General features: G+C 71.2%; 42 protein-coding genes and 1 riboswitch (1 of these 43 running past the window's edge). Of the genes, 16 read left to right on the top strand and 26 right to left on the bottom strand.

Annotated elements, in window-relative coordinates:
* Nucleotides 1-107 precede the first annotated feature (107 nt).
* The 3 genes from ABT063_RS37025 to ABT063_RS37015 all read right to left on the bottom strand — a co-directional run bounded on the left by ABT063_RS37025 (nucleotide 108) and on the right by ABT063_RS37015 (nucleotide 2280).
* Nucleotides 108-503: an SCO2097 family morphological protein gene (locus ABT063_RS37025; RefSeq protein ID WP_095756175.1), complete on the bottom strand. Its 396-nt coding sequence runs from the start codon at nucleotides 501-503 to the stop codon at nucleotides 108-110.
* 277 nt (nucleotides 504-780) lie between these two features.
* The gene (locus ABT063_RS37020) at nucleotides 781-1551 is read right to left on the bottom strand and encodes a methyltransferase (protein WP_351064706.1); all 771 of its coding nucleotides are present in this window, start codon (nucleotides 1549-1551) and stop codon (nucleotides 781-783) included.
* Nucleotides 1552-1713: 162 nt separating this feature from the next.
* Nucleotides 1714-2280, bottom strand: coding sequence for an SAV_6107 family HEPN domain-containing protein (locus tag ABT063_RS37015; RefSeq protein ID WP_351064704.1), 567 nt, complete (start codon nucleotides 2278-2280; stop codon nucleotides 1714-1716).
* Nucleotides 2281-2471: 191 nt separating this feature from the next.
* Here ABT063_RS37015 and ABT063_RS37010 point away from each other — a divergent pair, with 191 nt between their 5' ends.
* From ABT063_RS37010 to ABT063_RS36995, 4 genes are all read left to right on the top strand, one after another.
* On the top strand, nucleotides 2472-3212 hold the full coding sequence (locus tag ABT063_RS37010) for an ATP-binding cassette domain-containing protein (RefSeq protein ID WP_351064703.1): 741 nt from the start codon (nucleotides 2472-2474) through the stop codon (nucleotides 3210-3212).
* The gene (locus ABT063_RS37005) at nucleotides 3184-5268 is read left to right on the top strand and encodes a YhgE/Pip family protein (protein ID WP_351064702.1); all 2085 of its coding nucleotides are present in this window, start codon (nucleotides 3184-3186) and stop codon (nucleotides 5266-5268) included. Before ABT063_RS37010 ends, ABT063_RS37005 begins: the two co-directional genes overlap by 29 nt.
* A gap of 44 nt (nucleotides 5269-5312) precedes the next feature.
* Nucleotides 5313-5942: a TetR/AcrR family transcriptional regulator gene (locus ABT063_RS37000; protein ID WP_351064700.1), complete on the top strand. Its 630-nt coding sequence runs from the start codon at nucleotides 5313-5315 to the stop codon at nucleotides 5940-5942.
* 487 nt (nucleotides 5943-6429) lie between these two features.
* The gene (locus tag ABT063_RS36995; protein WP_351064699.1) at nucleotides 6430-7941 is read left to right on the top strand and encodes a phytoene desaturase family protein; all 1512 of its coding nucleotides are present in this window, start codon (nucleotides 6430-6432) and stop codon (nucleotides 7939-7941) included.
* A 24-nt stretch (nucleotides 7942-7965) separates the two neighbouring features.
* Here the strand turns inward: ABT063_RS36995 and ABT063_RS36990 are convergent, their stop codons facing one another.
* From ABT063_RS36990 to ABT063_RS36965, 6 genes are all read right to left on the bottom strand, one after another.
* Nucleotides 7966-8928, bottom strand: coding sequence for an SCO2102 family sporulation regulator (locus tag ABT063_RS36990; RefSeq protein ID WP_351064697.1), 963 nt, complete (start codon nucleotides 8926-8928; stop codon nucleotides 7966-7968).
* Between the two features lie 56 nt (nucleotides 8929-8984).
* The gene (metF, locus tag ABT063_RS36985; RefSeq protein ID WP_351064696.1) at nucleotides 8985-9908 is read right to left on the bottom strand and encodes a methylenetetrahydrofolate reductase [NAD(P)H]; all 924 of its coding nucleotides are present in this window, start codon (nucleotides 9906-9908) and stop codon (nucleotides 8985-8987) included.
* 110 nt (nucleotides 9909-10018) lie between these two features.
* Nucleotides 10019-10672 carry a thiamine phosphate synthase gene (gene thiE, locus ABT063_RS36980; protein WP_351064694.1) on the bottom strand — a complete coding sequence of 218 codons (654 nt, stop codon included), beginning with the start codon at nucleotides 10670-10672 and terminating at the stop codon, nucleotides 10019-10021.
* Between the two features lie 232 nt (nucleotides 10673-10904).
* A complete protein-coding gene (locus tag ABT063_RS36975; protein WP_124442957.1) occupies nucleotides 10905-11270 on the bottom strand; it encodes an Rv2175c family DNA-binding protein in 366 nt (121 codons plus the stop codon).
* 86 nt (nucleotides 11271-11356) lie between these two features.
* The gene (locus tag ABT063_RS36970; protein ID WP_351064692.1) at nucleotides 11357-12598 is read right to left on the bottom strand and encodes an NAD(P)/FAD-dependent oxidoreductase; all 1242 of its coding nucleotides are present in this window, start codon (nucleotides 12596-12598) and stop codon (nucleotides 11357-11359) included.
* Nucleotides 12599-12630: 32 nt separating this feature from the next.
* Nucleotides 12631-12981: an avidin-fold protein gene (locus ABT063_RS36965; RefSeq protein ID WP_351064690.1), complete on the bottom strand. Its 351-nt coding sequence runs from the start codon at nucleotides 12979-12981 to the stop codon at nucleotides 12631-12633.
* 51 nt (nucleotides 12982-13032) lie between these two features.
* A riboswitch (TPP riboswitch) is annotated at nucleotides 13033-13144 on the top strand.
* Here ABT063_RS36965 and thiO point away from each other — a divergent pair.
* The 5 genes from thiO to ABT063_RS36940 all read left to right on the top strand — a co-directional run bounded on the left by thiO (nucleotide 13142) and on the right by ABT063_RS36940 (nucleotide 18343).
* Nucleotides 13142-14305: a glycine oxidase ThiO gene (gene thiO, locus ABT063_RS36960; protein ID WP_351064689.1), complete on the top strand. Its 1164-nt coding sequence runs from the start codon at nucleotides 13142-13144 to the stop codon at nucleotides 14303-14305. Its footprint overlaps the riboswitch before it by 3 nt.
* A complete protein-coding gene (gene thiS, locus ABT063_RS36955) occupies nucleotides 14302-14502 on the top strand; it encodes a sulfur carrier protein ThiS (protein WP_351064687.1) in 201 nt (66 codons plus the stop codon). The genes thiO and thiS overlap by 4 nt, the downstream gene beginning before the upstream one ends.
* Before the next feature lie 3 nt (nucleotides 14503-14505).
* On the top strand, nucleotides 14506-15300 hold the full coding sequence (locus tag ABT063_RS36950) for a thiazole synthase (RefSeq protein WP_351064686.1): 795 nt from the start codon (nucleotides 14506-14508) through the stop codon (nucleotides 15298-15300).
* Nucleotides 15301-15435: 135 nt separating this feature from the next.
* Nucleotides 15436-17409, top strand: coding sequence for a Stk1 family PASTA domain-containing Ser/Thr kinase (pknB, locus tag ABT063_RS36945; RefSeq protein WP_351064685.1), 1974 nt, complete (start codon nucleotides 15436-15438; stop codon nucleotides 17407-17409).
* 34 nt (nucleotides 17410-17443) lie between these two features.
* Entirely contained in the window at nucleotides 17444-18343 is a 900-nt protein-coding gene (locus ABT063_RS36940) for a deoxyribonuclease IV (RefSeq protein WP_351064683.1), read from the top strand.
* A gap of 6 nt (nucleotides 18344-18349) precedes the next feature.
* Here ABT063_RS36940 and ABT063_RS36935 read toward each other — a convergent pair whose 3' ends face one another.
* The gene (locus ABT063_RS36935) at nucleotides 18350-18982 is read right to left on the bottom strand and encodes a sulfite oxidase-like oxidoreductase (protein ID WP_351064681.1); all 633 of its coding nucleotides are present in this window, start codon (nucleotides 18980-18982) and stop codon (nucleotides 18350-18352) included.
* A gap of 175 nt (nucleotides 18983-19157) precedes the next feature.
* Between ABT063_RS36935 and bfr the strand changes: the two genes are divergently transcribed.
* The gene (bfr, locus tag ABT063_RS36930) at nucleotides 19158-19637 is read left to right on the top strand and encodes a bacterioferritin (RefSeq protein WP_351064680.1); all 480 of its coding nucleotides are present in this window, start codon (nucleotides 19158-19160) and stop codon (nucleotides 19635-19637) included.
* On the opposite strand, the gene ABT063_RS36925 is transcribed toward bfr, so the two are convergent.
* Both ABT063_RS36925 and ABT063_RS36920 read right to left on the bottom strand, forming a co-directional pair.
* Nucleotides 19634-19885 carry a (2Fe-2S)-binding protein gene (locus ABT063_RS36925; protein ID WP_351064678.1) on the bottom strand — a complete coding sequence of 84 codons (252 nt, stop codon included), beginning with the start codon at nucleotides 19883-19885 and terminating at the stop codon, nucleotides 19634-19636. The two genes, bfr and ABT063_RS36925, sit on opposite strands and share 4 nt — an antisense overlap.
* Before the next feature lie 149 nt (nucleotides 19886-20034).
* A complete protein-coding gene (locus ABT063_RS36920) occupies nucleotides 20035-21387 on the bottom strand; it encodes a class II 3-deoxy-7-phosphoheptulonate synthase (protein ID WP_351064676.1) in 1353 nt (450 codons plus the stop codon).
* Nucleotides 21388-21482: 95 nt separating this feature from the next.
* On the opposite strand from ABT063_RS36920, the gene ABT063_RS36915 reads away from it, so the two are divergent.
* Both ABT063_RS36915 and ABT063_RS36910 read left to right on the top strand, forming a co-directional pair.
* Nucleotides 21483-21539, top strand: coding sequence for a trp operon leader peptide (locus ABT063_RS36915; RefSeq protein WP_143659305.1), 57 nt, complete (start codon nucleotides 21483-21485; stop codon nucleotides 21537-21539).
* Nucleotides 21540-21642: 103 nt separating this feature from the next.
* On the top strand, nucleotides 21643-23541 hold the full coding sequence (locus tag ABT063_RS36910) for an anthranilate synthase family protein (protein WP_351064674.1): 1899 nt from the start codon (nucleotides 21643-21645) through the stop codon (nucleotides 23539-23541).
* Here the strand turns inward: ABT063_RS36910 and ABT063_RS36905 are convergent.
* The 5 genes from ABT063_RS36905 to ABT063_RS36885 form a co-directional block, all read right to left on the bottom strand.
* Nucleotides 23493-24488 (bottom strand): 2-hydroxyacid dehydrogenase, encoded by a 996-nt coding sequence (locus tag ABT063_RS36905; RefSeq protein ID WP_351064673.1) that lies wholly within the window; start codon nucleotides 24486-24488, stop codon nucleotides 23493-23495. The two genes, ABT063_RS36910 and ABT063_RS36905, sit on opposite strands and share 49 nt — an antisense overlap.
* 62 nt (nucleotides 24489-24550) lie before the next feature.
* Nucleotides 24551-25579: a 6-phosphofructokinase gene (locus ABT063_RS36900; protein ID WP_351064671.1), complete on the bottom strand. Its 1029-nt coding sequence runs from the start codon at nucleotides 25577-25579 to the stop codon at nucleotides 24551-24553.
* Nucleotides 25580-25729: 150 nt separating this feature from the next.
* On the bottom strand, nucleotides 25730-26407 hold the full coding sequence (locus ABT063_RS36895; protein WP_351064669.1) for a response regulator: 678 nt from the start codon (nucleotides 26405-26407) through the stop codon (nucleotides 25730-25732).
* Complete coding sequence (macS, locus tag ABT063_RS36890) at nucleotides 26404-27627, bottom strand: MacS family sensor histidine kinase (RefSeq protein WP_351064668.1); 1224 nt, start codon at nucleotides 27625-27627, stop codon at nucleotides 26404-26406. Before macS ends, ABT063_RS36895 begins: the two co-directional genes overlap by 4 nt.
* 43 nt (nucleotides 27628-27670) lie before the next feature.
* Complete coding sequence (locus tag ABT063_RS36885; RefSeq protein WP_351064716.1) at nucleotides 27671-28432, bottom strand: lysophospholipid acyltransferase family protein; 762 nt, start codon at nucleotides 28430-28432, stop codon at nucleotides 27671-27673.
* Between the two features lie 195 nt (nucleotides 28433-28627).
* On the opposite strand from ABT063_RS36885, the gene ABT063_RS36880 reads away from it, so the two are divergent.
* Together ABT063_RS36880 and ABT063_RS36875 are read left to right on the top strand one after the other, a co-directional pair.
* A complete protein-coding gene (locus ABT063_RS36880; RefSeq protein WP_351064714.1) occupies nucleotides 28628-29407 on the top strand; it encodes an alpha/beta hydrolase in 780 nt (259 codons plus the stop codon).
* Nucleotides 29400-30098, top strand: a complete 699-nt coding sequence (locus tag ABT063_RS36875; RefSeq protein ID WP_351064667.1) for a hypothetical protein — start codon at nucleotides 29400-29402, stop codon at nucleotides 30096-30098. The genes ABT063_RS36880 and ABT063_RS36875 overlap by 8 nt, the downstream gene beginning before the upstream one ends.
* Nucleotides 30099-30290: 192 nt before the next feature.
* Here the strand turns inward: ABT063_RS36875 and ABT063_RS36870 are convergent, their stop codons facing one another.
* From ABT063_RS36870 to ABT063_RS36845, 6 genes are all read right to left on the bottom strand, one after another.
* Entirely contained in the window at nucleotides 30291-31043 is a 753-nt protein-coding gene (locus tag ABT063_RS36870; RefSeq protein ID WP_351064666.1) for an endonuclease/exonuclease/phosphatase family protein, read from the bottom strand.
* A gap of 165 nt (nucleotides 31044-31208) precedes the next feature.
* Entirely contained in the window at nucleotides 31209-32162 is a 954-nt protein-coding gene (locus ABT063_RS36865) for an ROK family glucokinase (RefSeq protein WP_351064664.1), read from the bottom strand.
* Nucleotides 32163-32301: 139 nt separating this feature from the next.
* Nucleotides 32302-32835 (bottom strand): DUF5304 domain-containing protein, encoded by a 534-nt coding sequence (locus tag ABT063_RS36860; protein ID WP_351064662.1) that lies wholly within the window; start codon nucleotides 32833-32835, stop codon nucleotides 32302-32304.
* Nucleotides 32836-32892: 57 nt separating this feature from the next.
* Complete coding sequence (locus ABT063_RS36855) at nucleotides 32893-34068, bottom strand: ArsA family ATPase (protein WP_351064660.1); 1176 nt, start codon at nucleotides 34066-34068, stop codon at nucleotides 32893-32895.
* Nucleotides 34069-34126: 58 nt separating this feature from the next.
* Complete coding sequence (locus ABT063_RS36850; protein ID WP_351064658.1) at nucleotides 34127-34570, bottom strand: SRPBCC family protein; 444 nt, start codon at nucleotides 34568-34570, stop codon at nucleotides 34127-34129.
* A 189-nt stretch (nucleotides 34571-34759) separates the two neighbouring features.
* Complete coding sequence (locus ABT063_RS36845) at nucleotides 34760-35557, bottom strand: metallophosphoesterase family protein (RefSeq protein WP_351064657.1); 798 nt, start codon at nucleotides 35555-35557, stop codon at nucleotides 34760-34762.
* Between the two features lie 315 nt (nucleotides 35558-35872).
* On the opposite strand from ABT063_RS36845, the gene ABT063_RS36840 reads away from it, so the two are divergent.
* Nucleotides 35873-37669, top strand: coding sequence for an AMP-dependent synthetase/ligase (locus tag ABT063_RS36840; RefSeq protein ID WP_351064656.1), 1797 nt, complete (start codon nucleotides 35873-35875; stop codon nucleotides 37667-37669).
* A 12-nt stretch (nucleotides 37670-37681) separates the two neighbouring features.
* Here the strand turns inward: ABT063_RS36840 and ABT063_RS36835 are convergent, their stop codons facing one another.
* Both ABT063_RS36835 and ABT063_RS36830 read right to left on the bottom strand, forming a co-directional pair.
* Nucleotides 37682-39319, bottom strand: coding sequence for a GMC oxidoreductase (locus ABT063_RS36835; protein ID WP_502990956.1), 1638 nt, complete (start codon nucleotides 39317-39319; stop codon nucleotides 37682-37684).
* Nucleotides 39320-39374: 55 nt separating this feature from the next.
* Nucleotides 39375-40517: a glycosyltransferase family 4 protein gene (locus tag ABT063_RS36830; protein ID WP_351064654.1), complete on the bottom strand. Its 1143-nt coding sequence runs from the start codon at nucleotides 40515-40517 to the stop codon at nucleotides 39375-39377.
* A gap of 121 nt (nucleotides 40518-40638) precedes the next feature.
* On the opposite strand from ABT063_RS36830, the gene ABT063_RS36825 reads away from it, so the two are divergent.
* The gene (locus tag ABT063_RS36825; protein WP_351064652.1) at nucleotides 40639-41874 is read left to right on the top strand and encodes a glycosyltransferase 87 family protein; all 1236 of its coding nucleotides are present in this window, start codon (nucleotides 40639-40641) and stop codon (nucleotides 41872-41874) included.
* Here the strand turns inward: ABT063_RS36825 and ABT063_RS36820 are convergent.
* Nucleotides 41835-42324, bottom strand: partial view of an MATE family efflux transporter gene (locus ABT063_RS36820; protein WP_351064650.1) — the final stretch only. The gene runs 836 nt beyond the window's last position; only the last 490 of its 1326 coding nucleotides appear in the window; its start codon lies beyond the right edge, outside the window; it ends in the stop codon at nucleotides 41835-41837. The two genes, ABT063_RS36825 and ABT063_RS36820, sit on opposite strands and share 40 nt — an antisense overlap.

Here is a 42324-nt window from a genome sequence, read left to right as displayed (position 1 = left end):
GTCGCCCTGGATCACACGCTCGTGGAGCATCGGCACGGCCGCGTCGGTGGCGAGGACGGCGGCCGGGTGGTCACCCCCTCACGCTGATGCGAGAGCTGTTGGTCGAGCTAATGGCCCTGTTGTTCGTCGCGCCGACGCTGCCAGCGCTGCTCGATCCGGTCCATCATGGAGCGCCGCTGCCGTCCCTGGCCGCGAGCTGCCTGCGGACCACCGGAGGGTTGTTCGCCGGGCTTGGGGGCCTTGCGCCAACCCGTTACGGCGAGTACCGCACAGCCGAGCATGACCAGGAAGCCGACCACGCTGAGCCACACCTGCTTGGCGACCATACCGGCCATGAGGAGCGCGATACCCACGAGGAAGCCCGCGACCGCCTGGTAGACCCGTCGCCGGGTATACGTGCGCAGCCCGCTTCCCTCAAGCGCTGTCGCGAACTTGGGATCTTCGGCGTACAGCGCTCGCTCCATCTGCTCGAGCATTCGCTGCTCGTGCTCCGAGAGCGGCACGGAGTCCTCCTCATCGTGCAGTCGCCGGGGCGACTCGGGGGGTCCCTTAAGGATAGGCAGGGAATCGCCCCCGTGAAACCCGCCCCTCTACGCCAATTGGCCAACCGGATTCCGCCATGGACGTTCCGGCCCACTGAAGCTTCCATTCCCCAGGAGCCGACCCGTCATGCCGGGCGGTCTCCCTCGATCATACGGCGCGGAGCGCTCGATCGGGGGGCCTGTGGCGTACTCCATGTGCACCCCAGTCCCTGATCAGCGACGCAGGAGGAGAGGCCGCTCAGCCCTCGGCGGCCCCCCGGGTCTCGCCGAGCACATGAAGCTGTGTGGCCACGGAATGGAAGGCGGGGAGCTCGGCCGCCGCCTCCTCCAGCTTCAGCAGCGCTTCCAGGGCTCCGGGCTCGGTGTCCACGAGCACACCGGGGACGAGGTCGGCGAAGACCCGCACGCCGTGCACGGCGCCGACCTCGAGGCCCGCTCCCTCGACCAGCTCGGTGAGCTGCTGGGCGGTGAAGCGGTGCGGCACGGGGTCGCCGGTGCCCCAGCGGCCGTTCGGATCGTCGAGGGCCTGCTTGGCCTCCTTGAAGTGGCCCGCGAGGGCCCGCGCGAGCACGGCACCGCCCAGGCCGGCGGCGAGCAGGCTGAGCACGCCCTCGGGGCGCAGGGCGGCGACCACGTTGCGCACGCCCTCGGCGGGGTCGTCCACGTACTCCAGGACGCCGTGGCACAGCACCACGTCGTAGCCGCCGCGCTCGACCACGTCGAAGAGTCCGTGGGCGTCGCCCTGGACGCCCTGCACCCGGTCGGCGACGTCGGCCTCGGCGGCGCGGCGCTCCAGCGCGAACAGCGCGTTCGGGCTCGGGTCGACGACGGTGACGCGGTGGCCGAGGCGGGCGACGGGCACCGCGAAGTTGCCGCTGCCGCCCCCGGTGTCGAGGACGTCCAGCGCCTGACGCCCCGTGGCCTTCACCCGGCGGTCGAGGGCGTCCTGGAGGACCTCCCAGACCACGGCGGTACGGAGAGAGGCGCGGGGGCGCATCGGGTCCGACACGGTTGTTGACTCCTCGGCACGGCACCGCCTGCTGCGCGGCGGAGCGAACGGGGTGCCTCCCCGTCCCGGGTACGGGAAGGGAAGGCTTCAGGCGCCTTCCACCCTATGGCCTCCGGTGCCGCACCTGGTCACCGCGGTGTCGTGCCCCGGGCACAGGGCCCGTCATCCCGCGTCCGGGAAGTCGCGGTCGGTGCTGTCGCGGTCCTCCGGCCTGTCGGCGTCCTGGCGTGGTTGCGGCAGGACGGGCTGGAGCACCAGCATGCGCTCGACGAGGCGCAGGAACATCGCCACGTCGCGTATCAGATCGTCGGCGTCCCGGCGGCTGGCCGCGCCCTGGATGCCCGCCTCGGCCCGGGCACGGCGCCGGGCTCCGGCGGCGAACAGCGCGCTCCACTCGGCGAGTTCGGGCGCGATTTCGGGGAGCACTTCCCAGGCGCTCCGGATGCGGGCACGGCGTCGGGGGCTGGTCTCCGGACGCCCTCGCGCGGCGAGTACGGCGGCGGCGGTGCGCAGGGCGGCGAGGTGGGCCGTCGCATAGCGCTCGTTCGGCGTCTCCAGGGTCGCGGCCTCGTCCAGTCCGGCGCGGGCCTGGGCGAGCAGGTCGAGGGCTGCGGGCGGCGCCGTGGCCCGGCGCAGCACGGGGTGCACATCGCTCGCCGGGCCGTTCAGTGAGGGGGCAGGGCCGGTGGCGCGGCGCCGGCGGGCGGCGGCTGCGTGGTAGCTGGCCATGACGAACCTCCTGTCGTCTGTGTGACGGCACTGTGGCCGTATGTGTCCATCGTGAGGTATGGCACTGACAATCCGCTCTGACCTGGGCTTTTGCTTCGATCGCCCGTTCGGGATAGTTTTTGCACTGACCAGTCAGTTCAAAAAGTTCGACTCTCAAGGAGTCGAAGGAGTCGAGAGATTCAGGGGGAGCTGTGGCCGGAGTCGGCATCACCGCCGAGGGCTTCGGGCTCGAGGGGCCGCGTGGCTGGGCGTTCCGCGGGATCGACCTCGATGCGGAACCCGGTTCAGTGATCGCGGTCGAGGGGCCGTCCGGGTCCGGCCGTACGTGCCTGCTGCTCGCGCTCACCGGGCGGATGAAGGCCACCGAGGGGACGGCGACCGTGGGCGGGGCGCGGCTGCCGAAGCAACTGGCGGCGGTGCGGCGCGTCAGCGCCCTGGCCAATGTCGCCGGGGTCACCGATCTCGACCCGGCACTGACCGTCGGGGAGCACCTGTGGGAACGGGCGCTGCTCCAGCGGCGGTTCGGCGACTCCGTGCGCGGGCTGCTGCGGCCGCGGGCCGAGCGTCTCACCGAGGCGAGGCTGCGGATCGGCACCGCGCCGGCCGCCGCCGGTCTCGACCGGGAGGCCCTGCCCAAGGGTTCGCGGACCGCCGTACGCGACCTGGAACGGCCGGAGGCGCTGCGGCTGTCGATCGCCCTGGCGCTGATCGGACGCCCTCGTCTGCTCGGAGTCGACGACACCGACCTGAAGCTGTCCGACGGCGAACGCGCCGAAGTCTGGGCGCTGCTCAGGTCGCTCGCCCAGGCCGGGACGACGGTCCTGGCGGTGTGCAGCGAGGCACCCGAGGACACCGTAAGGGTCTGCACGCAGCGGCCCCGTGAGAGCCAGGAGGAGAAGGCCGATGCGCTCGCCGAAACTGGCCGCGCTTGAGTTGCGCCGCTTCGGCAGGGGGAAGCTGCCGCGCGCCGCCCTGGTCGCGCTGCTGGTGCTGCCGCTGCTGTACGGCGCCCTGTACCTGTGGTCGTTCTGGGATCCGTACGGGCGCCTCGACCGCATCCCCGTGGCCCTGGTGAACGACGACAAGGGCGCGACCGCCGACGGGAAGAGGATCACGGCGGGCGACGACATCACGGACGGGCTGCGCGACAGCAGGACGTTCGACTGGCACGAGGTGAGCGCCGACGAGGCACGCGCGGGCGTGGAGGACGGCACGTACTACCTGTCGCTGACCATGCCCGCGGACCTCAGCCGGCGGATCGCCTCCAGCTCGGGCGACTCACCGGAGACGGGTGCGCTCCAGGTGCGTACGAACGACGCGAACAACTACATCGTCGGACAGATCTCGCGGACGGTCTTCAGCGAGGTGCGGACGGCCGCTTCCACGAAGGCGTCACGGTCCTTCCTGGACCGGATCTTCATCTCGTTCTCCGACATCCACAGCGAGACGGTCAAGGCGGCGAAGGGGGCCGACGACCTCGAAGGAGGCATCGGGAAGGCGGAGAAGGGATCGAAGGACCTCGCAGACGGCCTGAAAGACGCCAAGAAGGGCAGCGGCAAGCTCTCCAAGGGCCTGACGAACCTCGACAAGGGCGCGGGCGACCTGGCGGACGGCTCGCAGCGGGTCGCGGAGGGCACCCAGACCCTCGCCGACAAGATCAACGGGATCGCGGACGGGGTGGGCCCCTTCCTGAAGGACAACGAGAAGGCCATCGGTGACACCGCCCGGCTCGTCGCCGACTCAGCCGGTGCGATCCGCCACAACCTCGACACCCTGGTGAAGACGGCCCCGACCGCCGCCAAGGAGGCCCACACGGCCTCCGACACGCTGGACGGGGTCTACAAGGCGCGCTGCGAGGATCCCGTCCTGCCGGACGCCGCCTGTGGCGACCTGAAGAAGGCCGGGCAGGCAGCCGCAGACGTGGCGAAGGTCGCCGACGACGTCAACATCCTTGTCGCCGACCAGGACGGCGACCTGGAGAAGCTCGACGGCCACCTCGGCACCCTCCAGGAGCAGGCCCAGGCGCTCGCCGACCGGGCGCCGCACCTCTCCGAGGACCTCGACGAGGCCGTATCGAAGATCAACAAGCTGAACGAGGGCGCCGGGAAGGTCGCCGCGGGCGCGAAGCAGCTGCACACGGGGCTCGGTACGGCCGAGACCGGCGCGAGCGACCTGGACGAGGGCGTCGGCGCGCTCAAGACGGGCGCCGAGGACCTGAACGGCGGCATGTACAAGCTCGTGGACGGCTCCGGGAAGCTCTCCGACGGGCTGCACGACGGTGCCGAGCAGATCCCCGACTACGACAAGAAGGACCGCGACCGGCGCACCGACGTCATGGCGGATCCCGTTCAGCTCGCCTCGAAGGACCTGCACAAGGCGCCCAACTACGGCACCGGTTTCGCCCCGTACTTCATCCCGCTGTCCCTGTGGGTGGGCGCGATGGTGGCGTACATGCTGATCGCGCCGATGAACCGGCGTGCCCTCGCCGCGGGTGCCTCGGCGTGGCGGATCGCGCTGGCGGGCTGGCTGCCGGTGGTGGCGATCGGCGTACTGCAAACCGTCGCCCTGATGGCGGTGCTGCACTGGGCGGTCGGCCTGGAGATGGCCCGGGCGGCCGGAACGGTGGGCTTCCTGTTCCTGGTGACCGCGTGTTTCGCGGCGATCGTGCAGTGGCTGAACGCGCGCTTCGGAGCGGCGGGCCGGATTCTCGTACTCGCCCTGCTGATGCTGCAGTTGACGTCCGCGGGCGGCACCTACCCCGTGCAGACCAGCCCGGGCTTCTTCAACGCGATCCACCCCTTCCTGCCCATGAGTTACGTCGTCGAGGCCCTGAGGAGGCTCATCACCGGCGGCGGCCTCGGACCGGTGTGGCAGGCGTGCGTGGTGCTGACGATGTTCACCGCGGGCGCCCTCGCGCTGACCGCCGTGTCGGCCCGCCGCCGTCAGCTGTGGACGCTCGAACGGCTGCACCCGGAGCTGACCCTGTGAGTGCGGTGACTTCTGGTGGGACCATTCCTGTGACAATCAGGACCATGGAAAGCAGCAGCACCACGCCGGCTGTCAGCACGCGCCGCGAGGCAACCCGGCAGAAGCTCTACGAGGCGGCCGTCACGCTCATCGCCGAGCAGGGCTTCTCGGCCACCACTGTGGACGAGATCGCCGAGCGGGCCGGAGTCGCGAAGGGCACGGTCTACTACAACTTCGCGAGCAAGTCCGTCCTCTTCGAGGAGCTGCTGCGGCACGGAGTGGGACTCCTCACCGCCTCCCTGCGGGAGGCGGCCGACCGCACCGCCCGGGGCGGCGGCAGCAAGGTGGACGCCCTGGACGCGATGATCCGCGCGGGGCTGGTCTTCATAGAGCGCTATCCGGCCTTCACCCAGCTGTACGTGGCCGAGCTGTGGCGCACCAACCGGGCCTGGCAGTCCACGCTGATGGTGGTCCGGCAGGAGGCGGTCGCGGTCGTCGAGGGTGTGTTGCGCGAGGGCGTGGAGAACGGCGAGTTCAGCGAGGAGATCGACATCCCGCTGACCGCGGCCGCGCTGGTCGGCATGGTCCTGGTGGCCGCCCTGGACTGGCAGGCCTTCCAGCCGGAGCGTTCCCTGGACGACGTGCACGCGGCGCTGTCCCGGCTGCTTCAGGGGCGGGTGAGCGGGAGGGGCTGAGCAAGGCCGCTTCACGGGCTGCTGAGCCGACCGCACGCGAAAGCGCCGGTCCGGTGTGGCCGCGTCCCCCGCGGGCCACCTCGAACCGGCGCTTCCCTTGCTCCCCCGTTTCCCCCGTTCCCCCGTTTCCCCCGTTGGGCCCCGTTCGGTCATCTCCGGGTTCCCCCGTGCCTCGCTCCCGCCGACATCGGCCGGCGGAAGGAGCGGAGCCGGGGGCCGCTCCGTTCCGGCGCCCCGTGTCGCCGGTGCCGGAGCCGCGCCCCTTTTCCGTGTCTCCACTCTCTCGTTGACGCAGGTCGGCCCCCATCCGCGCGCGTACTCAACTCAGCGACTAGGTACGGATACTCAGCCGTATGCACTCAGCCCCAGGACGGTGTGCCACCGACTGGTGACGATCGCGTCCGTGTCGGTACTCCCCCGGCCGAGGGCCGGGCGTCCGCACGACCGCCCGGCCGGATTGTCGGTGGCGGCCGATAAAGTCGCAGGCATGGCACGGATTGCGGTGATCGGCGCCGGGATGGGCGCGATGGCGGCCGCTGCCCGGCTGGCCGTCGCGGGCCACCGGGTGGCGGTGTACGAGCGCACGGAGACGTACGGCGGTGCGGTGCGCCGATTCGAGCGCGACGGGTTCCGTTTCGACACCGGCCCCGGGCTCCTCCCCCTCCCCGCGGTCTACCGCGACCTGTTCCTCAAGACCGGCAAGGAGCCGCTGGAGGACTGCGTCGAGCTGGTCCAGGTCGACCCGTCGTCGCGGCACGTCTTCGCGGACGGCACCGAGGCGTCGCTGCCGAATGCCTCGCGTGCGGGCGTCGTCGCGGCCCTGGACGAGGCGCTCGGGTCGGGTGCCGGGCAGCGCTGGGGCGACTTCCTGGTCCGGGCCCGCGAGGCCTGGGACCGGACGCGCCGACCGCTCCTGGAGGAGCCCCTGTGGCCGAACTGGTCGGTGCTGGCCGAGCGCGAGCCCTATCCGGCGGTCCCCCACAAGCGGCTGCTGCGCACCCGCCGGGCCGGCACACTCGCCGAGGTCGGCGCCTGGGAGCTGCGCGACCCCCGGCTCACCGCGCTCCTGGAGAGCCACGCGCTCGCATACGGCCTGAACCCGAGCGTCGCCCCGGCGAGCGCCGCCGTGCTGCCGTATCTGGAGCACGCCTTCGGCACCTGGTATGTCCGCGGCGGGATGCGGGAGTTGGCGCGCGCGGTGTACGAGCGGTGCGTGGCCCGGAAGGTCGAGTTCCACTTCGGCGCCGAGGTCACCGGGATCCTGGAGAAGGACGGCCGGGCGGCGGGGCTGGAGTTCGCGGACAGGAGGGTGGCGGAGGCGGACACGGTCGTCGGCACCGGGCCCTGGCGGCTGAGTGATCTGCCGCGGGGCGGTGAGCTGTACGACGCGGGCGCCGTCGAACCGCATCCCGAGGGCACGGCGACCGGCCGGGTCGTGGTCTGCCTGGCGCTGCGCGGCCCACGAGCGGCGGACGCGACACACCGCACGGTGGTGCACAGCGCTGACCCGCAGGCCGAGCCGGACCTCTTCGCGCGCGGCGTGCCGCCCGAGCACCCGACCGTCCGGATCGACCGGCCGGACGACCCGGCGCTGCGCCCTGACGACGCCCACGAGTCCGTGGTGCTCACGGCGACGGTGCCGTCGCAGACGCACTACGACTGGACCGCGGCCGGAGCCGCCGAGGCGTTCGCGGACCGCATGGTGGCCGCCGCCGAGCGCGCGATACCGGGGCTGCGCGAGCGGACGCTGTGGCGCGAGGTGCGTACGCCTGTGCACACGCGGGAGGAGACCGGAGCCGAGGGCGGCGGTGTGCCCGCGCCCGCACTGGCCTCGGCCGAAGGGACCCTGCTGCACCCGTCCAACAGCACGGCGATACCAGGCCTGTTCACCGTCGGCGGCTGGTCGCATCCCGGCGGCGGGCTCCCGCACGCCGGCATGTCGGGCGCGCTGGTGGCCGGACTGATCCTGGAGGGGCCGGAGTTCAGAGGCTCTCAGTAGGAGCCCTGGATCCAGCGGCGGCGCTCAGAAACGGTACTGCTCGTCGAACCCGTTGCCCTGGGTCTGGTCGTAGCCCTGCTGACCGTACTGCTGCTGTTCCGGCGGGAGTTCGCCGCCGTAGGGGTCGTCGGTGCTGCGCTGCTGCGGTACCCACACCCCGCCGGGCGGGGTCTCGCCCCCATACGTCCCGGCGGCGTACTGGTCCTGGCCGTAGCCCTGCTGGCCGTACTGCTGCTGGCCGCCGTAGGAGGTGTCGTACGAGGCACCGCCGTAGGCCTGGGTGCCGATGTAGGGGTCGGAGTAGGCGGCGTACTGCTGCTGTCCGGCCGGGTCGTAGCCATACTGCTGCTGGTCGTAGCCGGAGTAGCCGTCGTAGGCGTACGACTGGTCGGCGGCGGCCGTCGCGTACTGGTCCTGGGTCTGGCCCGGGGCCGGGTAGGAGGAGTCGGTGGCGTACCCCGAGTCGCCGTATATGCCGTACGAGCCGGTGTCATCGGGCATGGGCTGCGGCTCGTACACGGAGGAGCTCTCGGCGGCCGTGGGCGGCTCTACGGGGCGCGCGGGCGTGAACACGTCGTCGCGGTCGTAGTCGTCCTGGCCGTAGGCGCCGGTGTCCTGGCCGTACTTGGGGTCAGCGCCGAAGCCGACCGCGGTCGCTTCGAGGTCGGTGACCTCCAGGGTCGGATCCTGCCGGTCCGCCTTGCCACGGCGCCGCTTGGAGCCGTCGGCGCCCGGGCGGCTGACCGCCCAGCCGGCCGCGAAGCCGCGACGGAAGGAGAGCGTGACGTAGGTCTGGCCGACCGCGAAGGCGGCGGCGCCCAGTCCGATGACGATCACGGAGGGGATGAGCACGCCGAGCACGACACCGAGGAAGCCGACGAAGGCGAGCAGGCGCCAGCGCAGGCGCGCCTTGTACTGCAGCAACACCTCACCGAGCAGCCACAGCGCGACGACGCCGAACGCGATGTAGAGGACCGTCCAGCCCATGTACGCCCCTCTCCCAGTGGCCGTTACGCAGTGTGTCGTATACCGGTGCGGCCGGTCTAGGCCTGCGGTCGGTGGTGCAGGCCCAGGTTTTCGTAGATTTCCAGCGTCGCCGTGGAGTTGTTGAGCGTGATGAAGTGCAGTCCGGGCACTCCCTCGGCCAGCAGCCGCGCGCAGAACTCGGTGGCGAATTCGATGCCAATGGAGCGTACAGCCGCCGGATCGTCTTTGGCTGTGAGGATCCGCTCTTTCAGAGCGGGCGGGAAGGCGGCGTTGGTGAGCGACGGGACCCGGGCCAGTGTCTTCACGCTGGCGATGGGCATGACCTCGGGGATGATCGGCGTCTCGCAGCCGGCCGCCGCGACCCGGTCGCGCAGCCGCAGGTAGTCCTCCGGCTGGAAGAACATCTGCGTGATCGCGTAGTCCGCGCCCGCACGGCACTTGTCGACGAAGTGCCGGACGTCGGTGTCCCAGTCGTCCGAGCGCGGGTGCATCGCGGGGAAGGCCGCTACGCCCACGCAGAAGTCGCCTGAGTTCTTGATGAGTTCGACGAGTTCGGCGGCGTAGGTGAGGCCCCGGGGATGCGGTACCCAGTCGCCCATCGGGTCGCCGGGCGGGTCGCCGCGCAGCGCGAGCATGTTGCGGATCCCGGCGTCGGCGTACTGACCGATGATGTTGCGCAGGTCGGCCACGGAATGGTCGACCGCCGTGAGGTGGGCGATGGGGGTGAGCGTGGTGTCGGAGGCGATCGCCTCGGTCGCCTTGACCGTGCCCGCGCGGGTGGAACCGCCCGCGCCGTAGGTCACGGAGACGAAGTCGGGTGCCACGGCCTCGACCCGGCGCAGCGCGTTCCACAGGTTCCGCTCGCCCTTCGGGGTCTTCGGGGCGTAGAACTCGAACGAGTACGTCGCTTTGCCGGTCGCGAGCATGTCACGCACGGTGCGGGCGTGGTCCGTCCTGGTGGATGCGGTGCCGAGGGCCATACCCGCAGGTTAGTCAGGGGGCGGCGGTCCCCCAACCGGATCACGGATTTTTGCCGGATTTGTCTATTTACTGTCCACCCTTTGGACAGACGGGCGTGGGACAAACGGTGTCACAACGCCTGCCGCAGCCGCTTGGCGAACTCCGCCGCCGCCGCGCCCGGGTCGTCCGCCTCCGTGATCGCCCGGACGACCACGACCCGGCGGGCGCCCGCCTCCAGCACCTCGTCGAGGGTGCCCAGGTCGATGCCGCCGATGGCGAACCAGGGGCGGTCGGTGCCGAGGCCGGCGGTGTACCGGACGAGGTCGAGGCCGGGGGCGTGGCGGCCGGGCTTGGTGGGGGTCGGCCAGCACGGGCCGGTGCAGAAGTAGTCCACGCCCTCCTGGACGGCGGCCGCGGCGGCCTCCGGCTCGGCGTGCGTGGAGCGGCCTATGAGGACGTCGTCCCCGAGGATCGCGCGGGCCGCGGGGACCGGGAGGTCGCCCTGGCCGAGGTGCAGGACATCGGAGCCCGCGGCGTGGGCGACGTCCGCCCGGTCGTTGACCGCGAGGAGCTTGCCGTGCCGGGCGCAGGCGTCGGCGAAGACCTTCAGGTGCTCCAGCTCCTCGGCCGCCTCCATGCCCTTGTCGCGCAGCTGCACGATGTCGACGCCGCCGGCCAGCACCGCGTCCAGGAACTCGGGCAGGTCGCCCTGGCGCTTGCGGGCGTCGGTGCAGAGGTAGAGCCGGGCGTCGGCGAGCCGGGCGCGGGTGGCGGTGTCGGGCATGCGGGTGTCCCCCGTTGTCGATGGCGTACGGGCCGCGGGCCGGTGCGGTCGGCCGCTGCGGGCCGTAGTGAACCACGGGCGTGGCTCGCGCGGGCCGGACCACGGGCGTGGGTCGCTGCGGACTGTGGTGGAACCACGGGCGTGGCTCCCCACCGGCCGCACTGCCCCACGACCGTGACTCTCGCGGGCCACGGCCCGTACGCCGGACGGTGTTCAGATCAGCGTGCTCAGATCAGACGGCGAGCGCCTGGGCGCGGCGCTTCACCTCCGTGCCGCGATTCTCACCGAGGGCCTGCGCGGGGGTGCCGGGCAGGCTCGGGTCGGGGGTGAAGAGCCACTCGAGCATCTCTTCGTCCGTGAAGCCGTCGTCCCGCAGGAGCGTCAGGGTCCCGGACAGACCCTTGACGACCTTGTCTCCGTCGATGAAGGCGGCGGGGACGTGCAGCGCGCGGTTCTCACCACGGCGTACGGCGATGAGCTGGCCGTCCTTGACCAGCTGCCGCACACGCGTCACCTCGACGCCGAGCTTTTCGGCGATGTCGGGGAGGGTGAGCCAGGCGGGGACGAGAGCATCGATTTTTGCGTCAATCTCGGTCACGGGACAAGCGTGCCATCCCGGACTGACAGTCGGAAGTCAGACCGGTCCGACCTGGGGCAACAGACCGCCGACACGGGTGACCGGATCTATGCCTTCGCCGCCTTCAACGGCCGCGCCGGATCCGCCAGCAGCCGCGGATCCACCGGTGTGCCCGCCTCGATCAGCCGCCGCCCCTGCGCCAGGTCCCGGGGCCGGCCCACGGCCAGCAAGGCGACCAGACGATTCTCCCGCAGCCAGCACACCGTCCAGGCCGGCCCGGCCGGGTCGCCGCGCCACAGGATCGTGTCGTCGGACGTGTGGTGGCCGGCGTGCTGGACGAAGCGGCCGAACTGCTCGGACCAGAAGTACGGCACCGGGTCGTAGACCGCCGGCGCCTCACCGACGGCCTCACCGATGATGTTCGCGGCCACGGTGCGCGGGCCCTGGAGGGCGTTGTCCCAGTGGTGGACCATCAGACGCTCGCCGTACCGTCCCGAGGGGAAGGAGGCACAGTCGCCGACCGCGTAGACATCCGGCACGGAGGTACGCAGATGGTCGTCGGCGACGACCTCGCCGTGCGCCCCGAGGTCGATGCCGGAGCCGGCCAGCCAGGCTGTGGCGGGGCGGGCGCCGATGCCGACGACGACGGCGTCCGCGGGCAGCCGCGAGCCGTCGTCAAGGAGCACGGCTCCGGGCTCGACGCGCTCCACGCGCGCGTGGGTGCGCAAAGCGGCCCCCGCGTCCGCGTACCAGGCGGCCATCGGCGCGGCCACCTCGGCGGGCAGCGCCCCCGCCAGCGGCCGGTCGGCGGCCTCGACGACCGTCACCGCGCAGCCCGCCTCGCGGGCCGCCGTGGCGAACTCCGCGCCGATCCAGCCCGCGCCGACGACCACGATGTCGTGCTGCCGGGCCAGCACCGGGCGCAGCCGCTCGGCGTCGTCGAGGGTGCGCAGCAGATGCACACCGGGGACGCCCTCCGCGCCCGGCAGCCGGATCGGTTCGGCACCGGTGGCGAGGACCAGGACGTCGTACGGGACAGGCCCGGCCTCGGTGTCCAGCTCATGGTCGGCGGGGCGCACGCCGAGCGCCTCGCGCCCCAGCTGGAGTTCGAGGTCGAGCGCCTCGAAGTCGACGTCGAAGGCGGAGCCCTCGGCCTTGCCGAGCAGGACGGCCTTCGACAGCGGGGGCCGGTCGTAGGGCTGGTGGGGCTCCGCGCCGATCAGCGTCACGGTGCCGGTGAAGCCCTGTTCCCGCAGGGCGACCGCGGTCTGCACCCCGGCCATGCCCGCGCCCACGACGACGACACGCCGTGGCATGGAGGTACCCCGTTCCTGCGTCTGCTCGCTCACGTGATCACCATAGACAACTGACGATTTGTCAGTCAGCGGTCGTGCTCGGTGACCTGCTCCACAACACTGGTCCCGCTGCCCTGCTGGGACTCCCACTCCCACGTCTCCTCCAGCCGCACGCGACCGTCCGGCAGCTCCACGACCGTCGACACACAGTGCCCCGACGACGTGGCGCCGTCCCGCTTGAGCTGCGCGTACCGGAAGTCCAGCCGGTCGCCGTCCCTCGTCCCCACCAGGTACCCGCGTACGACGTCACCGCCCGCGTACTCGGCCCAGATCTCACCGTCCTTCTCGTGGTACGCGAACCGTGTGCGGGTACCCACCTGACCAGGCGCCTGGTCGGCGACGGGGGCGAGGACGAGGCCGTCGAGCGAGCGGGCCATGACAAAAGCTCCCTTACAGAGGCGCCGAACCAAGAGCTAGGGTGGCCAACGTAAAGCACTCGCGGGAGCCCGGACGCACCGGGCTGAGAGGGAGGCTGGCGGCCTCCGACCGTACGAACCTGATCCGGGTCATGCCGGCGAAGGGAGGGGCTGGACGCCCATGTCGCCTACGCGTACGTCAGACGTCCTCGTCATCGGGGGCGGGATCATCGGATTGGTCACGGCGTGGCGGGCCGCGCAGCGCGGGTTCGCCACGGCCGTCGTGGACCCGGAACCGGGCGGCGGGGCCGCCCAGGTGGCGGCCGGGATGCTGGCCGCCGTCACGGAACTGCACTACGGCGAGCAGACCCTGCTCGGCCTGAACCTGGAGTCGGCACGACGCTACCCGGACTTCGCGGCGGAGCTCACCGACCTCACCGGCCACGACCTCGGCTATCGCCGGTCCGGCACACTCGCGGTCGCGCTGGACGCCGACGACCGTGCCCATCTGCGCGAACTGCACGCCCTGCAGCGGCAGTCGGGCCTGGAGTCGGAGTGGCTGAGCGGACGGGACTGCCGCCGGTTGGAGCCGCTGCTCGCGCCGGGCGTGCGTGGCGGGCTGCGGGTCGACGGCGACCACCAGATCGACCCCCGGCGCGTGGCCCGCGCGCTGGTGGCCGCCTGCGAGCGGGCGGGCGTGGTCTTCCACCGCTCGTGGGCCGAGCGGCTGTCGGTCGTACGGGAGCGGGCGACCGGTGTCGTCACGCGCGAGGGCGTCGCCCTAGGCGCCGGGCAGGTGGTGCTCGCCGCGGGCAGCCTCAGCGGACGGCTCGCGGGGGTCCCGGACGACGTACTGCCGCCGGTGCGGCCCGTGAAGGGGCAGGTGCTGCGGCTGACCGTGCCCGAGCGGTACGCGCCGTTCCTGAGCCGTACCGTGCGGGCCGTGGTGCGCGGCAGCCAGGTCTACCTGGTGCCGCGCGAGAGCGGTGAGCTGGTGGTCGGCGCGACCAGTGAGGAGCTGGGCTGGGACACCACGGTGACCGCGGGAGGCGTGTACGAGCTGCTGCGGGACGCCCACGAGCTGGTGCCGGGCATCACGGAGCTGCCGCTCACGGAGACGCGGGCCGGTCTGCGCCCCGGCTCCCCCGACAACGCGCCGCTGCTCGGTCCGACCGAGCTGGACGGGCTGCTGCTGGCCACCGGGCACTACCGCAACGGTGTGCTGCTCACGCCGATCACCGGCGACGCCATGGCGCACGTCCTGACCACCGGCGAACTCCCCGACGAGGCTCGCCCCTTCACACCCAAGCGCTTCAGCACCGCCCTCACGGAGCAGCCCGCATGAACATCTCGGTCAACGGCGAGCGGCGGGAGGTCGCTCCCGGCACGGCACTGGATGCCCTGGTGAAGTCCCTCACGACGGCTCCCTCCGGCGTGGCCGCCGCCCTCAACGAAACCGTCGTCCCGCGCGCGCAGTGGCCCGCCACGCCCCTCTCCGAGGGAGACCGCGTGGAAGTCCTCACCGCCGTCCAAGGAGGCTGACCCATGGCCGACGATCCCTTTGTCCTCGGCGGTACGTCCTTCACGTCCCGCCTGATCATGGGCACCGGCGGGGCACCCAGCCTGGAGGTGCTGGAGCGCGCGCTGGTCGCCTCCGGCACGGAACTGACGACGGTCGCGATGCGCCGGGTCAATCCGGACGTGCACGGCTCGGTGCTGTCGGTGCTGGAGCGGCTCGGCATCCGGGTGCTGCCGAACACGGCGGGCTGCTTCACGGCCGGTGAGGCCGTGCTGACGGCCCGGCTGGCGCGCGAGGCACTCGGCACGGACCTGGTCAAGCTGGAGGTCATAGCCGACGAGCGGACGCTGCTGCCGGACCCGATCGAGCTGCTGGACGCCGCGGAGACGCTGGTGGACGACGGGTTCACAGTGCTGCCGTACACGAACGACGACCCTGTGCTCGCGCGGAAGCTGGAGGACGTCGGGTGCGCGGCGATCATGCCGCTGGGGTCGCCGATCGGGTCCGGGCTGGGCATCAGGAACCCGCACAACTTCCAGCTGATCGTGGAGCACGCGCGCGTGCCGGTGATTCTCGATGCGGGCGCCGGTACGGCGTCGGACGCCGCGTTGGCGATGGAGCTGGGGTGTGCGGGGGTGATGCTGGCCTCGGCGGTGACACGGGCGCAGGAGCCGGTGCTGATGGCCGACGCCATGCGGCACGCGGTGGAGGCGGGGCGGCTGGCTCGGCTGGCGGGGCGGATCCCCCGGCGGCACTTCGCGGAGGCGTCGTCTCCTGTGGAGGGGGTGGCTGCGCTGGATCCTGAGCGTCCTGCGTTCTGACCCGGCCATCGGCGGCCGCGGGGTCGTGCGTCGGCGGCTGCGGCCCTGTGGGTTGCGTCACAGGTGCGCTTCAGTCCCGCCCCGATCCTGGCCGAAACCGCGGTCGTGTCAGTCGCGGCTCGTACACTCACCTGCGTGGATACGACCCTTCAGGACCCGCTCGTCGGGCAGGTGCTCGACGGCCGTTACCGCGTGGACGCGCGGATCGCGGTCGGCGGGATGGCCACGGTCTACCGGGCCCTGGACACCCGTCTGGACCGCGTGCTCGCGCTCAAGGTGATGCACCCGACACTCGCGGCCGACGGGACCTTCGTCGAGCGGTTCATCCGGGAGGCGAAGTCGGTGGCCCGGCTGGCCCACCCGAATGTCGTGCAGGTCTTCGACCAGGGCACCGACGGCTCGTACGTCTATCTCGCCATGGAGTACGTCGCCGGGTGCACCCTGCGCGACGTGCTGCGCGAGCGCGGGGCGCTGCAGCCGCGCGCCGCCCTGGACATCCTGGAGCCGGTCCTGGCCGCGCTCGGCGCCGCGCACCGCGCCGGGTTCGTGCACCGGGACATGAAGCCGGAGAACGTCCTGATAGGGGACGACGGCCGGGTCAAGGTCGCCGATTTCGGGCTGGTGCGGTCCGTGGACACCGTCACCAGCACCACCGGGAACGTCCTCGGCACCGTCTCGTACCTCGCGCCCGAGCAGATCGAGCAGCAGGGCACCGTCGACCCCCGCGTCGACGTGTACGCGTGCGGTGTCGTCTTCTACGAGATGCTGACCGGCGAGAAGCCGCACGACGCGGACTCCGCCGCCGTGGTGCTCTACAAGCACCTGCACGAGGACGTCCCGCCGCCCTCGGCCGTCGTGCCCGGTCTGCCGTACGAGCTGGACGAGCTGGTCGCGTCTGCGACCGCCCGTACGCCCGGCATCCGCCCGCACGACGCGGTCGCGCTGCTCGCCCAGGCACGGGACGCCCGCGCCGCGCTCAGCGCGGACCAGCTGGACGCGGTGCCGCCGCAGGCGATCTCCGCGGGGCACGACAACGCCGACGACCGTACGAGCGTGATCCCGCGCTCGCTGACCTCCCCCACGCTCGGCTTCGCTCGCGCGGGGGGACCCCCATCGCGCCTGCTGCCGGTGAGCGAGGACGAGGGCCCGGCCGAGTCCGGGGTCCACCGCACGAGCCGGCTGGCGACTCCTCCGCCCCTGCCGCCGCGCCGTACGGACCGGCCCCGGCGCCGGCTCGTCACGATCGTCGCCGCCGTGCTGCTGGCCCTCGGCCTCGGCGCGGGCGTCTGGTACATCAACTCCGGGCAGTTCACCCAGGTCCCGCCGCTGCTGGCGAAGACCGAGGCACAGGCCCGGGACCGGCTGGAGGAGGCCGGACTGGACGTCGGCAAGGTCAAGCACGCCTACAGCGACACCGTCAAGCGCGGCACGGTGATCAGCACGGACCCGAAGCCGGGCACCCGGATCCGGGACAACGACCCCGTGACGCTCACCATCTCCGACGGTCCCGAGACGGTGAAGGTCCCGGACCTGGCGGGCTACCGGCTGGACAAGGCCAGGGCCGTGCTGAAGCAGAGCGGGCTGGAGCCGGGCATGGTCACCCGGGCGTTCAGCGAAGACGTTCCCAAGGGCTTCGTGATCTCCTCGGAACCGGCCGGCGGCATCGAGCGCCGCGCCGGCTCGGCGATCGCGCTCAGCGTCAGCAAGGGCCGCCCGGTGGACGTCCCGGACGTCACCGGCGCGGACCTGGCCGACGCGCGGGCCGAGTTGGAGGAAGCGGGCCTGAAGGTGAAGGTCGCCGCCGAAGAGGTCACCTCCTCGGAGTTCGACAAGGGCCAGGTCGCCCGGCAGACGCCGGACAGCGGCAGGCAGGTGGCCGCGGGCGACACGGTGACGCTGACGCTCTCCAAGGGCCCCGAGATGATCGAGGTCCCGGACGTGGTCGGCGACAGCGTCGACGAGGCCAAGCAGAAGCTGGAGGGAGCCGGCTTCCAGGTCGACGAGGACCGCGGGCTGCTCGGGCTGTTCGGCGACACCGTCAAGAGCCAGTCCGTGGAAGGCGGGGAGACGGCGCCCGAGGGATCGACGATCAAGATCACCATCCGCTGACCGGGTGGGGCGAGCCGCATGACACCCTGAACGGGTGAAGAGTCAGCAGTCCCGCACCGCCCCCGCCACCCCCGGCCCCTCCCGCAACCCCGTCGGCGGTCACATCCCCGTGGCCGGCGGTCTCCACTCCGTCGGCCTCACCTACGCCCATGACCTCAAGGCCGAGACCGTGCAGGTCTTCGTCGCCAACCCGCGCGGCTGGGCCACGCCGGCCGGCAACCCGCGGCAGGACGAGGAGTTCCGCGCGACCTGCGCGGCCGAGTCGATCCCGGCGTACGTCCATGCCCCATATCTGATCAACTTCGGCTCGCACACCGAGGCGACCGTCGAGAAGTCGGTGGAGTCGCTGCGGCACTCGCTGCGGCGCGGGCGGGAGATCGGGGCACTGGGCGTGGTGGTACACACCGGCAGCGCGACCGGCGGCCGGGACCGGTCGGTGGCGCTGAAGCAGGTACGGGAGCACATGCTGCCGCTGCTCGACGAGCTCACCCACGACGACGACCCGTACCTGCTCCTCGAGTCGACCGCCGGACAGGGCGCTTCTCTCTGCTCACGGACCTGGGACTTCGGGCCGTACTTCGAGGCGCTGGACGCCCATCCGAAGCTGGGCGTGTGCCTGGACACCTGCCACATCTTCGCGGCCGGCCACGACCTGACCGGGCCGAGCGGCATGCACCAGACGCTCGACCTGCTGGTGGACACGGTCGGCGCGGGCCGGCTGAAGCTGATCCACGCCAACGACTCCAAGGACGTGGTCGGCGCCCACAAGGACCGCCACGAGAACATCGGCGCCGGGCACATCGGCGAGGACCCGTTCCGTGCGCTGATGACCCACCCCGCGACCGAGGGCGTACCGCTGATCATCGAGACGCCGGGCGGCAAGGAAGGGCACGCGGCGGACGTGGAGCGCCTGAAGAAGCTCAGGGACGGCTGAGGAACCTCAGATTTCCGGCCCGTCCCCCGGCTCCTCCTGGTACGAGTACCGCTGTTCCTTCCACGGATCGCCGATGTTGTGGTAGCCGCGTTCCTCCCAGAAGCCGCGGCGGTCGGCGGTCATGTACTCGACGCCGCGCACCCACTTGGGGCCCTTCCAGGCGTAGAGGTGGGGCACGACGAGGCGGAGCGGGAAGCCGTGTTCCGCGGTCAGCAGTTCGCCGTCCTTGTGGGTGGCGAAGATCGTGCGCTCGGCGGCGAAGTCGGACAGGCGGAGGTTCGAGCTGAATCCGTACTCCGCCCACACCATCACATGGGTGACAGCGGGCGCGGGCGGCGCGATGTCGAGGATCGTACGAGCGGGAATGCCGCCCCACTCCGCGCCGAGCATGCTGAACTTCGTGACACAGTGCAGATCGCTCACCACCGTGGTGTACGGCAGGGTGGTGAACTCCTCGTGGTTCCAGCAGTGCTTCTCGCCGTCCGCGGTGGCGCCGAAGACCCGGAACTCCCAGCGCTCGGGGCGGAATTTGGGGACCGGACCGTAGTGCGTGACCGGCCAGCCGCGCTGCACTCGCTGCCCCGGCGGAAGCTCGGAGTGTGCTGCTGCTCCCGATTCGCGTTCCACCGGCTGACCCATGACTCCATCCTGACAGACCCGGGGCGGTGCACATGACCGACCCCAACCCAAAAAGGGCAATTTGGACTAAGCCTGCACTTACTTACTAAGTGAAGACTTACTGGACGATCTTTGTCGGCCAGTGCAATCATGCGGCGCAACCAGCCAGTTCCCCCGTGCGGAAGGAGCCTCTGCGATGCAGGGCGACCCCGAGGTCATCGAATTCCTCAACGAGCAGCTGACCGCCGAGCTGACCGCGATCAACCAGTACTTCCTGCACGCGAAGATGCAGGAGAACTTCGGCTGGACCAAGCTCGCGAAGTACACGCGGCACGAATCGTTCGACGAGATGAAGCACGCGGAAGTGCTCACCGACCGGATCCTCTTCCTGGAGGGACTGCCGAACTATCAGCGCCTCTTCCACGTCCGGGTGGGACAGACGGTCCGGGAGATGTTCGAGGCCGACCGGCAGATCGAGGTCGAGGCGATCGACCGGCTCCGGCGCGGCATCAAGCTGATGCGCGAGAAGGGCGACGTCACGTCCGCGAACATCTTCGAGTCGATCCTCGCGGACGAGGAGCACCACATCGACTACCTCGACACCCAGCTGGAGCTGGTGGAGAAGCTCGGCGAGGCGCTCTACATCGCCCAGCTGGTCGAGCAGCCGGAGAGTTAGGCCGCTTCTTCGAGGGCTTCGACGGTTTCCAGGCCGGAGACCATCGGCCGGCCCTGGTCGGACGGCTCGTGGCGCGAGCAGGAGCCCCTGCCCAGGAGCGCCTGGATCCGCCGTACGCATGAGCCGCAGTCCGTCCCCGCCTTGCAGGCCGAGGCTATCTGGCGGGGGGTGCAGGCACCGTCCTCCGCGTGCTTCTTCACCTGCGCCTCGGTCACCCCGAAGCAGTTGCAGACGTACACGCGGTTCACCTCCGACCGGGATCGATATGGATGCCGTCCCGCTTGATCGGTGAGGCAAACCTAACCTTACCCGGCTCACAAGCGCCTTAAAAGTGGTGCGGGGCGTGGATCGTATGTGATCCACGCCCCACTTCATGCCCCTGTAACAGGCGATCCGGCTACTGGTCCCTGTACATCTCCGCGACGAGGAACGCCAGGTCGAGGGACTGGCTGCGGTTCAGCCGCGGGTCGCAGGCCGTCTCGTAGCGCTGGTGCAGGTCGTCGACGAAGATCTCGTCGCCGCCGCCCACGCACTCGGTGACGTCGTCGCCGGTCAGCTCCACATGGATGCCGCCCGGATGCGTGCCCAGGCCCTTGTGGACCTCGAAGAAGCCCTTGACCTCGTCCAGCACGTCGTCGAAGCGGCGGGTCTTGTGCCCGGAGGCCGCCTCGAAGGTGTTGCCGTGCATCGGGTCGGTCACCCACGCCACCGTCGCACCCGAGGCGGTGACCTTCTCCACCAGCTCGGGCAGCTTGTCACGGACCTTGTCCGCGCCCATGCGGACGATGAAGGTCAGCCGGCCCGGCTCACGGTCCGGGTCCAGGCGCTCGATGTACTGCAGCGCGTCCTCGGCCGTCGTCGTCGGGCCCAGCTTGATGCCGATCGGATTGCGGATCCGCGAGGCGAACTCGATGTGCGCGTGGTCCAGCTGCCGGGTGCGCTCACCGACCCACACCATGTGCGCCGAGACGTCGTACAGCTGCCCGGTCCGCGAGTCGACCCGGGTCAGCGCCGACTCGTAGTCCAGCAGCAGCGCCTCGTGCGAGGAGTAGAACTCGACGGTCTTGAACTCCTCCGGGTCCGCCCCGCAGGCGTGCATGAAGTTCAGCGCGTTGTCGATTTCGCGCGCCAGCTGCTCGTAGCGCTGCCCGGACGGGGACGACTTCACGAAGTCCTGGTTCCAGGCGTGCACCTGACGCAGGTCGGCGTAGCCGCCGGTGGTGAAGGCGCGCACAAGGTTCAGCGTCGAGGCCGAGGCGTGGTACATCCGCTTCAGCCGCTCCGGGTCCGGCACACGCGCGGCCTCGGTGAAGTCGAAGCCGTTGACGGAGTCGCCCCGGTAGGTCGGCAGCGTCACCCCGTCGCGGGTCTCGGTCGGCTTGGAGCGCGGCTTGGAGTACTGCCCCGCGATCCGGCCCACCTTCACCACCGGCACCGACGCGGCGTACGTCAGCACGGCGCCCATCTGGAGCAGGGTCTTGAGCTTGTTGCGGATGTGGTCGGCGGACACCGCGTCGAAGGCCTCGGCGCAGTCGCCGCCCTGGAGGAGGAACGCCTCTCCCTTGGCAACGGCCGCCATCCGGGCGCGCAGCTGGTCGCACTCGCCCGCGAAGACGAGCGGCGGATACGACTCGAGGTCCGCGATCACTGCGCGCAGAGCCTCGGTGTCGGGGTACTCGGGCTGCTGCGCCGCGGGCAGGTCTCGCCAGGTGTTGCCAGCGCTCGCGCTGGTCTTAGCGTTCACGGTCACCCCGTAAACATTACGGGGTCGTGTCCATCGATTTTCCTCCCGCTCGCCTGGTGAGACACGGAGGCCCGTGGGTGAGATGGGGTAAGGTTCGTCGCATGTACGCGCTTGCGACCCAGAACTGGTGGTGGACCGCTCATCCGGCGGCCCACTGACTGCGCGTACGCAAGACTTCGCGAAGGCCGCCCGAGGGGCGGCCTTCGGTGTGTCCGGGGTCGTTCCCTCTCCGTCGACGAGATCGAGAAGGATCACGGACCCATGAACCTGCCGGACCTGCCGCACGACCCGCGCCCGTTCGCCCTGCTCCGCCGCCGCACCCCGGGCCGTGCCGCCGAGAAGAGCGACACGGTCGAGCTCCTGGTCGGCCCCGTCACCACCTACGACCGCCTCGCCGACCTCCCCGACGAGGGCCTGGCGCTGGTTCCCTTCCGGCAGATCCGGGAGCGCGGCTTCGACGTCCGCGACGACGGGACCCCGCTCGCGGTGCTGACGCCCGAGGAGACCTACGCGATCCCGCTCGCCGAGGCCCTCGCCCAGCTGCCCGCGCACGACGTACGGGTCGAGGGCGGCGGTTTCGACGTGGCCGACGAGGAGTACGCGGAGATCGTCGGGCGCGTGCTGCGGGAGGAGATCGGGGCGGGCGAGGGCGCGAACTTCGTCATCCGGCGGACGTACGAGGGAGAGATCCCGGGGTTCGGACGCACGGACGCGCTGGCGCTGTTCCGGCGGCTCCTCGAAGGCGAGCGGGGCGCGTACTGGACGTTCGTCGTGCACACCGGCGATCGGACCCTGGTCGGCGCCAGCCCCGAGGCGCACGTGCGGATGTCCGGCGGCACGGTCGTCATGAACCCGATCAGCGGGACGTACCGATATCCGGCCGAAGGGCCGACGCCGGAGCACCTGCTCGACTTCCTCGCCGACGGCAAGGAGATCGAGGAGCTGTCGATGGTCGTCGACGAGGAGCTCAAGATGATGTGCACGGTCGGCGACATGGGCGGGGTCGTGGTCGGGCCCCGGCTGAAGGAGATGGCGCACCTCGCGCACACCGAGTACGAACTGCGCGGGAAGTCCTCGCTGGACGCGCGGGAGGTGCTGAAGGAGACCATGTTCGCGGCGACCGTCACCGGCTCGCCCGTGCAGAACGCCTGCCGGGTCATCGAGCGGCACGAGGTCGGCGGGCGGGGGTACTACGCGGGCGCCCTGGCGCTTCTGGGGCACGACTCCGGCGGTGCCCAGACCCTCGACTCCCCCATCCTCATCCGTACCGCCGACATCGACGCCGACGGGCGGCTGCGGGTGCCGGTCGGCGCCACGCTCGTGCGCGGCTCGGATCCGGCGGGCGAGGTCGCGGAGACGCACGCCAAGGCAGCGGGGGTGCTGGCGGCCTTGGGCGTACGGCCGTCCCGGCCCCGTGAGGAACCCGGGCGCCCCCGTCTGACCGACGACCCCCGGGTGCGCGCCGCGCTGGACGGGCGCCGGGCCTCACTGGCGCCGTTCTGGCTGCGGATGCAGGAGCCCGCCAAAAAGGGCGCGGAGCTGACCGGGCACGCCCTGGTCGTCGACGGGGAGGACACCTTCACGGCGATGCTCGCGCACGTGCTGCGGTCGAGCGGCATCGAGGTGACCGTTCGCCGGTACGACGAGCCGGGGCTGCGGGAGACGGTGCTCGCGCACGAGGGGCCGATCGTGCTCGGCCCGGGCCCGGGCGACCCCTCCGACACGGCCGATCCCAAGATGCGGTTCCTGCGCGCCCTCACCGCCGAGGTGATCCGGGAGAACCGGCACGGCGTGCTGGGCGTCTGCCTCGGCCACGAGCTGATCGCGGCCGAGCTGGGGCTGGAGATCGTACGGAAGGAAGTGCCGTACCAGGGCGCGCAGACGGAGATCGACCTGTTCGGACGAGACGAGACCGTCGGGTTCTACAACAGTTTCGTGGCGAGCTGCGACGACGAGGCGGCGCGGGAGCTGGCCGCGCACGGCGTGGAGGTGAGCCGGAACGCTTCGGGTGAGGTCCATGCCTTGCGCGGGCAGGGATTTGCCGGCGTGCAGTTCCATCCGGAGTCCGTGCTCACGTTGAACGGCGCGGTGATCGTAGGGGAGTTGGTGGGTCAGCTGCGCGGCACCAGCACGTTCTCGGAGCGGCGGCCGGTCGTGTAGTCGAGGACGTTCTTCACCGTGGTGTCGACGATCTGGCCGACGGCGTCCTCGGTGTAGTACGCCTGGTGGGACGTGACCAGGACGTTCGGGAAGGTGACGAGGCGGGCCAGGGTGTCGTCCTCGACGGCCTGCAGGGACTTGTCGAGGAAGAACAGCCCGGCTTCCGCCTCGTACACGTCGAGGCCGACGCCCGAGAAGCGGCCCGCGCGCAGTTCGGTGACGAGGGCCGCGGTGTCGATCAGGCCGCCGCGGCTGGAGTTCACCAGGATCGCGTCGTCCCTCATCGTCTTGAGGGCGGTCGCGTCGATGAGGTGCCTGGTCTCCGGCATCAGCGGGACGTGCAGGGTGACCAGGTCGGACTCGGCGAGGAGCTGATCCTTGGGGACGTACCGCATGCCGAGTTCCATGCAGGCCGGGTTTTCCGCGATGTCCCAGCCGAACAGCCGCATGCCGAAGCCGTGGGCGATCCGGGCGAACGCCTCGCCGATCTTGCCCGTCCCGAGGACGCCCGCGGTGCGGCCGTACATGTCACGGCCCATCAGACCGTCGAGGCGGAAGTCGAAGTCGCGGGTGCGGGTGGAGGCCCGCACGACACGGCGGTTGACGGCCATGGCGAGGGTCCAGGCGAACTCGGCGACCGAGTACGGCGAGTAGTACGAGACCCGGGCGACCGTCATGCCGAGGCGCTCGGCGACGTCGAGGTCGATGTTGTTGAAGCCGGTGGAGCGCTGGGCGATCATCCGCGTGCCGCCGGCCGCGAGGGCCTCCAGGACGCGGGGGCCGAGGTCGGCGTTGACGCTGGTGGAGATCACCTCGTAGCCGGCCGCGATGGGGGCGGTGTCCTCGTTGAGGAAGACGTCCACGCAGCGGATGTCGTGGTGGCCTTCGAAGGCCTTCTCGATCAGGGGCCTTTCGTCCGCTTGAACGCCGAAAGCGAGAATCTCCACGACTTCTCCCGTCCCGAGGTGGTATGGGCCGAATATACGGCCCATACCCCAGGGGTGCCGGTTCAGCCGAAGAACACCCCGACCTCCTTGTACAGCTTCGGATCCACCGTCTTCAGCTTGGCCGTGGCCTGAGCGATCGGGACGCGCACGATGTCCGTGCCGCGCAGGGCGACCATCGTGCCGAAGTCGCCGTCGCGGACGCAGTCGATGGCGTGCAGGCCGAAGCGGGTGGCGAGCCAGCGGTCGAAGGCGCTGGGCGTGCCGCCGCGCTGGACGTGACCGAGGACCGTCGTACGGGCCTCCTTGCCGGTGCGCCGCTCGATCTCCTTGGCCAGCCACTCACCGACCCCGGACAGCCGGACATGCCCGAAGGAGTCCAGCGACCCGTCCTTGAGGACCATGTCGCCGTCCTTGGGCATCGCGCCCTCCGCGACGACGACGATGGGCGCGTACGACGCCTTGAAGCGGGAGGTCACCCAGCCGCACACCTGCTCGACGTCGAAGCGCTGCTCGGGGATGAGGATGACGTTGGCCCCGCCGGCCAGACCGGAGTGGAGGGCGATCCAGCCGGCGTGCCGGCCCATCACCTCGACGACGAGGACGCGCATATGGGACTCGGCGGTGGTGTGCAGGCGGTCGATCGCCTCCGTCGCGATGCCGACCGCGGTGTCGAAGCCGAAGGTGTAGTCGGTGGCGGACAGGTCGTTGTCGATCGTCTTCGGCACGCCGACGCAGGGCACGCCGTAATCGTCGGACAGGCGGGCGGCCACGCCGAGGGTGTCCTCGCCGCCGATCGTGATGAGCGCCTCGACCTCCTGTTTGGCGAGGTTCTCCTTGATCCGCCGGCTGCCGTTCTCCTGCAGAAGCGGATTGGTGCGCGAGGAGCCGAGGATGGTGCCGCCGCGGGGCAGGATGCCGCGCACCGCGGGGATGTCGAGGCGCACCGTGTCGTTTTCGAGGGGGCCTCGCCAGCCGTCCCGGAAGCCGACGAATTCGTAGCCGTACTCCTGTACGCCCTTGCGGACGATGCCCCGGATGACGGCGTTGAGCCCGGGGCAGTCGCCGCCTCCGGTCAGTACTCCGACCCGCATGGAAATGTCCCTTCGCCGCGGTTGCCGTATGCCGTGTGCTGAGCGCTGGATGCCGTTACAAGGCACGCTAATGGTGACCCAGGTCACTTAGGCATGGCCCGGAAGGTCAATTCCGGTGCGAAGTCGGGCGGTTGGCGTCGGGCGGTCGGCTCACTCGTCGTCGAGGCCGCGCTCTATCGCGTACCGCACGAGCTCCACGCGGTTGTGCAACTGGAGCTTGCCGAGGGTGTTCTGGACGTGGTTCTGGACCGTGCGGTGGGAGATGACCAGGCGTTCGGCGATCTGCTTGTAGCTCAGGCCCTTGGCGACCAGGCGCAGCACCTCCGTCTCGCGGTCGGTGAGTTGCGGGGCCTTGGGCCGGCCGGTGTCGGGCGCGGGTGCGGGCTCGGAGGCGAGGCGGCGGTACTCGCCGAGGACCAGGCCGGCCAGGCCGGGGGTGAAGACCGGGTCGCCTACGGCCGTGCGGCGGACCGCGTCCAGCAGTTCCTCGGTCGACGCCGACTTCAGCAGATAGCCGGTCGCGCCGGACTTCACCGCCTCCAGTACGTCGGCGTGCTCGCCGCTCGCCGACAGGACCAGGACACGCAGCGCCGGGTTGGCGCCGACGAGTTCCTTGCAGACCTGGACGCCGGGCTTGGCGGGCAGGTTGAGATCGAGCACGAGCACGTCGGGCGAGGCGGCCTTGGCGCGGCGCACGGCCTGTTCGCCGTCGCCCGCCGTGGCGACCACCTCGAAGCCGGACTCGCTCAGGTCGCGGGCGACCGCGTCGCGCCACATGGGGTGGTCGTCGACCACCATGACCTTGATCGGGCCCTGCTGTTCACTCATCGCTGCTCCGCCTTCCCCCGTGCCGCCTTCGCGTCCTTCGGTACTTTCAGTTCGACTTCCGTTCCCTGGCCCGGCACCGAGATCACCTCGGCGCTCCCGCCCAGGTCGCGCAGCCGCCCCCGGATCGACAGGGCCACGCCGAGCCGCCCCTCCCCCTCGGCCTGCGCGAGCCGGCCCTCGGGGATGCCGGGTCCGTCGTCCCGTACGGTCACGATCACCTCGTCGGGCTCGTCCTCGACCAGGATCCACGTGCGCGCGTCCTCGCCCGCGTGCTTGCGGACGTTGTCCAGGGCCGCCCCGACGGCCGCGGCCAGCTCCCGCGCGGCGGCCGGCGGCAGCGACACGGGAGCGCCGGGCTCGGCGAGGTTGACCGTGGCGGAGGCGTACGGGGCGAGCAGCGCGCGGAGATCGACCGGGCCGGCCTCGTCGGGTTCCTCCACCACGCGTACGACCGCGCCCTCGGCCTCGTCCTCCGACGCGCGGGAGACGGGGACCAGGCCGCCGGAGACCAGGGTGCGCAGGGCGACCTCCTGCTCGCCGGCCATCCGCCCCAGTTCGGCCGCCTCGCCGCCGATGACGGCGCCGCGCCGCTGCACCATCGCCAGCACCTGGAGCACGCTGTCGTGGATGTCCCGGGCCAGCCGCTCCCGCTCCCGCGTGGCGGCCTCGATCTCCAGGGCGCGGGCGAGGGTGCGCTCGGAGGCGCGGGCGACCTCGACGACGTAGCCGATGGCGATGGAGGCGACCCAGACGAGGATGACGTTGTGCACGGTGTCGCGGGCCGGGGCGCCGCGCTCGACCAGGTTGGCGATGGCGACCGCCGTGGAGGCGAAGGCCGCCCAGCGCCAGCCGCCCTTGACGGCGAAGGCCAGCACGGAGCCCGCCGTCCATATCGACGGCAGGGTCGGGCCGCCCGACTGCACCCGCTCGTGGGCGTCGGCGACGGGCGTGAGCAGGATGCCGACGAGGGCGATGGTGAGGTCGGCGGTGAGGAACCGCTTGGTGCAGCTGGCCGCGTTCGCGACCCTCGGGAGGGTGGCCAGGGTCCATACGGCGAGGACGGCGAAGTAGGCGATGGCGACCCAGGGGCGGGCGAACTCCTCGTAGGCGGTGACGAACAGGCCGATCGCGTACAGCATCGTCAGGACGCGGTACGCGGTGAGCGCACGCCACAGCGGCTGCTCGACCGACATGCGCGTCACTCGCTCGCGCTTGGCCATGCTCTCCCCCACCCCGCCCTACGGATCGTCCCGTCCCGGACGACTACGACTCGGACCGCTCCTTCGCCGCCTGATCCTTCTCCGCCTGCGCGAGCGCGGCCTTCGCCGCCTTCTCCGCCTCCTTCTCGGCCTTCGCCGCCTCCGCGATCTGCCGCTTGGCGGCGGTCGCGTACATGTCGACGTACTCCTGGCCGGAGAGCTTCATGATCTCGTACATGACCTCGTCGGTCAGCGCGCGCAGCACGAAACGGTCGTGCTCCATGCCCTGGTAGCGGCTGAAGTCCAGCGGCTCGCCGATGCGGATGCCGGGCCGCATCAGCTTGGGCATCACCTTCCCCGGCGGCTGGATCTTCTCCGTGTCGATCATGGCGACCGGGATCACGGGCGCGCCGGTGGCGAGCGCCACGCGCGCGAGGCCGCCCGGTTTGCCGCGGTAGAGGCGGCCGTCGGGCGAGCGCGTGCCCTCCGGATAGATACCGAACAGCTCACCGCGCTCCAGCACCTCTATGCCGGCCTTGATGGCCGCCTCACCCGCGCCGCGCGCGCCGGAGCGGTCCACCGGGAGCTGGCCGAGGCCCTTGAAGAAGGCGGCTGTCAGCCTGCCCTTCACACCGGGCGTGGTGAAGTACTCGGCCTTCGCGATGAAGGTGACCTTGCGGTCGAGGACCGCCGGCAGGAAGAACGAGTCCGAGAAGGAGAGGTGGTTGCTCGCCAGGATGGCGGGGCCCTCGGCCGGCATGTGCTCGAGGCCTTCCACCCAGGGCCTGAAGGCAGCCTTCAGCGGCCCCCCGACGGTCAGCTTCATCGCGCCGTACAACAACCGAGTGCCTCCTGTATCCGTAGATCAGACCTTAACCCGGAGCACCGCCAAAGAACCCGACGGCCCTGGTCGGTGTCAGTGCGGTCGCGTACGGTGAGTCACACCTGGACTTTGAACCACGCCTGGACTTGAACCACACCGGACTTTGCTCACGCCCCTCTCATGAACAGGAGACCGAAGGTGCCGGTCCTGCCCGGAGCCGAGCCGTTCCGCCACGAGGGCGGGGAGGCGGGTGTCCTCCTCTGCCACGGTTTCACCGGCTCTCCCCAGTCGCTGCGCCCCTGGGCGGAGTTTCTCGCCGAGCGCGGTCTGACCGTCTCGCTGCCGCTGCTGCCCGGGCACGGCACGCGCTGGGAGGACATGCAGCTCACCGGGTGGCAGGACTGGTACGCGGAGGTGGACCGTGAGCTGCGCGCCCTGCGGGAGCGCTGCAGCAGCGTGTTCGTGGCGGGCCTGTCGATGGGCGGCACGCTGGCGCTGCGGCTCGCGGCCAAGCACGGGGACGCGGTGGACGGCATCGTGGTCGTCAACCCCGCGAACCGCATGCACGGCCTGGCCGCGTACGCCCTTCCGGTGGCCCGCCACGTCGTCCGCACGACGAGGGGCATCGCCGACGACATCGCCAAGGAGGGCAGCGCCGAGCTGGGGTACGACCGGGTGCCGCTGCGCGCCGCGCACTCCCTGCGCGCCTTCTTCCGGCTGGTCGACGGCGAGCTTCCGCAGGTCACCCAGCCGCTGCTGGTCCTGCGCAGCGCTCAGGACCACGTGGTACCGGCGGCCGACTCGGCGCGCGTGCTGAGCCGGGTGTCGTCGACGGACGTACAGGAGATCGTGCTGGAACAGAGCTACCACGTCGCGACGTTGGACAACGACGCGGACCGGATCTTCGAGGAGAGCCTCACGTTCATCGGCCGGCTCGCATCCGCCATCGGCAAGGAAGGGACGGCCGCACGTGGCTGAGCACGATTCCGACCGCGAGAATCGCGAGGACCGCGAACCGGACGAGCAGCACGTCCCCTTCGACGAGGATGCCGCCTGGGCCGCGATCGTCGCAGGGTACGGCGAGGAGCCGCCGGACCCGCCCGGCGCCAAGCCCTTCAAGTCGGTCGAGGACCTGGCGCTGCTGGAGTCCGAGACGAACGACGAGGGGCCCGAGGAGACCAAGGAACCCAAGGACTCCAAGGGCTCCAAGGAATCCAAGGGCTCCAAGGAATCCAAGGGCTCCAAGGAATCCAAGGGCTCCAAGGAATCCAAGGGCTCCAAGGAATCCAAGGACTCGAAGGAATCCAAGGGGGACACGCCCGCGAAGCCGCTGGGCGGATCAGTCTCCTTCGCGCCCGGTGTCGGCCCCCGCGACTACAGCGCGCCCGAGCCGGCCGAGGAGGACTTCGACGAGGACGACGAGGGCCACTTCGTACCGCCGGAGCCGCCGCCGCTGCCCGCCGCCGACACCACCGCCAAGTTCGCCTGGCTGGGCGTGCTCGGCGGGCCGATACTGCTCCTGCTGGCGGTGCTGCTCGGCTGGGAGATGACCTGGTGGCTGGCCACGCTCGGCATCGGCGGCTTCCTGGGCGGCTTCGCCACGCTGGTGATGCGGATGCGGACGGACGACGAGGACGACGACGAACCGGGACGCGGAGCGGTCGTCTAGGGCCTGTCCGGCGGATCAGGTCGCAGGAAATCGGCGGCGACCCATTAACGCAGGTGATCGGGGGCGATGGGGGTCCCCCCGCGCGAGGTCGTTCGAGCGTGGGGGAGTCGGCGACCGACGACAACGCCGCAGATGGGCGTGCCAGACGCCGCGTCTGCGGCATGATCCATCAGAAGGGCCCTAGGCGGTCGGTCAGCCGGCCGGAATTCTGAGGGCGGCCAGGACCGGAAGATGGTCCGTGGCTGCCCTCAGGTCGCTCTCCGTCACTCCGGGCTGCGCCAGCGGCACTCCGCAGCCCAGTACCTCGATGCCCTTCGTGGCGAAGATCGCGTCGATGCGCTGATGAGGGTCGGTGCGTGTCCAGGTGTCCCCGCTGCCCCAGGGAGCGGTGGCCCAGCAGTCCTGGAGGCCCTCGGTGAGACGGGCGAAGGTGCGGCCGCCGGGGCGTTCGTTGAGGTCGCCGCCCGCGACCGCGTGCTCCACGTCCATCCCGGCGAGCCGGTCGAGGAGCATGCCGGCCTGGTCGTACCGCTCGTCCTTCTGCAACGAGAGATGGCAGCTCAGCACGCCGAGCCGGGCGCCGCCGAACCGTAGGACCGCGGTCGCGAAGCCGCGCCGGTGCAGGCCCGGGGTGAGCGGCAGCAGGATGTCCTCGGTGCGCTCGACGGTCGCTCGCAGGGAGCAGAGGATCGCCGGGCCCGCGGCCGTGCCGCCCCCGGTGAGGATCACCTGCCCGGACGCCGCCGCGAGCCGGGCCAGCTTCTTGCGCCAGCGGAAGAAACGGGGGGCTTCTTGGACGAGGACCAGGTCGGGGGCGCAGGCGATGATCACGCGGGCGAGAGCCTGGGTGTCGTCGCGCATGGAGCGGATGTTGTAGCTGAGGACGCGGATGACGGCGGAGCCGTCGGATTCGGTTCCGGAGGTGGGGAGTAGGGGCGTCACCATGCCGTCAAGATACGTGGTGGCCGTGCGTGGGAGGCACCCGAAAAGTTGTTCGTCGACTGCGGGTCTGTTGTGGCTGGTCGCGCCCACGCGGCGGAGCCGCATCATGTGGCAGCCCCGCGCCCCTGAGAGGGGCGCGGGGAACCACCGTGCCTCGAAAAGCGACCGTTACATGATCGGGTCGGGCTCCCGGGCCAGGTCCGCCGCGCCCACCAGGCCTGCCTTGTTGCCCAGCTGTGCCGCGATCACGTCGGCGACCGGGCGCCAGTTGCCGCCGACCAGCCAGCGCTTGTAGGACTTGCGGATCGGGTCGAGGACCAGGTCGCCCTCGTCGGAGAGGCCGCCGCCGACGATGAAGGCGGAGGGATCGAAGAGGGAGGCGAGATCGGCGAGGCCGGCGCCGGCCCAGCGGGCGAGCTCGCGGTAGGAGTCGACGGCGACCGGGTCGCCCTGACGGGCGGCCATGGAGATGTGCTTGCCCTCGATGCCCTCAGGGGTGCCGTCGCCGAGGGACAGCAGCACCTCGGCGCGCTCGGGGGTGGCGTTGGCGCGCTGCCGGGCGTATCGCACCAGCGCGCGCCCCGACGCGTACTGCTCCCAGCAGCCCTGCGAACCGCAGCCGCACAGCAGGCCGTCCGGAACCATACGGATGTGGCCGAACTCGGCGGCCACGCCGAAGTGGCCGCGGCGCAGCTTGTTGCCGATGATGATGCCGCCGCCCAGGCCGGTGCCGAGCGTGATGCAGATGACGTTGCGGTGGCCCTTGCCGGCGCCGAACTTGTACTCGCCCCACGCGGCCGCGTTGGCGTCGTTCTCCACGACGACCGGGAGGCCGACGCGGGCCTCGACCTTCTCCTTCAGCGGCTCCTGGCGCCAGTCGATGTTGGGCGCGAAGTAGACCGTGGAACGCTGACGGTTGACGTATCCGGCGGCGCCGATGCCCACACCGACGATCTCGTGCCCGGCGCGCGCGCCCTCCACCGCCGAGGCGATGGCGTCCACGATGGCCTCGGGCGTGGTGGGGGTCGGCACCTTGAAGGTCGAGAGGATGTTGCCTTCCTCGTCGACCACGCCGGCCGCGATCTTCGTGCCGCCGATGTCGACGCCGATGGTGAGTCCCATGAATCCCTCAGTTTCGGTCGAGCCCCGCTACGGCCAACCGTACCCGAGGCCCTGCCGCCGGCTTCCCGTCGTCCGCATGGAGGACGGGCCCTGAGGACGGGCCCTGAGGACGGGCCCGGCGGCGATGGGGATCCCCGCGTCAGTCCAAGTCGATGCGCTGGCCGGGGCCCGCCTCGTCGCCCGGGTCGCGGCGGTCCTCGTCCAGGTCGCGCGGGTCGGTCTCGCGGGTCGTCCAGCGCTGCTCCTGGGCCTGGACGGCGGAGCGGTAGGCGGCGAGCAGTTCGTTCCCGGCGGCGGCGAGATGGTCGAAGACGTCCGGATTGCGTTCGATGACGGGCTCGACGGCGGCCTTGGCCTGCTGCACGACCTGCTTGACCACCTGCTGGGCAGCGGGCCCGGCGACCGCCCCGAACAGCGGGGACTGCAGGCCGGACAGCTTGTCCGCGACGGTGTCGACGAGCTTGCGCAGCTCTTCGGCGGCCGAGCCCGGCGGCGGGCCGTGCTCGGCACGGCGGCGGGCCTTCTCGGCCGCGAGGTCCTCGGCACACGCCGTCGCCCAGGCGTCGGCGTCGGTCGCCCGCGCCTCGTCGACGGCCTCGCGCTCTCCCCCACTCTCGGCTTCGCTCGAGCGGGGGGACCCCCACGCGTCGGACGGGGGGAGCTCTTCGCTCATGACGGACTCCTGACTACGGTTCGTCTCTACGACGTTACCCGAACGGGCGTACCCGGTTCACCGTGTCTGCGGCCACAGCCGCGGGTCCGGGGCGAAGCGGATCCGCAGCTCGCCCTCGCGCAGGGCGGCCCCCGCGACGGTGCACCGGCACAGGGCGGACGGCAGCGGAACGATCCGGCGGAACTGCCCCGCGCTGATGACGAGTTCGTCGCCGCGCCGGATCAGGTCCAGCTCGTCGCGTATCGCGCCGGGCAGCGGGATGTGCCAGACCAGCACGCCGTCCTGGGCGAGCCGGTCGACGACGGGCCACTCGACCGTGGCGGCCTCGGCCTTGACGCCCGGGACGCCGAGGCCGGACAGGTCGTCGACACCGCGCGGGTCGCGGCCGAGGTGGGCGACGGTCCGGACGTCGTACGGCGTCTGCCACTCGTCCAGGGTTTTGCGCTGCTGCGCGACGGGCCCGGCGAGCCAGCTGTCGGCCCCGGCATCGGCCTCGGGCAGCACCCGGCTGGCCACCAGGAAGTCCGGGCGCAGGCCGCGCAGGGCGAGGCCGAGGGTGGCGTCGCGTACGGCGTCGGCCCCGGCCGGGGAGGGCTCGGCGACCAGCCGTACGACGGTGTTCCGGTCCGCCACGACCGCCTCGACGGCGGCGAGCTCCAGGTCCCAGCGGGCGGCCGTCTCGTACAGCCACTCCGCGGGCATGGGCACGCCGGCGAGCCGGCCGAGGACGGGACGCAGGGCGCGGGCGGCCTGCCGTTCGGGCGGGAGCAGGCGGCGCAGGTAGCGGCGCAGCTCCTCCGGGAGGGCGAGGAGGGCGAGGGCCTGGGGGGTGGGGGGCAGGTCCACGACGAGCAGGTCGTGCGCCTCGGCGAGGGTCGCGTCCCGCAGCGCGCGGAGCAGGGTGAGTTCCTCGGCCCCGGGCAGGGGGGTGACCTCCTCGGGGTCCAGGCGGGAGGCGCCGAGCAGGTCGAGGACGGAGGACGCGCGTTCCTGGAAGGCGGCGAGGTCGGCGCGGAAGCCGGTGGCCGCGTCGGGGCGCCAGGCGGTGAGGTTGGCGGCTGCCTCCACCGGCGCCGGGCCCGTCGGTGTGCCGAGCACCGCGCCGAGGGTGTCGGTGCGGTCGGCGCTCAGAACGAGGGTCCGGGCGCCGGCGCTTGCGGCGGCGAGTGCGGTGGCGGCGGCGACGGTGGTACGGCCGCTGCCGCCGGGGCCCGTGATCAGGATGGTGCGCATGGGGGTGAACCGTAACGGAAGTTGGGGTTCACCCCTGTTTCCGCCGCAGCGGGGCGGACTACTTGCTCCCCGATTCCACCCTCTTCTTCAGCCCCGCCAGCGCCCGGTCGATGATGACCTTCTCGGCCTTCCTCTTGATCATGCCGAGCATGGGGATCTTGACGTCGACCGTCAGCTGGTAGGTGACCTCCGTCGAGCCCGTGCCCGCCGGCTTCAGGATGTACGAGCCGTCGAGGGAGCGGAGCATCTGGGACTTCACCAGGGTCCAGGAGACCTCGTGTTCGCCCGTCCAGGTGTACCCGAGGACCTGGTCGTCCTTGATGGCGCCGGCGTCCATGACGAGGCGGACCTGTTCGGCGCGCCCCTGGCTGTCCGTCGCCAGGACCTCCGCCTCCTTCACCTCACCGGTCCAGTCCGGGTAGCGGGCGAAGTCGGCGATCACCGCCATGACGTCGGCCGGTGCCGCCTCGATCGTGATGCTCGAGCTGGTGTGTTCCGCCATCGCCGTGGCTCCTCCAGATACGGGCCGGTAGTCCGTCACCGTGCGCAATCCTGCGCGCGTGTGTGCAGCGTGAAGGCTACCGCGCAGGCGACCGGCCGACTTCACCCCCGTCCGCCCGCGTCACCAGCAAGTCGTCGGGACACGCGCACCAGACACGAAGCGGACCGGAACCAGACCGGAACCGGACGCTCACCATTCGAGCGCCCACGGCTTCCCGGATCCCGCGAAGTGCCCCACGTTCACGCATTCGGTCGCCCCGATCCGCATCCGCCGCACCAGCGGCTGGTGGACGTGACCGAAGAGCGAATACCGGGGCCGCGTGCGGCGGATCGCGTCCAGCAGGGCGCGGCTGCCCCGCTCGAAGCGGCGCGCCACCGTGTCGTAGACGAGTTCCGGCACCTCCGGCGGGATGTGCGTGCACAGCACGTCGACCTCGCCCACCGCCTCGATCTTCGCCGCGTACTCCTCGTCGCTGATCTCGTACGGCGTCCGCATCGGCGTCCTGAGACCGCCGCCGACGAATCCGAACACCCAGCCGCCGATCTCCACCCGCTCCCCGTCCAGCACGGTCGTGCCGGGACCGGCGTATTCCGGCCACAGGGGCGGCATGTCGACATTGCCGTAGGTGGCGTACGTCGGTGTGGGGAACGCGGCGAACATCTCGGCGTACTGCTTGCGCACCGCCCGCTCGATCAGCCCGGCCCGGTCGCCGCCGATCCCCGCCCACAGCCTGGCCCCGAACTCGCGTGCCTCCTCGTAGCGGCGGGCGGTGCGCAGCGCGACGATCCGGTCGGCGTTCTCGACGCCGAACAGGTCGGGGAAGATGCCGCGCGAGTGGTCGGCGTAGTCGAGGAAAAGGACCAGGTCACCCAGGCAGATCAAGGCGTCCGCGCCGTCGCCGGCGCGGGCCAGGTCACGGGCGTTGCCGTGCACGTCGCTGACCACATGCACGCGCGCCCCGCGGTTTCGGGCTGGTGTGGGTGCCATGACGATCAAGCGTAAGCGTGTGCGGCATACGTGAACAGTGGCGACAGGACCTGCGGTTACTGGCCAGTCAGTTAGCGCCTGGACTACTGTGCGCGGAGGAACACCAATCTGTGTGACGCAGCGAACATCTCGCCGGTCCCCCTGTCGAAGAAGCCATACCGGCGGGTAACGTCCGGGCAGTCCAGTCGTGCTCTGGAATTCAACCACCGTGCCTCCAAGGCCCGGGGTGAGGCCTTTGAGCACCTGCCCGAGCCTTGGACCGACCGTCGCATCACACAACGTCGTGGCGCCGGCGCCCTATGAGGAGCAGCAGTCTTGCGCGAGTTCAGCCTTCCGGCTTTGTACGAGGTCCCTGCGGACGGCAATCTCACCGACATCGTCCGTAGAAACGCCGCGCAGCACCCGGATGTCGCCGTCATCGCCCGCAAGGTGGGCGGTGTCTGGCAGGACGTGACGGCCACCGCCTTCCTCGCCGAGGTCCACGCCGCCGCGAAGGGGCTCATCGCCTCCGGGGTCCAGCCGGGCGACCGGGTCGGCCTGATGTCCCGGACGCGGTACGAGTGGACGCTCCTCGACTTCGCGATCTGGAGCGCGGGCGCGATCACCGTGCCGGTGTACGAGACCAGCTCGCCGGAGCAGGTCCAGTGGATCCTCAGCGACTCGGGCGCCACCGCCTGCGTCGTCGAGATGGACAACCACGCGGCCGCCGTCGAGTCGGTGCGCGACGGCCTGCCCGCCCTCAAGCACGTCTGGCAGATCGAGGCCGGCGGCGTGGAGGAGCTGGGGCGCCTCGGACAGGACGTCACCGACGAGGCTGTCGAGGAGCGCAGCTCGCTCGCCAAGGCCGACGACCCGGCGACGATCGTGTACACGAGCGGCACCACCGGACGGCCCAAGGGGTGCGTCCTGACCCACCGCAGCTTCTTCGCCGAGTGCGGCAACGTCGTCGAGCGGCTGCGGCCCCTCTTCCGCACCGGCGAGTGCTCCGTCCTGCTCTTCCTGCCGCTCGCGCACGTCTTCGGCCGACTGGTCCAGGTCGCGCCCATGATGGCGCCGATCAAGCTGGGCACCGTCCCGGACATCAAGAACCTCACCGACGAGCTGGCCGCGTTCCGGCCGACGCTGATCCTGGGCGTCCCCCGCGTCTTCGAGAAGGTCTACAACTCGGCGCGGGCCAAGGCCCAGGCGGACGGCAAGGGCAAGATCTTCGACAAGGCGGCCGACACCGCGATCGCCTACAGCAAGGCCCTGGACACCCCGTCGGGCCCGTCGATCGGCCTGAAGATCAAACACAAGGCCTTCGACAAGCTGGCCTACAGCAAGCTGCGCGCGGTCCTCGGCGGCAAGGGCGAGTACGCCATCTCCGGCGGCGCCCCGCTCGGCGAGCGCCTCGGCCACTTCTTCCGCGGCATCGGCTTCACCGTCCTGGAGGGCTACGGCCTGACCGAGTCCTGCGCGGCCACCGCCTTCAACCCCTGGGACCGCCAGAAGATCGGCACGGTCGGCCAGCCGCTGCCCGGCTCGGTCGTCCGGATCGCGGACGACGGCGAGGTGCTGCTGCACGGCGAGCACCTGTTCACGGGGTACTGGAACAACCCGGGCGCGACCGAGGAGGCGCTGGCCGACGGCTGGTTCCACACCGGTGACATCGGCACCCTCGACGAGGACGGCTACCTCAGGATCACCGGCCGCAAGAAGGAGATCATCGTCACCGCGGGCGGCAAGAACGTCGCTCCGGCCGTGATCGAGGACCGTATCCGCGCGCACGCGCTGGTCGCGGAGTGCATGGTGGTGGGCGACGGGCGGCCGTTCGTGGGCGCGCTGGTCACCATCGACGAGGAGTTCCTGGGCCGCTGGGCGGCCGAGCACGGCAAGCCGGAGGGTTCCACCGCGACGTCGCTGCGGGAGGACGCGGACCTGCTGGCCGCGATCCAGTCAGCGATCGACGACGGCAACGCCGCGGTGTCGAAGGCGGAATCGGTGCGGAAGTTCCGCATTCTGCCCTCCCAGTTCACGGAGGATTCGGGCCACCTCACGCCGTCCCTGAAGCTCAAGCGCAACGTGGTGGCGAAGGACTTCGCGACCGAGATCGAGGCGATCTACCAGAAGTAGCGCACCGGTCGACTATGGCGCGGTGTCCTCGGCGAGGACCCGCGCCATCGTCCGTTCGGCGAGCGCGGTGATCGTCACGAACGGGTTCACGCCGATCGACCCGGGCACGAGCGAGCCGTCGGTGACGTACAGCTTGGAATACCCCTTCACCCGGCCGTAGTCGTCGGTCGCCTTGCCCAACACGCAGCCGCCCAGGGGGTGGTAGGTGAAGTCGTCGGCGAACGCCTTGTTGGACGAGCCGAAGAGGTCGTACCGGTAGATGGTGGAGTTGGCCGAGTTGATCCGGTCGAAGAGCTTCTTGGCCATGCCGACGGAGACCGCGCTCTGGGCGGCGGTCCAGCCGAGCCGCACCGAGCCGGAAGCGGAGTCGTACGAGAACGAAGCACGCTGCGGATTCTTGGTGATCGCCAGATAGAGGCTGACCCAGTGCTCCAGTCCCGTCGGCAGCGGGGCGATCTCCGCGAAGACGGGGTTGGCGGTGTTGGCCCAGTCGTCGATGCCCATGACCGGCATGGTGGACTGGTTCTCCCCGACGGTGTCCCACAGGTGGTTGGCCCGCCCGAGCATCACGTTCCCGTTGGCCCCCCAGCCCGTGCCGACGCTCGCGTTCAGGGCGGGGAGCGCGCCCGTCTCCCGTGCCCGCACCAGGAGTTCGGTGGTGCCGAGGCTGCCGCCGCCCAGGAAGAGGTACGTGCAGCCGTACTGCTTGGTCTCCACGACCTTGCCGGTGAGGTCGATCCGGTCGGCGGTCAGGACGTACGTCCCGTCGCTCGCCCGGCTGATGGCCCTCACCTTCTCCATGGTGTGGATGGTGACGTTCCCGGTGCCGAGCGCCGAGGCCAGGTACGTCTTGTCGAGGCTGCGCTTGCCGTGGTTGTTGCCGTAGATCACCTCGGCGCCGAGCGCGGACTTGGCCGCCGTACCGGCCGCCTCGCGCTGCATGTACGCGAAGTCGTAGACGCTCGGCACGAAGGTGGTCCTCAGGCCGGCGTTCGCCGCGTGCTTCCGGGAGATCCGGGAGAACCGGTACCACTCGGTCGACTCGAACCAACTCGGGTCGACGGTGTTGACGCCGAGCATGGAGCGGGCGCGCGGGAAGTACGTGCCGTACATCTCGTCGGTGTCGACGGTGGGGAACTGCTCGGCGAAGTAGGCCTTCAGGGGCGTGACCGCCATCGCGCCGTTGACCAGCGAACCGCCGCCGACGCCCCGGCCGACGTAGACGGACATGGCGTCGAAGCGCACGCGGTCCAGGACGCCGGGGTAGGGGCTGATGTCCCGGTTGACGACGTCCAGCCACAGGAAGGTGGCCAGTGGAGCCTCGGTGCGGGTGCGGAACCACATGGACCGCTGGTCCGGGGCGCTGGTGGAGCAGAAGACCTTGCCGTCGGGACCGGGCGCGTTCCAGGCCCGGCCCATCTCGATCACGAGCGTACGGATGCCGGCCTGGCCGAGTCGGAGGGCGGCGACGGCACCGCCGTATCCCGAACCGACCACGATGGCGGGCGCGTTGTCGACGGCGGCGGGTTCGGCGCCCGAGGCCGTCTGGAGACCGATGCGGGTGAGACCGGACGCGGCGGCCGTCTGGAGGGCCACCATGCCCAATATTTGACGTCTCGTCAGCTGACGCTGCATCAGTTTTGCTGTCATGGGGGCAGCATCGGCGGATTATCTCCGTCCGGCCAGAACTTCCGCCGAACTTCCGCTACAGCAATGTCTTCAGCTTCTCCGCCAGCAGGTCCCACCGCCACTTCTCCTCGACCCACTCCCGCCCCCGCTCCCCCATCCGCCGGCGCAGCTCGGCGTCCCCGAGCAGGACGAGGATCCGGTCGGCGGCCTCCTCGGCGGAGCCGCCGCGCACGACCCAGCCGGTCTCGCCGTCGAGCACCGCGTCCGGGGCTCCGCCGGAGTCGCCGGCGACGACGGGCAGCCCGGTCGCGGAGGCCTCCAGGTACACGATCCCCAGTCCCTCGACGTCCAGCCCGCCCCTGCGCGTCCGGCACGGCATCGCGAACACGTCCCCGGCGCCGTGGTGCGCGGGCAGCTCGGACCAGGGCACCGCGCCGGTGAAGCGGACGGAGCCGGCGACGCCGGTGTCGTGCGCGAGTCTGCGCAGGTCCTTCTCATAGGGCCCGCCGCCGACGATCAGCAGCACGGTCTCCGGCTCGGCGGCCAGGATCCGGGGCATCGCCAGGATCAGCGTGTCCTGGCCCTTGCGCGGCACGAGCCGCGAGACGCACACGACCACCGGCCGCTCGGTCAGCCCGAGCCTTGCCCGCACCTCGTCGCCGCCCGAACCGGAGTGGAACGTCTTCTCGTCGACCCCCGGCGGCAGCTGCACCATCCGCGCGGCCGCGTCCGGAGTGAGCGCGGCGGCGATCCGCGATCGCGTGTACTCGCCGAGGTAGGTGATCGTGTCCGTGGACTCCCCGATCCGGCGCAGCAGCCGGCGCGCGGCGGGCAGCCGCGCCCACCCGGCCTCGTGCCCGTGGGTCGTCGCCACCAGCCGCTCGGCACCCGCCTTCCGCAGCGCCGGGGCCATCAGCCCGAGCGGCGCCGCCGCCCCGAACCACACCGACGTGCACCCGTGCTCCCGCAGCAGCCCGACGGCCCGCCGGGTCGCCGCGGGCGTCGGCAGCAGCATCGTCGTGGAGTCCCGTACGACGGTGAAGGGCTGCTCGGCGTCGAAGGCGGCGGTGGCCTCGACGCCCTCCCGGCCGCGCTTCCAGGTGGAGGCGTAGACGACCAGCCGCTCCGGGTCGAGCCGCAGCGCCATGTTGTGCAGGAACGCCTGGATGCCGCCCGGCCGCGGCGGAAAGTCGTTGGTGACGATGAGGGTCTTGTGCATCGCCGCCGACCCTATCGAACGGGCTGCTCACAGCGGGGGCACGGCCGTGTCTGTGGCAGGCCCACAGCAGTGCGGGACATCATGTTCTCCTCAAGGCGGGAATCGACCGGCAGGGGATCACGTGGAGACGACGGGTGCGAGGCGGTCACTGCCGTGGCTGCTGCCGGCCTGGGGCGTGACCAGGCTGCTGCTCCTCCTCTTCGTCTTCAAGGTGTACGTCTTCCCGGGGCCGGACGTCACCAGCGACGTGTCCGTCATCTACCGGGACTGGTACGAGGTGCTGCGCACCGGCACCTTCCCGCTCGACGACGTGACCTGGCAGTACCCGCCCGCCGCCGCCCTCGCGATCCTCTCCCCCGCCCTGCTGCCCGGCCTGGAGTACGCGTCGGCGTTCTTCGTCCTCGCCTTCCTCGCCGACCTGGCCGTCCTGGTCCTGCTGCTGTCCGCGGGCCGGCGCCCGGGCAGGACGGTGCGCGGGGCCTGGGTGTGGGTGGCGGGCGTCCCGCTGCTCGGACCGACGGTGTACGCGCGCTACGACGTGATGGTCACCGCCGTGGCGGTCGCCGCGCTCCTCGCGGGCGCCCGGCACCCGCGGGTGATGGGCGCGCTGGCGGCGTTCGGGGCGCTGCTGAAGGTGTGGCCGGCCCTGCTGCTCCTGGCCGCCCGCAGGCGTGACGCCTGGGCCTCGGCGGCGGTGACCGTCGTCGTGGTGGCCGGGCTGTTCGCCCTCGCCATGCCCGGCGCCTTCGCCTTCCTGACCTTCCAGCGCGACCGGGGCACCGAGGTGGAGTCGCTGGGCGCGCTGGTCTTCCATGTGGCCCGGCACTTCGGCTGGGACGGCGAGGTGCTGCTGAACTACGGCTCGGTCGAGTTCCTCGGCCCCTGGGTGACCATCGTGAGCACGGCGGCGCTGGCCCTGACCGGCATGGCCTTCGGCTGGCTGCTGCTGTGGCGGCTGATGGCGAGGAGGTTCGAGGCGCACACGATGGCCGACGCGGCGTTCGTGGGGGTGCTGATGTTCACCACCACCAGCCGGGTGATCAGCCCGCAGTACATGGTGTGGCTGGTCGGCCTCGCGGCGGTCTGCCTGGGCTTCCGGGCCAGCCGGATGGGGCTGCCGGTCGGTCTGGTGCTGGCGGCGTGCTTCGTGACGGTCCTGGAGTTCCCGCTCTGGTTCTCGCACGTCGTCTCCAGCGACCCGCTCGGCATCACCCTGCTCTTCGTCCGCAACGGCCTGCTGGTCCTCGCCACCGTCCTCGCGGCCCGCGCACTGTGGCGCGCGACGGTCCCGAAGCCGGCCCCGGCCCCGGTAGCCGATCAGGCCGCCCGCGCCAAAGAGGCGTCCGCGTCCTCCTGAGCGGGGCCCGTCCGCCGGAACAGCACCAGCACCACCCCGGCCTGTACCGCCATGGCCAGCGCCAGCGCCAGGCACACGCCCGGCAGACCGAGCCCCGTGAAGGCGTACGCGAGCGGCAGCTGGACCGCCGTGCCGAGCAGGGTCACGCGCAGCAGCACCGGTGCCGACCCGCTGCCCTCGAAAACCCCGCCGAGCGCGATGTGGCAGGCCATGACCACCAGATAGGGCCCGACGCAGCGCAGGAACAGCACGCCGTCGTGGACGACATCGGGTCCGGGGCCGAAGGCGGCCATGATCCAGGGGGCCGTGCCGGCGAGCAGGACCGCCGCCACGAACCCCACCGACCCGGACACCAGCACCGCTTGCCGCCCGATCGCACGGCGCGCGTCCCGCCCGGCGCCCCGGGTGTGCGCGGTGTGGATGGCGGCGGCCTGCCGCACGGCGTAGAAG

Source organism: Streptomyces sp. NPDC002838 (assembly GCF_040295365.1).
Taxonomy (GTDB): domain Bacteria; phylum Actinomycetota; class Actinomycetes; order Streptomycetales; family Streptomycetaceae; genus Streptomyces.
Note: the sequence above shows the minus strand (reverse complement) of the source record. Positions and strands in the feature narration are given on the sequence as shown.

Coding starts and splice junctions, on each gene's coding strand:
- ABT063_RS37015 (WP_351064704.1), bottom strand. CDS start 2,280: ATGGCCAGCTACCACGCAGCCGCCGCCCGCCGGCGCCGCGCCACCGGC.
- ABT063_RS37005 (WP_351064702.1), top strand. CDS start 3,184: ATGCGCTCGCCGAAACTGGCCGCGCTTGAGTTGCGCCGCTTCGGCAGG.
- ABT063_RS37000 (WP_351064700.1), top strand. CDS start 5,313: ATGGAAAGCAGCAGCACCACGCCGGCTGTCAGCACGCGCCGCGAGGCA.
- ABT063_RS36995 (WP_351064699.1), top strand. CDS start 6,430: ATGGCACGGATTGCGGTGATCGGCGCCGGGATGGGCGCGATGGCGGCC.
- ABT063_RS36990 (WP_351064697.1), bottom strand. CDS start 8,928: ATGGGCTGGACGGTCCTCTACATCGCGTTCGGCGTCGTCGCGCTGTGG.
- metF (WP_351064696.1), bottom strand. CDS start 9,908: ATGGCCCTCGGCACCGCATCCACCAGGACGGACCACGCCCGCACCGTG.
- thiE (WP_351064694.1), bottom strand. CDS start 10,672: ATGCCCGACACCGCCACCCGCGCCCGGCTCGCCGACGCCCGGCTCTAC.
- ABT063_RS36965 (WP_351064690.1), bottom strand. CDS start 12,981: ATGGCCCGCTCGCTCGACGGCCTCGTCCTCGCCCCCGTCGCCGACCAG.
- thiO (WP_351064689.1), top strand. CDS start 13,142: ATGTCGCCTACGCGTACGTCAGACGTCCTCGTCATCGGGGGCGGGATC.
- thiS (WP_351064687.1), top strand. CDS start 14,302: ATGAACATCTCGGTCAACGGCGAGCGGCGGGAGGTCGCTCCCGGCACG.
- ABT063_RS36950 (WP_351064686.1), top strand. CDS start 14,506: ATGGCCGACGATCCCTTTGTCCTCGGCGGTACGTCCTTCACGTCCCGC.
- ABT063_RS36935 (WP_351064681.1), bottom strand. CDS start 18,982: ATGGGTCAGCCGGTGGAACGCGAATCGGGAGCAGCAGCACACTCCGAG.
- bfr (WP_351064680.1), top strand. CDS start 19,158: ATGCAGGGCGACCCCGAGGTCATCGAATTCCTCAACGAGCAGCTGACC.
- ABT063_RS36910 (WP_351064674.1), top strand. CDS start 21,643: ATGAACCTGCCGGACCTGCCGCACGACCCGCGCCCGTTCGCCCTGCTC.
- ABT063_RS36900 (WP_351064671.1), bottom strand. CDS start 25,579: ATGCGGGTCGGAGTACTGACCGGAGGCGGCGACTGCCCCGGGCTCAAC.
- ABT063_RS36895 (WP_351064669.1), bottom strand. CDS start 26,407: ATGAGTGAACAGCAGGGCCCGATCAAGGTCATGGTGGTCGACGACCAC.
- macS (WP_351064668.1), bottom strand. CDS start 27,627: ATGGCCAAGCGCGAGCGAGTGACGCGCATGTCGGTCGAGCAGCCGCTG.
- ABT063_RS36885 (WP_351064716.1), bottom strand. CDS start 28,432: ATGAAGCTGACCGTCGGGGGGCCGCTGAAGGCTGCCTTCAGGCCCTGG.
- ABT063_RS36870 (WP_351064666.1), bottom strand. CDS start 31,043: ATGGTGACGCCCCTACTCCCCACCTCCGGAACCGAATCCGACGGCTCC.
- ABT063_RS36865 (WP_351064664.1), bottom strand. CDS start 32,162: ATGGGACTCACCATCGGCGTCGACATCGGCGGCACGAAGATCGCGGCC.
- ABT063_RS36860 (WP_351064662.1), bottom strand. CDS start 32,835: ATGAGCGAAGAGCTCCCCCCGTCCGACGCGTGGGGGTCCCCCCGCTCG.
- ABT063_RS36855 (WP_351064660.1), bottom strand. CDS start 34,068: ATGCGCACCATCCTGATCACGGGCCCCGGCGGCAGCGGCCGTACCACC.
- ABT063_RS36850 (WP_351064658.1), bottom strand. CDS start 34,570: ATGGCGGAACACACCAGCTCGAGCATCACGATCGAGGCGGCACCGGCC.
- ABT063_RS36845 (WP_351064657.1), bottom strand. CDS start 35,557: ATGGCACCCACACCAGCCCGAAACCGCGGGGCGCGCGTGCATGTGGTC.
- ABT063_RS36835 (WP_502990956.1), bottom strand. CDS start 39,319: ATGACAGCAAAACTGATGCAGCGTCAGCTGACGAGACGTCAAATATTG.
- ABT063_RS36830 (WP_351064654.1), bottom strand. CDS start 40,517: ATGCACAAGACCCTCATCGTCACCAACGACTTTCCGCCGCGGCCGGGC.